The sequence below is a fragment of the Pseudomonas asgharzadehiana genome (assembly GCF_019139815.1).
GTDB classification, from domain to species: domain Bacteria; phylum Pseudomonadota; class Gammaproteobacteria; order Pseudomonadales; family Pseudomonadaceae; genus Aquipseudomonas; species Aquipseudomonas asgharzadehiana.
In genome coordinates this window covers 3,201,251-3,258,921 of record NZ_CP077079.1, presented here as the reverse complement: position 1 = coordinate 3,258,921, position 57,671 = coordinate 3,201,251, and the positions used below count along the sequence as shown (strand labels likewise).

The following is a 57,671-nucleotide window of genomic DNA, read 5'->3' as shown; positions in this document are numbered from 1 at the left end:
TGGACCGCGTCGCTGCTAGTGGAGCCAGAGGTGTTGAGATTGTCGAAGACCTGACGCAATGCAAGCTCCTCAAAATCCTCATCACTTTCGTCATCGTCATCGTCATCGTCTTCGAGCTGGTTGGCCTCCTCATCATCCGCGATCGATCGGAAGCTATTGGAAAGCCCCATCTGCTCTAGATACTCTCTTAACTCCTCAAACGTTCCACAAAGAAGAAGCGGAAGAAATGCGTTGGCGATGCTGCGCATCGTTGCCACGCTGGTAGCGCCAGCGATTTCTGCAAGCGCTTCAGCAAGCAATAGTTGAAATCTGCTTTTGGTCTTTGGCGGAATGACACAGACCTGCCCAGCACTGACCGCCACCTGAGCAGGAACGACAACGCTCGTCCCAGCCACGCTGTAGCGACGTTCCATACTCGAAAAAAAAGCAATGTCACGAATACTGAGGAGGTCCCTTTTGATCATGGAAAGTGACGCTGGCTGGAAACCTGAATGACCATGCCGATTTCGATAGGCAACTTCAAACAGTGCGCGCGCAAAAAGCGGTCTATGCAGAATGGCGATGACGCGCTCGGCCTGTTTAGGCTTAAACCAAAGTGGTGGTCGACACGAAGAACCGAGTACAGCCTCACTTGTACCAGCGATTGCTGACAGTGGACGAATGCCGAGACCTGCAAAAAATGAGCGAGCGTGTTCGGATCTGTCAACGACTCCGGTGGCACTGTCGGCATTTCGAAGTGCTTGTTCGAGTGCCGGAAAATCTGGTTCGAGGAGTTTTCCAGAACGCAACTCACCAAGAGTGAAGAGTCGCGCTCGATCGTCGATCAAGCAGCGAACATCCTCAAGCCCCGAGGGTAAGCCAAAGCTCCTACGTAGGCGGTAGGCATCAAGTAGGATGGCCCGTCTATCCGATGTTAAGTGTGTGTCAGTTGCCCATGCCGCTCCCACATTTAGGAAGAAGCGCGACCAGTGCGTATCATTAGGCTGACTCGCAGCGCCAAGCGCAAAATATGCATCTCCGACTGCGTCGGAATGTTTGTAGAGAGGGAACACCTCGCCTAGCGGGGTTGCCGTCCTGGAACCAACTAGGATTTCAGAGGGAGGGTAGAAGCCGTCGTGAACCCAACAAATCCGCATATTAAGAAATTCAGATTTGTTGCGCCGCTCGCGCTTAATGGCCTCCACAAGTGCCGGATATATCAAATCAGGCCGATTAGGAGCCCGTCCCTCTTGCATACGGCGATTGAGAATATCGACCAAAATCTCCGAACCAGGTGCGACTGAGAGTTTCAGCTTACGATACAGCAGATCATGACTCCCCCCGACAATTCGGTGGTCGTCATCGATGCATAACCGATTGGCCCTCGTGTCGAGGTGAAGCATGCAAGGAGCCGTAGGCCGCCCTGATCGCGACATCAGACAGGGGATCACCTGCAGTTCATCTACGACCGCAGGAACGAGCAAATTGAAATTTTCGGTAAGCAGCTTTTCAAATCGTTCAGCTATCTCAGGACGCTCGACAACCAATCGAGCGTAACGCACGAGATCCGAGCCATTTAGCGAATTACGAATCCGCAAGCGCGCGATCAATCCTGACGCCTTTAGCATCTCCTTCGACGGGGCATCTATCGCCGCATCGAGCTGCGTTGCCAGGGGCTTTTTGAGATGCACCATGGTAGACGGCGCTACCCACTGGCCACGCTGATTCTTGACAACAGGATTGTTGCGTAATGCTGATAGAGCGAGACGGCTGATCGGTTTCTCGCTTGTCAGTAACTTCCGGTAGAGCGTTTCTCGCTCCCGGTCATCGCCCACTGCGGAGGCGGTGCGGCCAGCGGCATCAATCAGCCATTGTTCTTCGTCGAATGTACGGCAGTGACTTGAAATTGATTTGTATTGAATGAGTTCTGGATGGAGCCGGTTGGCCTGAGGTTCCGGGCAGTCAATCCAAAGATCTGGGTTTACAATAATGAGCCGAACAGCGGGTAAGAGCTCACCAACAGCATTCAAAGTCGAAGCGGTATTACCCAAGTCGGCTTTATTCAGCTTATTCAATCGTCGCGTATAAGCCGACAACGCCAAAGCTTGGCGTTTCTGCACGTCTATGGCGGTCATAGTTCCAAGGTAATTCGCGAAGTGGTAATTCGCGTCGTTGCCAATTTTGGTCTCAAGTCCCTTTAAATCATCACCTGCACATCGCAGCCGTACTAACGAAGAAATTGTGAATCGCTTGGCACCGCATTCCGCCGCCAAACTGGACAACACCTCGTCGCCCGAAAGCTTAGGGACCAGATAGCGATTAGCACTGAGAAAACCATGCAGCTCCGGCTCCGTAGGAAGCACGATCTCGGCCGCACGGGCGAAGTTAGGATTGGATGCATCCCCCGTAGGCCAGCAAGCGTCCTTTGCAAGCCGCTGAGCTATTTCATTTGAAAAGCGCGTCGAGCTGGGGTTGCCGTTGCTAACGAGCGCCTTGAATGCGTCCGCACCATATCTGTCGAACCAATCAGTTTTGAGAAGATCAATCGTCAGCTCGACGGCTTGATCGATAAGCCAGTCATTCCAGACGTGGTCGTTTATCCCGCTTCGATCCGTGTTGAGTTCGAATGGAGCACTAATGCTGACGGCACAGCCAGTGACGGACGAGGGGGCTTTCAATGGATAATAGAAGTGACCGAACTGCCGGAGATCGATTCGCCGGCGAATGATTGGGACCGACACCGCTATACACAACTTTCCGCCAGGCTGTTTGTAATACGCCGGAAACGGTCGTCCTGAAAACCTTTCAGGAATTTCGATCGTCCGCAAAAACTCCTCCTCCTGGAACTGTATTCGCTTGCCATCCTGATCGACGAGCGCTCCTGTCCTCTTCGTCATAGTGACGCGCGCAGCAGAGGAGCGCTCGCGTTTTGCGTCCTGTTTCCAATAAAGCACACGGCCTGTGCGGACCGATCGAATAATGACCTCACGCAGTCCGCTTTTCTTTCCAGTAAGTGCTAGTTTGACTAGCGTGTCCGGCATGCCCGCTGCCATCAAATCGAGGGCATGCGCCTCTCTGTCGACTGTAAACGCCTCAAGCAGCTCTGTCGATTTAAGCCTATAAGGCACGTGAACGCGAACACCCTTCTGCCGGGACGACGCCGGGTCTCGTTCGCGACCTGTTTCCTGTGTTTGAAGATCAAGTAATGCGACCTGCCCGCCTGATCGTACGTGTATTTGATCGCCAAAACGAAACAACGAGCGTAATCCGAAATTCTTGGAACCTATCCCATTTGCTTTCGGCGCCACGACCTCCTCTTGCCCGCTGCCCAGCACATTGCCCGTACCGACAATCACAGAGAGCCGCTCCCACCCTTTGCGCTCTATATTTCGTCCGGTACCGACTACCTCAAGCGAATGGCCTCCGAAGTTGAGCGTCAGTGAAGCTCCGCCGCCGTCAAATTCGTTTTGGACAAGCTCGCGCAGTACGTCACTTGCATCATGTCCTGCAACAAACTGCTCAATGAAACTTGAGCCAATCCTGGTTCGCCGGCTCCCGCTGAAGTCAGGTGGTACGTATTCGGCTTCTTCTGCTGAGGGTTGAAGGATGCGTGCTTTTTCTTGGTTACTTGCAGGTCGGTTAGCCGTCTTGGCATCAGTCGTGATTTCCGACGCCTCTGACTCATCGACTGCCAATAAATCCTTCAAACGTAGCACCTCGCGTTAGGTTGATCGAAGTATTGGAGTTCACAACTCTTCGCTGGCGTGTCGTGGTTCGACCCGTGTATCGACAGGGCAACATCATCGAGTGCATGGAGTGCATGGAGTGCATGGAGTGCATGGAGTGCATGTTCGGCTGCCCCTGGACTCTTCACTAGATTAGCGCGTTCGATTCTGTTTCCTGGCTGCTCGCCCTCGCTTCTGCCTGGCCTTCTTCTCTTTCTTCATAGCATTGCTCTGGCGTCGAGCGGTTTGATTGAATCCGAGGACCTTTCGCCTATCTAGCGGAACCAGGTTAGCAGGCTCAACATTGAGTTCGTAAGGCTCACCGTTCTGAATGCATTTATGAATATCATCTAGGATGTCAGATTCGGTGATGTCCATCGGAATGAAGTCAGCCTGCGCCGCAATGTAGTCATGTAGCCCTCCATGACGTAGAAACGCCCCAAAATACTCGAGTTCATCTGTGCCCATCACTTTGCCATGAAGCAAAGGGCGTTGCGCCAAGTAAGTGTCCAGCGTTTCGACGCTCTGTCCAAGGTGAACTATCGCATCGACCAGATACTCAAGGTCGGTGACGCACACGACCCAAGGATAGGGGACATCGGGATCCTTCTCGAGCATCAGGGCAAGGTTCGTCGCGACTGGTCCAAAATCATCCCGGGTAACACAAATGCAGTAGATGTTCTCGATCTGCTCGCGGTGCAGTTCTGTCAACAGATTGCCTTTCTTGTCGTACAGCGGGCTCGACGCACTGTTCAAAAGACGAGCCCGCAATGCGTTGGCTTGATCGTAGGCTTTCTGGATACCATTTCTTCCGCGGAAATGATCACGAATCCTTAGCGCCGCTTTCAAGGGATCACGTAATGGTTCCTTGGGAGGTGACGCTTTTGCCTCAACGATGTAGACATTTGCTCCATGGACGATCACCAGATCGTGCTCACCGTGGGAGTCTGGTCGGTCAAACGCGCTTTCATAGAACTGCGCTGTGTCCGGGAAGATTTTTTGCAAATGCTTACGGGCCATCTGTTCGAGTCGCCGATCGCGTTCTTTGAAATAGCGAGCGGCGCTAGGCCCTTGTGTCAGATGACTTTCTAGTTTCTCGATGATGCCCTGATAAAACGCGTTGTTTACCAAGTAGAAAATTCGCTCACCATCTGCAGTCAGCAGCGGGCGATCAATGATCGGGTTGCTCTCTGTAATGTAAGTGATCGCAGCTGCAGCACCACGGACGGTGACAAAGTGCTGCATCAAGCAATTGGTCGTCTCGACACCAAACTCATCTAGCAACTGCTGACGCTTTACCTCAAACAGCATGATGCTGCCACGCTCGAACGCCTCGATGCGGGCCCGTAGCTCCGGCTGGTTACGGACTCGCGCGACGGCCTCCTGAAGGTTCGTGCCCTCGCTTACTTCACGGAGAAACTGCTGACGAAGCGCCTCAATGGCCTGAACAGCATCAACCACTGGGTTTGCATTCGCCTCGATCACCGACTCAATGAAGCTGGCCACCCGCAGCAGGTCAATGTGAGACATGCCAAAAGCTTCGACGGTTTCTTTTTCAAACCCAGCAAAGCATGTGTTGATCCACTCCTTGATCTGTTCGCTCGAAGCTTTGAATCCAGCCATGAAGTAGTGCATGAAGGCCGGCATGGCAATTTCGCGCTGGCGATGCCACTCATCGCTAAGCCCCACCGCGTACTCCTGCTCCGTAGGGAAATACGCCAAACCATAATTTTGGAAGATCGACTCTAGGCGGCGAATCAACTGCACATGGCGCCCTTCATCCAGCGGCTTGGGCACAATCGGCTCAGGCTGACTGCTGGCCAAGGCGAGCAAGTACATGCCTTGCTTGAGCGGTGAGCCGAGGTTCTGCCCCCTGCGCCCATGGTTGAAGTTTCGTTGCTGGGTGGTAACGAAGCTCGTGAGCTCCTGCAGGCTCAATTCAGCTGTGAGCTTCTTGAGTTTATCTACCTCGGATAACAAGCGCTTATGCAGGTTCGAGTTCATGGTCGTCCCTGACTCCTCAGATGGCGATTGGGGTGGATGTTCTCCGCCGCCAGGCGGTTGCAATCTTAATTTAAACGCTGGTAATGACTCTCACATCCGAGCCGGACACGCTCTTGATATACGAGTAGCTGGTGCCGAGCACAGCCAGCTGATCAGCGGAAACTTTGCCTGCCGAGATGCCGGGTTGGACGATCACAAACCGGAACACCATCTCGTGGTCGTGGCACTTGTTGCGCAGCAGCTCCAAATCCATGGGTTCACCCTTGAGGATCCTGTCAAAACCTTTGGGCAACGAATGCTGGTAGCGCTGCAACAACCGGTTAAAGAACTTTTCCTCCGTGTGCAACCACTTCACAGAGCGTGATGCCTGGCCGCAGACCTCGTAGACGTCGGAGACACGCGCACCCGGTCGCGCCTCGCCATCTTGCTGAGGGCAATACTTGCAGTGGTACAGGTCAACAAAGATGGCGTCCTTGCTGTCCTTGATCGCCACCAGGTCGGCGATCTCACCGGCGCCATCGTCGTTGAAAATGAACGTGTAGTCGTCCTCGATTCGGCTATAGATGAATCCCTGAACAGTGTCCAGGTTGCGGTCGGCACGCATCGACTCGCTGTGGATCTGGGTCGTGCCCCAGTCCCAGGGCTCGATCAGGGCGACCGGCAGCTTCAAGTCCAAACTGTTGGGAGAGTAGTAGCGATAATTGCCTTCGACCATCGAACCGTCGACAGCCAGCAGTACCAACGGGTTGGTATCCAGGTACTGCTCGAACGAGACCTCTTCAGCAAAGACGATCTTGACCCCCGGGCAGGAAAATTTGTAGCCGTCATCCAGCAGCCGTATCGTGATGTCAGGCAATTGGCGCTCCGCACCATCAACTGCCGTTGCGCAGATGGGCACTTCCAGGGTCAGCGCATCGATACGCCGGGGCTTGCCCAGTTCGACATCCAACAGGTTGAACACCTCCGCTAGGTACGCCAGCGAGATTTTTTGCTCATTCTCGATCAGGATGGACACAGGCCAATCGGCATAGAACAGCCCTGCGGGCCACGCCCCTTCGATCTTTTCGGAGCGAAGCACATCCTTGAGGACTTCAGACGGGTTGATCGTCGCGTCGTTGAGTTTCTGCGAGGCGCGCTTGCACCACTCGATCCAGTCGATGATGCTGGAAGAGTTCATCTCCCAGATCTTGCCCTTGTGCGAACAGCCAACGGTGGTGCGCTGGCCATCCTCGTAGCCGGTTGCGAAGATGTTGGACTTTCTCGCCGTGCCGTTCTCGATTTCACCGATGACGGTGTTGATGTCGCGCCCGACATGCATCGTAAAGCGCAGATCTTTGCGAGTGCGCGACAGTCCTACGTTCTGCAACTTCATGAGCTTGATGCCGTGCAGAGTGCGGAAGGTCGGCTCACCGCTGATCCGTCGGGCATCCTTGGCGATCAGGTTCAAAAACCGAGTAGTTTGCGACTCATCCCCTGAAGAGTGGACGAACAGCGTGTTGTCGGGCGCATGGTAGTACGCCAGGTAGAGAATCCAGTTGGTGTCCACGATCGCTGACGTCTGCGCCCAGCCGACGGGCGTTTCGCGCCGCGTCACCATGATAATGGTGTCGGCCTCGTCGTTGATGGACAGGAGCTGCAGCGGCTCTTTCTTCTGCGAGAACTGCCTGGCCCTCTCTGGTCGCCAATGCTCGCGCGCCACGTGGTAGGCGATCGCACTGATCTTGGGGTTGGGGTTCAGACCGAAAATGTCTTCGGCGTCGGCGTCTTCCGGGAACTGTTCGGTAAACGTTTCCTTCTCAATTTCGCGGGCGATCTTGTCCTGGCTCACATCGCGGATCACCGCACTCCAGTCGGCACTTTCCTTGTACAGCACCGCCATCTGGTAGTCGACTTTCTGGTTGGCGATGTTCGAGACGAACTTGGCGTCACCGAGCGTATCATCGACCCGCGTCAGGCGACCGATGAATTGCAGCGTGACGGCTGGGCTACGGTGCTGGTCGTGAATGGCCGCAATCTTTAGCTCCGGCAGGTCGAAGCCTTCGCCCAGCATGTCCACGCAGACGATGATCTTGTACTTCTTCTCAACAATCTCGCCCAGTAGCTTGGCTCGGTTCCGAACCTTGCTGTGGATGAGAATAGGGGAAAGATCCTCATGCTGCTTGTACAGCTCAAACAGCGCGGCAGCACGCTTTTGCGAACGCGCACGTACCATCAGCAGGTGGTTGAACCCTTGCGCGCGGTCGCTTCGCAACAGCGCTACCGCCTTGTCAGCCACCACCTGGTCAGCCAGTTCCAGGTTGTACTCGCGCACCGGATGGAATTCGATCGCCTTGAAGTAGCCATCGTTCTGCGCGTCCTTCAACGGATAGTTGTAGATGATCTTGCCATCCAGCGGCTGGTTGTCCTCACGGAACGGCGTGGCCGTGAACTGAAGGCAAGGCTTTTGCTTGAACGCGGTTTTCACCCTGCCCCAGGTCTGGGCGGCCACATGGTGCGCTTCATCAATGATCAGGTGGCTGCAGAGCGCGGCCAGGGCCTCCAAAGCCGGCCGGTCGAAGCGCTGCAGCGCTTGCGGCGTGGCGACGATCACGTTGGCCTCGGCCAGCTGTTGGACCTCGTCAGCCGCCAGGCCTGAGCCGATCGCCTGCACCACCGGGTTGAGTGCGGTGGCCGAAACGGCACCAATCTCCCGCAACTTCTTCAGCTCAATGCATTTGTCGACCATCTGGGAACGCAACGCGTCAGAGGGCACCAACACCAGGGCCCTAGCCAGCCGCCCGGCGATCAGCAGCCCGAGCATGGTATCGGTTTTTCCGGTTCCGGTCGGCATCACGATCGTCGCCGTCGTGGCCGGCGCCATCACCAGGTGGCCGAGCGCTGCGTACAGCGCGGCCAGTTGTGGCTTGCGCAATCCAGACGTCTGGGTTTCCCGAACGGCCAGGTTGAAATTGAACAGATGCTGCTGCCAGCTGCGATAGACGTCTGCGTACTTCCCTGCTTCAACGGCCATTACGGTTTCCAGAGTGAGGATGAGGATTAGTCTTGCCCAACTAATGGCCACATGCTACCAGCGAAGCGCTGGCGCGGTGTAGTCCTGCTAGGCGCCAACGCCCTGCCCTACCCTAGGCAACCAATCATCCAGGTATCTCCCGCCCGTCCCCAGACTGACGCACACTGAAATCCGTCGACTACCACCTTGGTCCATGTCAGAAATCTCCAATCGCGATCGCCCACAGATCCGCCGCGACTGGGGGCAAGATTGGGGGCATAACTCATATTTTTTGATCTGAAATTACAGAGCTAGAGCTCAGTCAAAATGTTTTTCGGCTTGCCTGAGAGTCTCTAGTGTGGTGTTTCAGAAGTACCACTGAAAAATCACTTGCCTAGCGCTCGTGCTGCACGAGCGACTGAGGCGAGAATATCTTCTGCCTTCTTATGCCACCGAAACGGCTTCGGATTCTGGTTGTACGTTTCCAGGTAATACTCAATCGAAGCTTCTAGATCTTTGACGCTAACGTGTGCTTGCCGCTTGATCCATTTCTCGCTCAGCGTTGAGAAAAAGCGCTCGACCAAATTCAGCCACGAGGCCGACGTCGGTGTGAAGTGGATGTTGTAGCGTGGAAGCGCCGCAAGCCAGGCTCTGACTTTGTCGGTCTTGTGCGTTGCGTAGTTATCCATGATCAGATGAATCGGCATTTCAGCAGGTACCGACGCATCGATCTCTTTCAGAAAGGCAAGAAACTCTATGCTGCGATGTTGACGCCTCAAGCGGCCGATGACCTCACCGGTTGCTACATCCAGAGCAGCGAACAGAGAGGTCGTACCGTGTCGTTTGTAATCGTGCGTGCGAGTTGCAGGGTTGCCCGGCGATAGGGGTAAACCAGGTTGCGTGTGGTTCAAGGCTTGAATCTCACTCTTCTCATCAACGCATAGCACCAAGGCTCTCTCGGGCGGATTCAAGTACAGCCCAAGGATGTCGTGGACCTTGTCGACAAACAACGGATCGGTGGAGAGCTTGAAGGTTTTTTCCAGATGCGGCTTGACCCCGAACGCGTGCTAGATACGCATGATGCTGGCAGGAGAAAGGCCCGTCTCGCGGCTCATGCGGCGCGTACTCCAGTGACTGGAGTCGTCGGGCTTACCTTGCAATATCTGATTTACTACTTGTTGAACCTGCTCATCCGAAATCGTGCGTGGCCGGCCAGAGCGCGGCTCATCGTTCAAACCCAACAATCCCAACTTAGCGAAACGCTGCCGCCACCGCGATACGACATCCTTGCTGGTACCCAAGCGCTGTGCAATGTCATTGCCAGATTCGCCGGCTGCACAAGCGAGGACTATTTCGGCCCGCAGACGTGCATCCTGGGGGCCTTTACGGAGTTTGACCCGACGTAGCAGCTCCGCATTTTCAGTTTCAGATAGGGTAATGACAGTCGCTGGTCGGCCCATGTCGATACACAACTCTTGATGAGTGGGTTTCTACAGAGCCTAGTCCAAATTTTCAGCGTTACTTCTGAAACACCACACTAAGTGTCTGGCTCGAAAATAAGCTGTTCACTTTTGACGGCGAATTGGGCGCTCGCCAAAAGTGAACGTATTTCCGAGACAGGACACTAGCAGCGGGCTTTTTGCCAGGCGTCCGAGCATGCCATCACGTCGAGGTTGATGAAGTCGGCCAACGACTGGTAGGCCTCGCGCATTTCTTCACGGGTCATCGGTTGCTTCAGCTTGCCTTCGGTCCATTGGCAGATTCTCTGCAGTTGTTCGTCATCGAAGCGAACCTCTGCTGGGCCATAATCATTGGAGCCAACAAACAGCAAAGGTACGAGAACCCTGTCTTGAGAGAGGTCATGCTCAGCGAGGTTGAACAGTCTCAAGTCGACATCCGCTCTCAACGAGAGACGTTCAAAAGCCTTGCCTGGGTTCATGTAGTACCGTGAATTTCCGCCGGATGAATGCAGCGCCTTATTAAGAAAGTACGCCAATGATTCCTTATCCAAAGGTTCTTGATAGTCAGTGGAGAACTGAAAATAGATCCTGCCGATTGTACTACCATCTTCAAGCCCGATCATGTCTCGGTAATGTTCAGACGGTGGGCAGTAGATGACTTTTGCCGAAATCGAATGCCCTGGGACTTTTAACCACTCTCTAAATATCAGGTCCCCCATGGCTTCAAATTCATAAGGAAGTATACGCAGGCTTTCCAGGTGATCAACCGCATCCACATAGTAATCCTCAACCCAGAGTTTCCACGTTGGCCGACTATAAAACTGCTCTATAGTCGCTGGCTGACGGCCCGGCCTAAAACCCTGCCACGTATCCCTGAACTTTTCGGACAACACCCCCCAGCGCGGACCATAATAGGCCTCCATTTCCTTCAGGAAGATCGAGTAGTCTATTTTAGTGCAGTCAAGCTGCTTGAATAATTGCTCCTTCAGCCCCTGTGCCAGATCAAACTCAACGGTGTGATAAAGCGCCTCAAGCACCGCTCGCCTAAAAGCTTCTCGTGCTTTTTTCGACAATGTGTCGCGATTAAAATCCAGCCATGTTCCCGCACCACCGGAAACGAGATTGACTTCAACATTGACGAGAGGGAATGAAATGGAGTCGGTATCAAAGTGCTGCCCGCGATAAGCTGCGTAAAAAGTTTCCTCTTCCTGCTGCGTAGCAACAGGAAGAGGCTTGTAACGAATCTTGAGTTGCGTATCTTTCATGTCGATGAATCGCCATCCCTCGGCTTTGCCAGACTTACCTCCCGCATAGACATCCGCGATATCGAACCGTCCTCCTTTCGTTACCAAGGTGCCGTCTATTTTTATCAGTGGATCATTTGCAAACTCCACTACCTTGTCGAAAAGTTTTCCCGCCTCATAGGGAAATGACTCATCCAGCAAGGGGTCTCGCTTGCGTGCGATCCTGGCGGCTACCGTGTCCCTGTCTTCGCCGTCAGACCACCAGTGCTGTGTGAACGCATCCAGCTTGAACCTCAAGGTCATCTCGGTCCCGTAGGGTTCAGCGATATCTTCAGGCAGCTTTCTCAGCAGTACGAGCCCACGGTTGGGGCCCGAAGGCTTGTGCATGACGATGTCGAATATTTCGTTATTGACGACATTTTTGGTGCGCACATTTATCTCGTCGCACAAGATGAATGCGCTGTGCAGGCCGATACCGAACGCTCCGGAAGGTTTCGCCCACTCCGGCATTTGCCGAATTTCCCTCTGGCGCTGCTGATTCCGTTGCGAGCCGCCAATGCTCAGCATGAACTCCAGGTCGTTTCGGGTGATACCGGTACCTTTGTCTCTGATGCGCAACTGCCACGTCGTCAATGCAGAGTCGGCATCCTGCTCGGTATCGAGTTCTTCCAGCGTGACTGTCACCGCATGCGCATTAAAGACTGTTTTCAGCTTCTCGCACCCTGGTTGTTTCCAGTCCAGTGCAGGATCATTCCTATGGGTCAGCCAGACTTTCAGCAAGGTCGCGTCCACCGCATTCTGCAACAGCTCACGGATACACGCGTACTTGCTGCCATAAAGGTTCTTGCCCTCAAGCAGTTCGGTGACCTTTTCTGAGTCCAGTGAGAACGCCGGCCTTACGCCATCCTTCAGAATCTGCAAGTTTCCTTTCAACCGCACGGTAATCGGCCCCAGCATGGGCAACAACCCAAGCTTCCTGCTCGGCACAATATCCCGCCAGTTGTTGCGCTGGTTGCTGACCTCCTCCTCCAGCCAGCTGAACCATTTGAACGCTTCCATGTAGCCATCCACCGTCTCGCACTCGGCCACCAGCTCGATACGCTCGGGGTCGAGGCGCAAGTGGCGCATGCCGGCGTGCTTGTCTTCGTGGGCCTTGCTCAGCGCCGGGCGGTGTTCGCCGGCGATGCCCTGCATTACCGGGCAGAAGCGGTTGTCGTCTAGGTCGAGCAAGTCGCCCATACGCAGCAGGCAGGCGACGAAGCGTGGGTGGCAGTCATCTTTGCCCAGGCCGGCCTCACGGAATGGCAGGCCCTCGGGGGCCAGCAGGTCCTTGAAAGCGGCACCGTGCATTTGGCAGATACGCCCAAGTACTCGGATGAGCCTGGCCGGGATCAGTTCGGTGCGTGGCGAGCTCAGCCCGATCGAGGTCATCGGCGAACGCACAATCTCGGCCGCACGGTCAGCGTGTTGCCTGCGGAACCATTCGGCCAGCAGTTCGCGCAGTTTGCCCAGCATCTCCACCGGGCTTTCGCAATCGAATATCAGCCCGGTGTCCGAACGGGACTTGAACGCGCGTGCAATGGCGTTCAGCTCGTGGTAGGGCTGAGCACATATCCCGTCGATATATGCTGCGAACCCTGGTTCGGCGATGGCCTTCTGCAGGTCGGCATGGGGTACTACCATGCCGATGTCGTGCCAGTAGGCCGCTTCCAGAATCAACCAGGTATCCGTGGCGGACAGCAGCCTGATGTTGTCGCCTAGCAGCCGCTCGATGTTGATCAGGATCTGCTTGCTGTGGGACTCATCATGTCGACTGTAGTGCGGGAACAGCCCACCGATGCTCTGCAAGGCCTTGGGTATCAGCTTCTTGTCGAAGTCCCACTGACTGGCCAGCAGGCTCAGTGCCGAATGTTTGCCCGCTTTTTCCTTCAGGTGCTTTACCAGCAGATCTGCCATGAAACATCGCTCTCCGGTCTGTCGTCTTGCAACCCAGGCGCTTACAGCCTCTGGATCCAAAAGCGCTACTTTATCTGCATAATGGCGCATTGGCATATAGCTCGTAGGTGGGCTGCCGCATCACACAAGTCCGTCACCACAGGCAACCGCGCCTGGCTGTATATGCAAACGGAGCAGGACTGCGACACACTGGCTATTGAAGTCGCCAGCGTCAGAAACTGCCTGCCGACACTGTGGCAGGTCCTACTGGCCACCAGCGAACTACCCGCGCAAACACCACCCAGCGGGTGTTCGGCGATGCCGGCACCGAGGGCTTGTGCGCCCCCTCCCAGGCGGCACTGGCGCGCCTGACGCAGTTGGCGGCCTTTTTTACTGAGCGGGCGGACGACCCGGGCGCAACCTACTGTCGCCAGTTGCAAGGGGCGGTGCTGTGGTTCGGCCAACTGCTCGCGCGCGATTTTGATGGCGCGCCTGTTCAACGCCGACCTCGACGAGGTCTCTTGGCTGGTAGATAACGACCCTGACGGTTTTAACCGGGCCGTGCGCCAGGAATGCAACGAACGCTGGCTGGCATTGTGCGAAGGCCGAGACAGCGTATATGCCCCTCGCTCAGAACGTCGAGCGCATGGACGCGGACCCCAGGGTTTCCCCGGAAGCTGATTTCGATCTTTTCTTCGCCAGTCAAAGGGAGATGCAGCGCTGATAGCTTACCGGCAACGTACCGAGCGCGAATTACATTGCCAAGGCCAGGGCAGCAAGGGAAGCGCTCAACGACCGAGATGCGCTCGCTGCTTCTCGCCAAGCCTTGGAGATGCTGAGCGAGAAAGTTTGGCGGTGGCTTGGAAGTCATGGCCAAGGCGTGTTGAATCTGATGTTGGCTGGCGTCGGTGCCGAGCCTGCGTTGAGAAATCTATGCGAAGCGTTGGTCAAGAAATTGGGAGATGCCCAGACCTTCCACCATGCGAACAGAGAGCCACTTCTTGCTGCGTATAGCCGCATTTTGGGTATTCCAGTCAATAATCTTGTCTGGACCTACCTGAACAAAGGCACTCATGAGGAGGCAGACCGCGATGACTTTGACGGGGAACTTGTCGAGGTCGTTGTCCAAACTCTTGAGGAGCTAGACCGCCTGGATCTGCGAGGCGGACGCTAGCATTCGTTGCGGCGCACGCTTGATCTCGGCTGGGAGTAATTGACTTCAACTATCGGGGCGAGTGCACAGGCACGCTCCTTTATCAATAGACTTCTCCCAACACAGATATTACGGCAAGCAGCGTAAGCAGCTAGCCGTAATATCTGTCGCTGAGCTATGACACACCGGACACCGAATGTGATTTGGTGTCCTACCAGGCGCTTAGTGCCCTGCCCTAGGCGACCAATCATCCAGGCATCCCCCGTGCAAGCCGAGTTTGACATACATTGAAAGCCATCGCCGACCACCCTGCTCCGCCTCAGAGATCGCCAATCTCGATCGCCCGCATATCCCGCGCTACTGGGGGCAAAACTGGGGGCATATTTGAATTTTTTCCGCCTGAAAACACCGTCCTAGAGCCAAGTCAAAATGTTTTTGGCGATCCTGAGAGTCTTTAGGCGTCGTCGGGCAGGCTGTTCAGTTGATCATTTCTGCCTTTTCATAGACCATGGAGATCTATCCACTTCCAGAGGATGAGACACCTGGGGGGCAAATCTGAGGGCATGTTTGGGATGGTTTGAAAAGGATGCCCCCAGCCTAAGGTCCAGCAGCCCAATCTCGAAAAAGTCACACACTGGTGATGGGATTGACGTGGGCAAACTCGGCTGAGGACTATGCCGTGCCAGCGTCTCACTCAGTGAGACGCTCCCAAGTCGCTTCAAGAACGCCGAAGGTTTTGTCGAGAATGGCGGTTCCCCTTTGCTCGGTCCATGCTGACCTCTTCCCTCTTCGCGGTTTTCTAAGGTGTATCACGATCCCGGACGTTGGCGATGGAAAACACCACATTCAGCGCGATCCAGTCCCATGACATGAAAATTAAATCAGCCAGAAAATGCGAGTAAAGAACGCAATGACGGATAGCTTGTGAACACTTAAGCTGCTGGTTATTACGCACCACTCAAGGGGCCATTAATGTCATTTGATTTTCACCACCTTCTACTCGTTTTTACCGCCTACATTGTTGGAGCTGCAAGCCCGGGTCCCAGCAATATGCGGATCATGGGCGTTGCCATGCACCAAGGCAGAAAACCTGCGCTGATACTTGCAGCCGGAGTTATCAGTGGTTCTTTTTTTTGGGGATCAATGGCCGCCACAGGCGTCTCGGCCATTCTGCTTCAGTTCACCCAGGCACTCTTCGTACTCAAGATCGTCGGCGGAGCGTACTTGCTGTTCCTAGCCCTGAAAGCGGGACGTTCTGCTCTGACACCTGACGAGCAAATTGAGAAAGCGCTGGCAGCAGCACCAACCGTCTCGGGCTTTGGCCTCTACCGGCGGGGCTTGCTTATGCACCTTACCAACCCAAAGGCTTTACTGGGTTGGATCGCAACGATGACACTGGGTTTAGGACCACAAGCGACGCCTGAAACGGTTGTAATCATCCTGGCTGGCTGTGCCGTGTTGAGCATTACTATTTTCTGCGGCTATGCGATCGTTTTCTCCACGGCACCGATGATTCGGGGGTATCGCAGGGCGCGCGGGTGGATTGAAGGCACCCTTGCGTTGGTCTTTGGCGCCGCAGGTTTTAGGCTGCTGTTCTCCCGCACGTGATTCAAAGCCAACCCTTGCGAGGATGGCCTAAGTTCGAAAGCCATCCACCAACTGCTTGAGTCGTGTGGCTTGCCGTTCAAGATCGTCACAAGCAAGCAGCGTGGCTTGAAGGTTTTCCAACCCTTCCTGGTTAAGGGTTTTGATCTCGGTGATGTCAACGTTCAACGAATCAATGACCGAAGTCTGCTCTTCAGTCGCGGTCGCCACCGACTGGTTGATGCCGTCAATTTCGCTGATACGCTGACTGACACTGCCCAGCCGCTCACCTGCCTGGTTGGCGATCATCACGCCGTCCTTACTGTAGCGTTCACTTTCATTCATGGTGAGTACCGCCTCCCGTGCGCCCACCTGAAGCTCTTCAATCATCGTATGGATTTCCTGGGCCGACGTCTGAGTCCGGTAAGCCAGGCTGCGAACTTCGTCAGCTACCACCGCAAAACCGCGGCCGGCATCACCCGCCCGCGCGGCCTCGATGGCGGCATTGAGTGCCAACAGGTTGGTCTGTTCGGAAATGCCTTTGATCACTTCAAGAATCCGCCCGATGTTCTCCGTCTTGCCGTTCAGCACCTCTATGTTGTTGCATGACGTGCGGATTTTTCCTGATAGCTTGTCCATGGCATTTATCGTTTGTGTCACTACCTCGCGGCCACCTTCTGCCTGACGTCGGGCATCCGACGCCTGAAGGGAAGCGTCACCAGCGCTACGCGCAATTTCCTGGGCCGCCGCACCCAGTTCATTAATCGCTGCGACAATACTGTTGGTTCGACTGGCCTGGTTGTCCGAGTTGTCCATGGACGAGCTGGAAGTCTGCATCACGCGCTTAGTCACTTCATTAACCTGCTCGGTGGCAAAAGAGACCTCACGTATTGAGTGCTGGATACGCTCAACAAAAAGGTTAAAGTCGCCGGCCAGCTCTCCGAACTCATCCTTTGAATGCACACTCAAGCGACGGGTAAGGTCGCCCTCACCCTGAGCGATATCACGCATGGCTTTACCCATCAGCCTCAGGGGCTGCATCAATACGCGAATCAGTACGCCCAGCAGAAGCAGCGTGATCACCACGGCAATGACCATCGCCAAAATGGCAGAAGCGCGAAAATCACCAAGTGCCTTGTAAGCTTTGCTTTTGTCGATAGACAAACCGACATACCAGTTCACCGAAGGCAGTCCCTTGATTGGTGAAAACATCACGATTTGAGGGACTCCTTCCTGCTCTGTCTCACTGATGTGGGTGCTGAGTGACGGTGTGCTTTGGGGATAGATATCGCTCAGCCGCTTCATCACCCGATCTTTGTCCGGATGAACCAGCACCCTGCCCTCGGCGTTGACCAGAAAGGCATAGCCGATTCCCCCCAGATCAAGCGAGCTGACGATTTTCGCCAGCGTTTGCAACGTCAGATCCCCGCCTACCACCCCAAGCGGCTGGCCGTCGCGACCGACCGGAGTTGCAATGGTCATCATCAACTGACCCGTCGTCACATCCAAGTACGGCTCGGTCAGCGTAGTCCCTCCGGCAGCCATCGCGTCCGTATACCAAGGACGGGTGCGAGGATCGTAATCAGCGGGTAAATCGTCCTTCGGTCGAATGGCGTAACTACCGTCACGACTGCCTAGATAAGTGAAGGTAAACGTTGATAGCACTGACCTCTGCTCAAGCAGTCGCGTGACGTTTTCCGGAACTGGATCGCTGGCAAAGGTCTGAGCAATATGATCAACCAGCAGTATCCGTCCAGAGAGCCAGGACTGAACACTTGCGGCCGTGATCTTGCTCATCTCTTCAAGATGGTTTTCAAGGTTCGTGCGGATCGTTTTGCGCTGAATCGAGTCGTTGTAAAGCGTAAAAAGCGAAAACGCTGCGACAACAACGAATGATGCCGCAAGCAGTACCTTATGACTGAACTTCAGGTTGGCAATCATCATGGTTTATCCATAGGTCCGGGGTGTTGTAGTTGTTATTCGATACCGAGGTAGGTTGATGACTGCTTCGTCGATATGCCCCAGAGCCCCATGGCCAAGGCGTTTCACTTCAGCCCGTTGGACAGAAACTGCTGCAGGCGCTCGCTTCGGGGGCTATCCAGAATCTCAGGTCCGCCCTGCTCTTCAACCAGCCCCTGATGAAGAAACAGCAGTTGGTTCGACACTTTGCGTGCAAACCCCATTTCATGGGTCACCATGATCATGGTTCGTCCCTCTTCAGCGAGCCCTTGGATGACTTTCAACACCTCGCCCACCACTTCAGGGTCGAGCGCCGAGGTGGGCTCATCGAACAGCATGACCTCAGGCTCCATGGCAAGGGCACGCGCGATCGCTACCCGCTGTTGCTGCCCGCCCGAAAGAAAGGCAGGGAACTGATCGGCAACACGAGCCGGCAACCCTACTTTTTCCAGATATCGCCGGGCACGGTCCTCCGCGTCTTTTTTGCTGACACCCAGCACCCTACGCGGGGCAATGGTGATGTTTTCCAGCACGGTCATATGCCCCCACAGGTTGAAATGCTGGAAGACCATGGCCAAACGGGTACGCAGTCGTTGCAGCTCGCGATCATCCGCCACACGCAATCCCGCATGATTTTTAACCATGCAGATCGGTTTGCCATCCAGGCTCATGGCACCGTCGTTAGGTGTTTCGAGAAAATTGATACAGCGCAGGAACGTACTCTTTCCCGAGCCGCTGGCGCCGATCAGGCTGATGACATCGCCCGTTTTGGCTTGCAGGGAAACGCCCTTGAGTACTTCATGGGTACCGTAACTTTTGTGCAGCCCGTCAACCGTCAATTTGTACATGTTCGCAATCATCCTCTAAGCGGATTGGGAGCAGCCCTGTCAGAAACAAGGCTCAGTGAGTCGGCCCTAAAAAAGCCAGCCAGTGACGTTCGGCAATTCGAAACAGGCCGACCAGCGTAAAGGTCACCGCCAGGTAAATCAGTGCCGCAACCCCAAACGATTGAAAGGTTAAAAAGGTCGCAGAGTTCGCGTCACGGGCGACTTTGAGAATGTCCGGTACCGTGGCGGTGAATGCCACCGTGGTCGAGTGCAGCATCAAGATCACTTCGTTGCTGTAATACGGCAGCGAGCGACGCAAGGCTGACGGCATGATCACAAACGCATAGAGCTTCCATCCCGAGAGGCCATACGCTTTTGCCGCCTCGACCTCGCCATGGGCAATGTTGCGAATGGCCCCGGCAAATATCTCTGTGGTGTAGGCGCACGTGTTCAAGGCGAAGGCAAGAATGGTGCAGTTCATCGCATCGCGAAAAAATGCATCCAACACAGGCTGAGCACGTATTGCTGCCAGGCTATAGATCCCGGTGTAGCAGATCAGCAGCTGGATATAGAGCGGTGTGCCCCTGAACAGGTAGGTGTAGAACTGCACCGGCCAGCGCACGTAAAACCTCGGCGAGACTCGAGCGATAGACAGTGGAATCGATACGACAAAGCCGATGAACAGCGATGCACTGAGCAACCACAACGTCATGGCTAGACCGGTAATTTGCTGGCCGTCGCTGTAGACGAATGACCGCCAGTACTCTTGCAGTAGTTCGATCATCGCACCGCCTCCCGTGAACCCGCGGCGTAGTGTTTTTCCAGGCAGCCCAGGACGAAATTGGAGACACTGGTGATGATCAGGTAGGTCAGTGCAGCCAGTACCAGGAAAAAGAACAATTGATAGGTGCTTTTTCCCGCGTCCTGGGCAGCTTTAACCAAGTCAGCCAGACCGATGATCGACACCAATGCGGTGGCTTTGAGAATCACCATCCAGTTGTTACCCAGCCCCGGGAGGGCAAACCGCATCATTTGCGGGAACACCACAAAGCGAAAACGCTGAGCACGACTTAACCCATAGGCGGTAGCGGCTTCGACCTGGCCACGGGGCACTGCCAGCATGGCGCCGCGGAAGGTTTCGGTGAAATAGGCACCGTAGATAAACCCAAGGGTGATAATTCCTGCGACGAAGGGATTGATTTCGATGTACTCCCAGCCCAACGCCACCGTGATGACCGTCAGCCAGGTTTGCAGGCTGTAGAAAATCAACAGCATCAGTACCAGATCGGGCACCCCACGAATCAGCGTGGTGTAGAGCTGCGCTGGCACGCGCAGCAGCTTGATGCTGGAGAGTTTGGCGCTGGCCCCGATGAGTCCGAGCAATACGCTGAGCACCAGGGAGCACAGGGACAGCTTGACGGTCATCCAGGCGCCTTCGAGCAGCAGAGGGCCGAAGCCTTGAAGGCTGAATGCAGAGAGCCCCAATGCGCCTATTAGTGTTTCGAACATGATCAACAACCTATAGCGATAAACGCCCATCCGGCGGATGAGCGCTGGGTGGTTATTTGCCGCTGTAAAGATTCAGATCGCCAAAGTGCTGCTTCTGGATCGAATCATAGGTGCCATCGTCGTGCAGGGCCTGGATCGCTTTATCCAACAAGGCCTTGAGCTCTGTATTGCCCTTGGCGATACCGATGGCTGTCTTGGAAGGAAGATAAGGACTCTCTACCGGAGGGCTCATTTCGTAATCAGTGCCCTGCGCTGACTTGATAAAGCCCAATTGCGCTTGAAGTGTATCCTGCAACGAGGCGTCCAGCCGCCCCGCTACCAGGTCGTAATACACCTGGTCCTGGTTCTGGTAGGACTGGATTTTTACGCCGGCCTTGTCCAGCACGGCCTTGGCGTAGGCTTCCTGGATGCTGCCCTGAAAGTAGCCAACCGTTTTGCCTTTGAGCGACGCCACATCAGCGCTCAGGCCCGACCCTTTCTTGAACACGTAGGAGGTGAACCCGGAAAACAGCTCGTTTGAAAAATCGATGGCTTTTTCGCGGGTGGCCGTCACGGTCATGGATGACAGGATCCCGTCGAACTTGCCGGCTCTGAGCCCCGGAATCAGGCCATCAAAATCGCTTTCCACCCATATGCATTTGACTGAAAGCTTGGCGCAGATCCCGTTACCCAAATCAATATCAAATCCCTTGAGGCTGCCATCTGCTGCCTTGGACTCAAACGGCGCATAGTTGGCATCCACGCCGAAGCGCAAGGTGGAATATTCTTTGGCCGACACTGCACTCGCGCACAACGCCAAGCACGTAATCAAGTACAACTTTTTTAGCGAAATCATAAGTACATCCCTAGATATTGTAGTTGGATTAAGGGCAGTAAACATCTGACAGCGTTAAACGTGACACTCATTATTATTTACCAAGGCCAGAGCCTCGACTTGAACATTACCCGAGTGTCGCGACTTTACGAATATGGCAAACTGAACGTTATCACGAGCAAAATGCTCGCCTTTCAAGCAGACACGAGCTTCATCATTAACAAACCACTGACAATCAAGACAGCCGCCACGATCCGCAGCAGCGTGGCGGGTTCACCCATGAAGAAAATACCCGCCGCAAACGCACCCACCGCGCCGATGCCGGTCCAGATGGTATACGCCGTACCCAACGGCAAACTCTTCATCGAGAACGATAACAACGCAAAACTGGCGATCACCGTGACAAATGTAATGACCGTTGGCACTAATCGGGTAAACCCTTCAGATTGTTTCATCGAAAAAGCCCAGACCACTTCAAACAGCCCTGCAACAATCAAACTTACCCAAGCCATAAGCAACTCCCAAGCAACAAACAGACAGTTCGTATAGACACAATTAACACATCAATCTTATTAAAAAGACCCCCGCAAGCACGGGGGTAAAGACGGGTTGACCAAACCCTGGTTGCGTGACGCCTGTATTCAAATCAGTTGAATGTCGCATCCAGCGCGAACGTAATATCCTTGATCAAGTCATCTGGATCTTCCAGCCCAACAGAAAAACGCAAATGACCGTACTGGCGGAACTCTTCAGGGTACTTGTCAAAGCCACCCCGCCCTTCTGCGCCCACGTGCACGATCAGCGATTCGTCATGCCCTAATGAAACAGCCGATGTGATGATGCGCAGGTTCGAAACAAAGCGGTTCTGGGTGTCGGGATCGCCTTCTACTGCAAAGGCCATCACGGCCCCATACCCCTTGCCCGCAAATTGCCGACGCGCCAACTCGTGCTGCGGGTGGGAAGGCAAACCTGGGTAATAGACGTAGGCAATCCGATCGTCGCCTTCCAGAAACTGGGCCAACTTTTCGGCCGTGTTCAGCAACTGCGTCAAGCGCAATGGCAACGTGACTGAACCGCGCATGATCATCCACGCATTGAACGGGGAAATGGTCGCGCCTAGGTCAACCAACGCATCATTCTTGATCTTGTTGATCAACTGATTGGAGCCGATCACCACCCCACCCATGGCATCACCATGACCATTGATGTACTTGGTCAGTGAGTGAATGACGAAGTCGACACCGTGCTCACTGGCACGGAAAAAAGGAGGAGGAGTGAATGTCGCGTCCACAGAGATAAGCGCGCCATGCGCATGGGCAATCTCAGCCAGCGCTGCAATATCTGCGACTTTGGTGGTCGGGTTGGCGATCGTTTCGGTATGGATCAGCTTGGTATTGGGCCGAATGGCGTTACGCACCGACTCCAGGTCCCCGACGTCCACGAACGTTGCTTCAATACCGTAACGTTCAGGCAGGAGTTCTGCGAAAAGCCGCCAGACCGCCTGGTAGGTGATGTCGCTGACAATGACGTGGTCGCCACTTTTCAAAAATGAAAAAAACACCGAGTGCAAAGCCGCGACACCGGTCGCGAATACCACCGCGTCGCCACATCCCTCAAGGGCTGCGAGTTTCTTCTCAAGGCAGACTTGGTTGTGGCCTTGATTGCGCGTGTACACAAGACCATCCGGGCTGGACCAGTCCATGGTCGCCGGATCTTCAGGCAGGAGATAGGAGTTTGCCATGACCAATGGCGTGCGGACGGCGCCACTGGTGACATCCGCGACATTCCCGCCATGAACAGCCAGTGTCGCTGCAGATAATGTCGAAAGATTGTGCTTATCGGGGCGCATGTCGATTCCTCTTTATTGTTGTGTGATTCGTACTTGAGTCGAGCGAGTTGTTTAGCTTCCACTCACACCGTTAATACAAATGACCTTGGGTTGCGTCATATCCTCATAAGCGAAACGCACGCCCTCACGACCCATGCTCCCGTACTTGAAACCGCCGAAAGGCATTGCATCAAAGCGATAATCGGAAGAGTCGTTGATCATCACCCCGCCCGCCTCCAGTCGTTTAGCGGCAGTCATTGCAACGTTCAGATTGCTGGTGAAGATCCCGGCATGCAGGCTGTATTCGGGTTCGTTAGCCAGCGTCAATGCCTCATCCAGAGACGCAACGCTTTGAAGGATGACAACCGGACTGAACACTTCCTCGCACCACAACTTGCAATGGCGGTTGACGCCTTCCAGCACAGTGGGGGAATAGAGCGAACCAATGCGTGTATTACCAGACAACAAGGTGGCACCTTGGGCAATGGCGTCATTTACCACCTCTTCGGTACGCTTGGCTGACGCCTCGGTAATCATGGGCCCTACGTCCGTCTGCTCATCAGCAGGGTTGCCTACGATCAACTGCCGGGTCTTTTCAACAAAGCGCGTTTTGAAGACTTCGTAGAGAGGGGCCTCGATGAGGATCCGCTGAGTACCGATGCAGTTTTGACCGGCCGCCCAAAAAGCCCCTGACACGCAGGAGTCGACGGTTTCAGCCAAATCACAATCGGCCATCACGATGACTGGTGCATTACCGCCAAGGTCCATCGCCAGTTTCTTGAGGCCAGCTGTGCGAGCGATCTGCTCACCGGTGACAAAGCCGCCTGTGAACGACACCATGCGCACGGCACGGTGAGCAACCAGGGCCTTGCCCAACGCGGCGCCGCCTGTGGCGACAGTGACGACAACCGGAGGCAGGCCCGCGTCGATCAAGCACTCCACCAGCTTGATCGCTGATAGCGGTGTGAGCTCAGACGGCTTGAGAACAACCGCATTTCCCCCCGCAATGGCAGGCCCCAATTTATGGGCGACCAGATTAAGCGGGTCGTTGTAAGGCGTGATGGCGACGATGACGCCTAACGGTTCACGAGTGAACCACCCCTGACGGGATTCAGACCCGACATAGGCATCGAAAGGGATGACTTCACCGGCATTGCGCTTGGCTTCCTCGGCCGACAACTTCAAGGTGTTGACGCAGCGCAACACCTCCTTTCTCGCCTGTTTCAAGGTTTTGCCAGACTCAGCAACGATCAGTCTGGCAAAGGCGTCCTTATCACGCTCAACCGAGTGTGCGGCCTTCTCCAGAATGCGTGCGCGTTCATGCCGCGGTAAATCCTTGGCAATCCGGGCCCCCAGGATGGCGGTGTCGACTATCGTGGTAGCTGACGATGCAGGTATATCTGCCACTTCACCCACCTTGCTGCCGTCAAACGGGCTGAGCACCGTAATGGCGTTATAATCAGCAGCGAGCGAGAGACTCAAGCTATTCATGATTACTTACCTGACGTGGTTTTGTGGTTGTGAATGCTCACGATGTCGGCCAGTAAGGCAAAGGCGGTTTCAAAACGACCTGCCCCCGCCCCCACCACAGTGACGGGACCGAGAATGGCCGTGTTGAACGTGATTGCGTTGGTGGCTCCGCTGACTGCTGACAGCGCGTCACCGGATGGCAACAACTGAGGACTCACCGAGGCCGAAATCGAGCCATCGCTCCGTTTCTCTGCACTGCCAATCAGCTTCCAACGGGCATTCGCTTTCGTTGCCTCGGCGACATCCTTGGCCGTGATTTCAGAGATCCCTTTGCACAAGACATCGCTTGGTTTGAGTTTTGCGCCCAGTAGTTCATTGGCGAGGATGACGACCTTCAAGCGCACATCGTGCCCTTCTACATCCGCTGTTGGATCGGCTTCGGCATAACCCAACTCCTGGGCTTTTGCGACAGCACTCGAGAAGTCCAACCCCATCTCCATGCTGGAGAGGACAAAGTTTGACGTGCCGTTGAGGATCCCTTTGAAGCCGGTGATTTCCGAGCCTGCCAGTGACTCCTTGGCCAAACGGATAACCGGGGTTCCGCTCATGACAGAACCTTCAAATTCAAAGCGGGCACCGGCGCTATCGGCCAGCGCCTTCAAGCTTTGTGCATGCAACGCCACAGGCCCTTTGTTGGTGGTCACGACACTGACGCCCTTCTCCAACGCCCAGCGGCAGAAGGTAGTAGCCGGTTCACCATCCACAGGATTGGTGAAGGTTGCTTCAGCCACAATATCGGCACCTGAGAAACGGATGACGGTTTCGTTCGCCGGTTCAGCACTGCCGCCGGGTAGCGTCCTGAAGCCGCCTTTAGCAGCAGGCACTGCAGCCAATTCATGAGCATCCAAGCCGTCTTTGTTAATGATTGAGCCGAGGTAAAGGTCACTGATACCGACAATCTTCAACGTGAAACCTAACTCATCCGCCCAGCGCGAATTCTTATCGGCAATAAGCTGAGTCAGCGCGCGGTTAACGCCACCAAAACCAAGCAACGCAATTTTGTATTCAGTCACGACAGGGTTCTCATTGTTATGTTGTGGTGCTGAGATAGTAATCCGCCAACTTAACTTTACGAATATGGCAAACAGAACGTTGTTACGAGCAAAATGCTCACGCAACAACGCAACTTGCTACTTAGTGCTGGACAGCACAAAAGAGGTCACGGTGTTCAGGACACCCGGCAACGCCGAAATTTCACTCCATACCCTGTGGATACGATCTGCATTCATCGCCTGAACCGTCAGTACGATATCAAGGTCGCCACTCATCACATTGCAGGAAATGACTTCAGGCATTGCACCAACGGAGCGAACAACTTCTGAATCTCGCATACGGTCTTGACGATAAACGAAGATCAATGCATTAATGGGGCCTGCATCGGCTGAGGGCATACCTTTAATAATTGTGTAGCCTCGGACATAACCATCACGTTCCAGTCGCTCAATCCGCAGCCTGACTGCATTCCTGGACAAATTAACTTTTAGGGCAATATCGTTGTGGGCCAACCGTGCATTTCGGGTGAGTTCTTCCAAAATTTTTTCATCAACTTTATCTAAAACACGTTTCATCTCTGGCTCCGAACTTATAACGAGTGAGACTCCGTGTCTTTGGATAAGGCCTTGACCAGCGAGGTCAGCGCCCTGATGTCGTTAGCAATTGAAGTACAGTCTTGTTCGGCGACTGCAGGAGCACCGCCTGTATTCAGGTGGCCGACAATCTCCGACTTATGGGTTGCAACGCCAATCTTCGACGGATGTGTCGTCGCCAGGCAAATCATGGGGATCAGCAAGCTGCGCCTGCTCGCACGTGCAGCGCGCAAGCCGATAGCGGTATTGGGGCTGACAAGATACCCACTCTGTGCAAAGACCTCATGAATACAACTGAATGCGTCCGCATCGTCCACAGCCAGTGAGTCAAACAATTTGCGCGCCTCCAACCATTCATCCTGCTCTAAGTGGATGGTGCCCTCGCCTTCTAACAACTGCATATTACGAGCTACTTTTTCTCCACATCGATTTAAAATACTCCACTGCAGGCGCTCAAAATTAGAGGCTAATGAAACATTCATAGTGGGCGTTCTGGTCGTACGAATCTCATTTCGACTGTACAGATTTGATTGGAGAAAGTTATGCAACCCGGCGTTAGCATTCGTGGCAACGATTAGCTGTCGGATGGGCAGCCCCATTTGCTTGGCAATATAACCAGCGTACAGGGCGCCAAAATTCCCAGTCGGCACACTGAAAGCAACCTCTCTTTTAGGCGCGCCGAGCTGAAGAGCGGAATAAAAATAGAAGGACAGGTGCGCGAGTATGCGAACCCAATGCACTGAGTTGAAAGAAATAAGATACTGCTGCGCATCATTATTTTGTTTCAGGAACTGCTCACACAAACGATGACAATCAGAATAATCTCCGTCGACCGCAATGTTGACAACATTTCCTTCGTCCTTACTCAGTAAACGTCGGCGATCCTCCATGGTTAAACCCTTGGCGGGATGTAACACCAACACAGTAACGCCCTTCATTCCCGAAAATGCTTTTATTGCAGCAACCCCTGTATCTCCGCCTGTACAACCTACCATCAGCGTTTTCTTTCCAAACTTCAGCAAATCGTGATTGATAAAGCGAGACATCAATTGAAGGCCAAAGTCTTGATAGACGCCTGACGGCCCATGAAACAACTCGAGTATCCACTCGTTACTTGCTGTCTGGTACAGCGGTGTCACTGCGTTGCTTTTAAAACAATCAAAGGTCTCCTCAAGCATCCGGGACAGCTGACCTTGCTCGATCCAGCCCCCCAAAAATGGCTCGATTACATAGCGAGCCAATTCATGAAAGGGCAACCATTCGAGCTTTGAGAGTTCCTCCTTTTTGAAGCGAGGCACCTTGTGGGGCACGTACAAGCCACCGTCAGGCGCGTACGACCCCATCAGCACCTCGCTGAAATCGAATGTTCTACCAGGGGTCCGTGTGCTGACGTACTTCATGATCCAAGACACCCTCAAGCCATTTCCGAGCGGGCCACCTGCAAGGTGGGGCTCTGTTGGAGTTCAATGCGGCGGCGTTAATCGCCTTTGATGAAGCTTCATACCATTGACTATAAAAGTCAATATAGTGACTATTATATCTCGCCAACGGTATTCCGCTCCGTTGCACGCCCCCCCTTTGTCCCAGCTCCTGTGATGTGCCAAGGGCCGACGACGCTTAGAAAGACGCTTAGAAAATGGGAGAACGCCATGTGTGCCAAAAACCTGCTGCACTCGCTTTATCAGTACAAGGCATGGTCTGAGGAGGCGCTATTCCGGTGCTTGAAAGCACCCATTGCACAGTCCTTCCCTGTGGAAATGGAGAAGGCCTGTTATTGGCTCAGGCACATCAATATTGTGGACCAGTTGTTCATCGCCAGACTGCAAGGTAAACCGGAGGAATTTGACGACGTTGTCACCGAGCAAAGGCAAGACATTCGTCAGCTGGAAGAGGCATTCACAAAGGCAAATCAGTGGTTTGTTGACTACACAAAATCAGTCACCGCAGCGGAGCTGTCTGACCCGGTGGCATTTATCTTCAAGGACGGCAAACCCGGCAACATGACCAAGGAGCAAATCCTTGCTCATGTACTTTCTCATGGCCTGCAGCATCGAGGCGCTGTTGGCACAATCCTGCCAAGGGACATTCTGGAGGGGCACCAGGATCATTTCACAACGTTTTTGAAGCTGTAGATATTGGGACTTCGCCTCACCCACCAAGGGTGAGGCAGAACATCCCTGTCAACATTCAGCTCAATTCAAGCGCCTGAATCACCGCAGCAATTTGCTCTCGTCCTTCCCCGGCGATGGTTCTGAGCGGCAGGGGTAGACTCGGAGAGTGAGTAAACCCGAGAAGCTCCGCCGCTGTTGCTATCACTCGAAAGCTACCGCCAAATTGCCTGAACAAAGCCCAGAGCGGCTTCAACGATTCAGAAAGGCGCGCGGCTTCAGCGGCGTCCCCTGACAATGCAGCTCGCGTGATTGCGAGCGCTGTGTTGGGAAACAAACCGCCCATGACGGAGTACCAGGCATCGCAGCCGGCATTCATGCCAATAGCCGCTAACGCATCGCCGCTTATTCCGATCGTCACGTGGCTCGGAATCAATTTTCGCAGACGTACCACGCGCTCCCTGGCCAGGTGCGGCGCGTCGGGGACGCCCGGAATTTTGATTGATCTGACGTTGGGTAACTCCGCGATACGCCCATGTAACTCATCGGTAAAATCGAAATGGGTGGTACCCGGATTGTCATAGACACATAGCGGGACTGAGACGTTGGCCGAAACCATTTCGTACATCGAAAAAACATCGTCCTGAGTCAGTTTTTGATACGACACGGGTGGCAGCAATAAGGCTTTGACTCCCACGGCTTGCGCATCCTCGGCCAGCAGCAAAACGTCGCGTGTACGCAGCGCTCCGATGCTCACCATCACAGGCACACCCTCCGCCGCCTCTACCACCAACTGCGCAACTCGAGAGCGTTCGGCGCGAGAAAGATACGCATAACTTCCGGTGGATCCGAGAGCCCCGATGGAATCTACTTTCGCCGCCACCAGTTGCTGCACAAGACGGGTAAAAGCATTTTCGTCCACCCCTCGCTCATTCATAGGTGTCAGAGGAAATGCACTAAGGCCGGTAAACATCGTCATCACTCCTTGCAGTGGCTTGTCGACTATTTGACCCCAAGACCAATCAGTGAGCTTTCGATCTGGACGCCTGGCATCATTTGCTGCAACCCTTCGATCAGCTTGTCCCCCGCTTCCGTCAAGGCTTCAAGCGGCATCGCCGGCAAGCTCTCCAAAATGAACCACATGCTCTTCGCGTCAGCACCGAGACGGGTTCTGACACCTTGCCGCCAATTCCAGCGACGGCAGGTCACGCCTTTGTCATCGCGCCAGACAACCTCGCCGGGGTCTGGATACTCGAAAGCAGGAGCGCCCTCTTTCATGGTGTCAAAAGGCTCGGTGCCATCGGCGACTACCAGCCGTGGGGAGCCCACATAGGCTTCAATGTTTTCCCCGCCAACAGGGATGGCGTACTCAATACTGATTGCGTTGTAGAGATCGACGATGGGATCCAGGCTCGGCAAGCTTCCGTCACGTAAAACCCGTTTACGTAGCGCCTCAGCTGAACAAGGCGTCCGCTGCGGCTTTGCGCCGAACTTTCGGAATGTCTCCGCCCATGCGGCCAGGTGCGCATCTCCCCAGCTTGGCCCACCTTCCTGCACGGCCTTGCAAGCGCGATCCAGCGCAGACTGAGCAACCTCAGGATGAATCAGCGGCGCAGCTCCCACCACAATGCTCAGGGCCCTGAACTCCGGAGCCAATTCTGCAACGGCTTGATCGATCAACGGCAGTACGGACAGCATCAAAAACCTCCAGGAACCTAAATGTCATTTAATGCTAGTCAGCGACGACCAATAAAGTCAATATAATGACCATTATCATCTAATATAACGGCTGAGCCGATTGACGCAGCTACTGATAAAGGCCGAAAATCCCAGCACCTTTTTCTAATGACCTTCATCAATGACCACCAATACCAGCCTGTCGACTACCTCTGGTGCTGACGCTCAAGCCGTCAGCCTGGCCGTCGCGCGCACTCTCAAACAGGCGCGCAAAGCAAAGAAGATCACGTTGGATGAGCTTTCCCGCCGCTCAGGGGTGAGCAAAGGAATGGTCGTCGAAATAGAGAAATGTACGGCGAACCCCAGTATCGGCATCCTTTGCAAAATCGCCGCCGCGCTTGGACTGTCTGTTGCAGACATCGTCAATGTGACCGAAGCCCCATCCGCCCATATCATCGACAGCCAAGACATCCCCACGCTCTGGACCGGTGACCTGGGAGGAACGGCGCGCCTCCTGGCGGGAACGTCCGGCCCTAATATGATCGAGCTGTGGCGTTGGGAAATGCATCCAGGCGAATCTTTCGCTTCACAGGGGCATCCTCAGGGCACGCTTGAACTGTTTCATGTGGAGAAAGGCACGCTGAAATGCGTGGTAGGGGAAACAGAGTTGGTCATCCCTGCGGGGAGTTCGGCAGTGGCGAAAACCGATGTACCTCATTCCTATTCCAACGCTGGCAGATCCAAGTTGGTGTTCACCATGTCCGTGACGGAGATGCATCAGTAGATACCGGCAGACTGGCAGCCAGTGAGCATATGTAAGGCGGGCGAACCAGCCAATTTCAAAAGGGCTGTGCCACCGAAAGCCATCAAGCCCCACGTAGCATCACCGCCAGGGCGCGCACTCGCAATTGTGAGTGCATCGCATGCAACTGGGGGCAAAACTGGGGGCATATTTGATTTTTTTCTGCCTGAAAACATTGTTCTAGAGCCCAGTCAAAATGTTCTTCGGCGACCCCGATAGTTTGTAACTGGGTACATAGCCCCCGTACGGCGCGGGTGGGTCGGGGAGTACGACACCGCGTTAGGCAAGCTTTGCGCACGAGCTCATGCGGGCTCCTTGTGATGGACAGACCGTCGGGAGCCGACAGCCTGCCCTCCGGAAACTTGCGGTTTACTTGCCCAGAATGTTCTTCAACGCAGCGGTATGGCCGGCCGGGTCGTTTACGCTGGACATCACTTCGATAACGGTGATCGTCTGATCGTTCATCGTCATCAACGAGGCCACCAGTAGTTTCAGGCCGTTGAAATCGTCGGTGCCGTCCAGGCGGTACATCTTCAAGCCATTCACCTGAATGGTCTTCTCGCTAGTCGTGCGAAAGTTGGGTGACGCGGCCTGCTGCTTTTCTTTCAAGGTATCCACGGCAAGGCGAAACGCAGCGTCCGGGGTGGTGCCCGCAGTCGACGCCGGACCTTCGGTAACGATGATGGCCTGCTCGCTTTTCGGATCGAAGTACATCGTGCCGCCGTTCTCGCTGTTCAAGGTGCGGGCCTCGACGCCTTTGAGCACGAACTTCAGCTTGCCGCCTGCCAGGGACACCGATTGCATGTCCGCTGCCGCCATAGCGGTTTTGTCAGGCGGCGCAGCAACGGCCATGGAGGCCGCGCCGCTCAAGGCAGCAAGCACGCACAAGGAATGGGTCCAGCCCAACAGCACATGTTTCGACATTAATAGCGCCTTTGTTTTCAGGCCGTCGTATGCCGACGGTCTATCGTGCGAACAGCCTAGCTTAGTTGCCTGCTCACTTGCCCAGGATGTTGTTCACCGCCGCAGCGTGTCGCTCATATTTGCGGTCAGCATGGGGGTTGATACTTTTCGCGAAGAGCACCCGGTTTTAGGGGTCGTGTTGGGGTATAAGTCAGTTCGATAAAAGGCAGTACCCCTATGTCGCGCTCAAACAGATCCATTCAGGCAGTACTTCTGTCAGGCGTTTTGTTTCAGTTGCGCGAAGTAACGTTCCACTTCGCCGGACAACCAATGGGAGAATTCGCGTTGTTTGTCTTGCGAACTTTCCCTGGGTGGCCACACCAGCCAATAGGGGTAGGCGTACGGCGCACTGACGTCACACAGCTGAACCAGCTCGCCCCGCTCGATAGCGTCATGTACCAGGCTGCGCCGCTCCAGCGCGATGCCTTGCCCCAGGCGAACGGCTTCCAATACCAGGTTGGAATCATTGCTGCATAACCCCTTGCGCGCGTCGCCCATCTTGACGCCGGCCGCTTCGCACCAGGGCAACCACGATTCAGTGTTGTAGATGATCGGGCTGTCGATGATTTCTTGCGGCGTCTGCGGCAGGCGTCCGCCATTGAAATGGGGAGCGGCAACTACCACGACTTCATCGTGAAACAACAGTTTTTGCTCGACGCCCTCCCAATCACCCTTGCCCATGCGGATGCCGATATCCACCGACTCCTGATGCAGGTTGGAAATTGTCAGGCTGGCTTGCAGGCGAATGCTGATATGCGGGTAAAGCTGCTGAAAACCCGGTAGGCGCGGTATCAACCACGACCGGCCGAACGACGGCAGAACCGCCACCACCAACTCCCCCATCTTGGGCTGGGCCTGGATCAATCGAGTGGCCTCGGCGATGTCGCCCAGGGCTTTACGAATCTGCAGCGCATACAGTCGCCCATCCTCGCTGACACGCAAGCCCCGCCCTTCGCGCACAAATAGCGTCAACCCGACAATCTCCTCCAGTACCTTGATCTGCTGGCTGACAGCTGAATGCGTGACGTGCAATTCCTTGGCGGCGAGGGTGACGCTTCCCAACCGGGAAGTGGCTTCGAAACTGCGCAGGCAGGTCAAGGGAGGAAATGCACTCATGTAAGCCAACCTAACCTTTCTCGGTAATATTTATCGATATTTTGCGGCCCGAACACAGGCTAAAGTAATCTCAAATTAACAATCCTGCCAGCCACAGGGTCTTTCCGCGCCACCCTCACCTCGCGAACTGCGAGCTACTGCTCAACCTGTACAAGTACCTCAAGTATCCCCATTGAAAATTACCCTGACGTAAATGGAGGCTTCATGAAACTGGTCGGCATGCTGGACTCGCCCTACGTGCGCCGCGTAGCAATTTCCCTGGATCTTTACGGCGTCGATTTTGAGCATCAGCCACTTTCGGTATTCAGCACCTACGAACAATTCGCCAGGATCAACCCGGTGGTAAAGGCGCCCAGCCTGGTGCTGGATGATTCAACCGTGTTGATGGACTCAAGCCTGATTCTCGATTACTTCGAAGCGCTGGCTCCGGCTGATAGAAAGCTGTTGCCACAGCCAGCCAGCGCGCGAGCCCAGGACCTGCAATTGACGGGGCTCGCCCTGGCCGCTTGTGAGAAAACCGTACAGATCGTGTACGAACATAACCTGCGCCCCGCAGAAAAACTCCACGAGCCCTGGCTCGACCGGGTAACCGGCCAGTTGCTGGCAGCCTACTCGGCCTTGGAAAAACGCCTGGCCCATGCGCCGAATCAAGCCCTGACGCAAGGTGCCGTCAGCGCGGCAGTGGCCTGGTCTTTCAGCCAGTTCAAAATCGCCTCGATGGTTGACGCCGAGGCCTTCCCGCACTTGCAACTCCATGCCAGGCGTCTTGAGGAACACCCAGCCTTCAAGCGATACCCCATCGAATAAGCGCCCTGCAACGTACCGCGATCAGCAACACCTTCACGCCTATCGGCACCGGCCGTGACGCGGATGCAAAACCCGTGCGCCTGCAAGGCTCAGTCAGTTCTCCGGCAAGCTGACAGCGCCCGGCTGAACCTCAGCTGAAGGCAATGGTTATCGGGCTTAAAGCGTTTGATAAATACCCGCGCCTATTCAGATCATGGCAAGCCTGTTTCGCAAGGCTTGGCCGCTGGTATTCAACCTTCAGGAATATGCCGTTGACGTTCCCGATTCCCCAGTGTCTTTCAGCCCTCGTGTTAGCTGCCGCTGTGCTGGTAACGCCGGCTCTGGCGGCAAGCCATGCCGAGGGTTTTGCCAAAGACGTAACCGGCGGTGGCCAAGTTGCGGCCGTGCGCCCCGCCACACCGGCCGCACTGCAAAAGGCGCTGTGTGCAAGCTTCGACCCACGGGGCAACTGCACCGATGACACCCCGCGCGTCATCGCCCTGGACCATACGTTTGATTTTCGCGGTTCGGTTGTGTCCGACGGCAGCACCACGGTCACAGAGGCCGGGTGCATGGCCAACGCTTGCCCCCAGGGCGGCGGGCAATGGGCAATCGACGGTGCCAACCATTTCTGCCAGTCGAAACCGCCGGCCACGGTGACGTATGACAAGGCAGGGGTTGCAGCGTTTGAAGATCGGTTCGAACAAGACCCTTATAGGCATAGGGGCTCATGCCGGTATCCAGGGCATGGGGTTGGTCATCGGCAGCGCTTGAGTGGCGATGACTACCGCCCTCGGGATGCTTCTGTGCTGGAGGCGTTCAAGACCTATCGTCAATACCTTGTTGCACCGCAGCCAGCCGACCTTGCGCGAATTGCAGTGCGGCGCGATGCCGGTGCGGGCCACCTGGATTTGGCTAGCCACTGATGCGATGTCTACTGCTGCTCATGCTCTGCTCACTGGCGAGCCCTGCCTTCGCCGGTTCTGATCAATCGGCAACCATAAATCAGTCACCCCGCAGTTGACAGCGCGCGGCTGTTCGGCACAAGCGCCTTCTTTGACTATCTAGCGCAGCGGGTCGACGTGTTCGACGAACTCGGCCTGGAAACCCGCTCACCCTAAAGCCGTGTCTAAAAACATCATCACGGCAAATCCGAGCATCAAGCCGAGGGTCGCGGGTGTCTCGTGGCCATTGCGATGGGTTTCGGGAATAACCTCATGTGACACGACAAATATCATTGCGCCCGCTGCCAGCCCCAGGGCGACGGGATAGCCCAAGGCATATCCACTTGAAATGCCCAAGCCCACCACAGCGCCTATTGGCTCCATCAATCCAGAGCCGATGGCAATCAACATCGCGCGATACGCCGAGAGCCCGGTGACGCGCAATGCAAGCGCCACCGCCAAGCCTTCGGGTATGTCCTGGATCGCGATGGCCGTGGTCAAGGGCACCCCGACCTTAAGGTCGCCATCGGCAAAGCTGACACCGATGGCCATACCTTCCGGGAGGTTGTGCAACGTAATGGCGAGTACAAACAACCACACCCGATTGAACCGTTCGGTATGCGGGCCTTTACGTCCGCTTTGCGAATGCTCGTGTGGAACAAAGCGCTCCAGGCCAACCATGAGCGCGACGCCCAGCCCCAGCCCTGCCACCACTACGCAGGCAGCCCAGACCTGATTACCCGTCATTGCCTGTGCGGCATCGATACCGGGAAGAATCAAAGAAAACGAACTCGCGGCGAGCATCATCCCGGCTGCAAAGCCGAGCATGGTGTCTTGAGTGCGTGAGCTGATGCTGCGTAGCGCTATCGCTGCGATTGCGCCTAAAGCCGTCGCGCTGAACCCGCTCAGGCCACCCAGGAGGGCAAAACGCAAATTGGACACATCGGCCTTGAACAGGGCGCTGTATCCGCAGACCAGCAGCAGTAGCATCACACTCAGGATCGCCGCCCAGAACAACGCGCCCGCCCATCCAAGCTCGAACGCACGACTTAAATGGCCACGCGAGGCTGACTGCGCGGACGTAGACCTATCAAGCATCGTTATCTCCTCGGTGGCGGGCGTATCGTTGAGGGTTCAATCACGCACTGAGTCGCTGTCATGGGATTTTACCGGCGGCTCCAAAGTTCCAAAGCGTTGCCCGCCTTTACGTTGTTCCGCCACTGTTTATAACGCTGCGCGTCGAACGGGCTGTTGGCACTTCACACGCGCACTTAAATGCTATCAATCTAATATTGCAGACGTTAATAAAGTTAGACGAAGCGGCACTGTTGCGCGGCGCTTGTATAAGTTTTTTCACCGAGTCGACCGTTCGTCGCCAATTCATCTCATTGCTCAAAACGTTTTCGCGGGCCGCGTTATCGGAGTAGATATCCATTAGCGAAGTGGATAACTAGCGAAACGACAACTCACCGATGGAGAAATACCATGACGACGAGTAATAAGAACCCGGGCAACTTCGCCAATGATCCTCAGAAAGCATCGGAGGCGGGAAAGAAAGGTGGCCAAGCGTCCGGCGGTAACTTTGCAAACGACCGTGAGAAAGCGTCGGAAGCGGGCCGTAAAGGTGGCCAGAACAGCCATGGCGGCGGCCGTAAGTCCTCATAGCAAAGCGGCCCAGTCGCCCTCCTAGTTATCAAAGGGAATAAACGATGCGAACAACAGTGGATGGTCAACAAAGCGATTTTTATCGCGGATCGGTTATGGAAAGGCACGCTGATACAAACACAAGCGGACGTTCTCATACGACGGCGAGTTATGAATACCAGCGAATGCCAGAAAGAACCGAAGTAACAATAGGTGTTTCACACACACCTCCCTTGTGCGAAAGGCACTTATAAGCAGTGCACACACAGTTGTTTAGTGTGGCTTTCGTAGCATTAAAGCGACGTAACCTAACCCACATAGCAACGAGGTAAATCAACATGAGCACTCAAGACAAGCAAGGCCAAATGAGCGTCAATGAAGCCGGTAAAAAAGGCGGCGAAGCTACGTCCGCTTCTCATGACAAAGAGTTCTATCAAGAGATCGGTAGCAAAGGCGGCCAGAACAGCGGCGGTAACTTCAAAAATGACCCTGAGCGCGCCGCCGAAGCGGGCAGTAAGGGCGGCCAGAACAGTGGCGGCAACTTCGCCAACGACCGTGAGAAAGCTTCTGAAGCGGGGCGTAAAGGTGGCGAACACAGCCATGGTGGCGGCCGCAACAGTTGATGTGCTGGATGCAGGGGAGCGGCGCTCCCCTGTCTTTATGGATGAGGGACACCATGCCTTTACACATTATCAACTTTACCGGACCGATCACCGCGTCGACCTGCAGCCAGCTTATCCAACAAGCCTCGCTGGCCGTGCAGCAAGACGCCTCTGGCCTGGTCCTGAACATTGCCACCATGGGCGGTGAATGCAGCTACGGTTTCACGATGTATAACTTCCTGCTGTCACTGCCGATCCCGGTACACACCCACAACCTGGGCACCGTGGAATCGATGGGCAATATTATTTTCCTGGCCGGTGAGCGGCGGACCGCCTGCAAGCACAGCAAGTTTCTGTTCCACCCGTTCCATTGGCATTTGCAAGGTTCTATCGACCATTCGCGCATGTCCGAATATGCGATGAGTCTTGACTACGACTTACAGTTGTACGCACGCATCGTCGCCGAGCGCACGCTGGATGCCGCCGAAAAACTGGAAACCGAAAAATACCTGATCGCCGCGCCGCGCATTCTCGACCCGCCGAATGCCATGACCGCCGGATTGATCCATGCCATCGAGCTGCCTGTTATCAAGGCAGAGTTCGTGAGTAGTTTCATACACTCCTAGTTATTCAGAGGGGAGCACGGCAATAAGTAACGGAACACGTCCATCATTATCGAGGACCGATAAGTGTGCCGTATGTTTCTCAGCGCGCAGCCTGCTCACTTATAACTTCCAGAACTCCTGTTTTGCCCGTACTCAGTACGGGCTTTTTTTTGCCGAATGATAGAGGCCCTCTGTGGGCTTGAACCCGGTCAATCATCTTCGTGCAAGTGAGCATCCGCGCAAGGTAATCGCCCCGACTCTCCGCCGGCGATTCGTTCCGCCTGATCAATACCGCGTTTGAGCGCATCCCGCACTGTCCATTCAGCGCCCGGCAATTGTTGGCTGCGCTCGGCAACACACTGCCCCGTAGCGGTATAGACGCAGACCAACACTTCTATATCCGCGTCCGTACGCTCTCGCGCCCTGACTTCGATATGACAACCGTTTTCCACCTCTTGGGTAAAACACTCTTCTTTCAATTGCTTTTCGATCCAAGCATTGTAGGCATTACCTCGAATAAACATAAGTCATCTCCCGCATCGTTAGTTGGCCGGCCGTTACGTGAGACCTGAATCCTTATCCGGGATTCCGTATTTTTTTGCACGAGATTCGAACAAGCGCTTATACAAAATCACCCGTGTTTCGCTTGTTAAGCCGTTCGTCAGGCGAAGTAACAAATTGTTAAACCAACCCTTCACGTCCAATTCAAATTGTTCGGGTAAGGGGTTTTAACACGCACAGCGTCAGCGGTTCGCTTGAATGACTTGGGCATACAAGCGCAACGCACTCATCGCGGATATTTATCAACACAGGAGCACGGCATGAAACGCGCGAGTTATGGCCTGGCCTATATCGCCAGCCTCTTCTTATTAACCGGCTGCAATCTGGTGGTGTTCAACCCAAAGGGCCAGATTGCAACCGACGAGCGCAACCTGATTATCCTCGCCACCGGCCTGATGTTGCTGGTGGTCGTGCCGGTGATCGTGCTCACGTTCGTGTTTGCCTATCGCTATCGCGCGACCAACAAAAAAGCCCGTTACTCGCCCCGTTGGGCCAGTTCGCACAAAATCGAAGCCGTGGTGTGGGGCGTTCCGTTGCTCATCATCATCGCCCTGGGATGGGTGACGTGGGAAACCACCCACGCCCTCGACCCCTATCGCCCGCTCGACTCCGACAAACAACCGCTCAATGTTCAGGTGGTGGCCACTGACTGGAAGTGGCTGTTCATTTACCCCGACCTGGGTGTCGCCAGCGTGAACGAGCTTGCCCTGCCGGTGCATACGCCGGTGAGCTTTACCATCACGTCCGACGCCGCCATGACCTCCTTTTTCATCCCGGCCCTGGGCGGGCAGATCTACGCCATGGCCGGGATGCAGACCAAGTTGCACCTGATCGCCAACGAGACCGGCGAGTTCAGAGGCATTGCCGCCAATTACAACGGCCCCGGTTTTTCCGACATGCACTTCTCCACGCTGTCACTGAGCGACACCGACTTTCAAGCCTGGCTGACAAAGGTCAAGGGTGCGCCGACGCAGCTGGACCACACCAGCTATGCGCAATTGGCCAAGCCTAGCACCCGGCACCCGGTGACCTATTACTCGGCGGTACAGGAGCGGCTGTTCCTGGACATCGTCGACAAATATGAAGGCATGAACAAGGCCGACAAAACCCAGCGCCGCCAGACCCGGTTGAACAGCACCGGCGAGCGCGCGGATCACTACCTGGTGCAGGAGCGTTAACAATGTTCGGAAAACTTTCGTGGGAGGCGATCCCAACAAGCGAGCCCATTGTGATGTACACGCTGGCCTTCGTTGGGCTGATCGGTGTGGCGTTGGTGGGGTCGATTACCTGGAAACGCAAATGGGGTTATTTGTGGCGCGAATGGTTTACCTCGGTGGACCACAAGAAAATCGGCTGCATGTACATCATCGTGGCGCTGGTGATGCTGCTGCGCGGCTTCTCCGACGCGATCATGATGCGTACCCAGCAAGCCATGGCCGCCAGCGGCGGGCCAGGTTACCTGCCGCCTGAACACTACGACCAGATCTTCACCGCCCACGGCGTGATCATGATCTTCTTTATGGCCATGCCTTTCGTGGTCGGCTTGATGAATATCGTGGTGCCGTTGCAGATCGGCGCGCGCGATGTGGCCTACCCGTTTCTCAACGCGCTGAGTTTCTGGCTGTTCGTGGTCGGCGCGGCACTGGTCAACATTTCGCTGGGGGTGGGCGAGTTTGCGCGCACCGGCTGGGTTGCCTATCCGCCGTTGTCCGAGCTGGGTTACAGCCCCGGCGTCGGCGTGGACTATTACATCTGGTCACTGCAGATATCCGGCATCGGCACGTTACTCACGGGGGTGAATTTCTTCGTGACCATCCTGAAGATGCGCACCGAAGGCATGACCCTGTTCAAGATGCCCGTGTTCACCTGGAACGCACTGTGCACCTCGGTGCTGATCCTGGCGTCGTTCCCGATCCTGACCGCCACCCTGCTGATGCTGTCCCTGGACCGTTACCTGGGCATGCATTTTTTTACCAACGAAGCCGGTGGCAACCCGATGATGTACGTCAACCTGATCTGGGCCTGGGGGCACCCGGAGGTGTACATCCTGATCCTGCCGGCGTTCGGGGTGTTTTCCGAGATCGCGGCCACCTTCAGCAGCAAGCGGCTGTTCGGCTACGTGTCGCTGGTGTGGGCAACGATCGCGATTACCGTGCTGTCGTTCATCGTGTGGTTGCACCATTTCTTCACCATGGGCTCGGGCGGTAACGTCAACGCGTTCTTCGGCATCATGACGATGATCATCGCCGTACCAACCGGGGTAAAAATCTTCACCTGGCTGTTCACCATGTACCGTGGACGGGTGCGCTTCGAGACGCCGATGCTGTGGACCCTGGGCTTTATCGTGACGTTCAGCATCGGCGGCATGACCGGCGTGCTGCTGGCCGTGCCCGGCGCCGACTTCATGCTGCACAACAGCCTGTTCCTGATCGCTCACTTTCATAACGTGATCATTGGGGGCGCGGTGTTCGGCTACATGGCCGGCCTGACCTATTGGTTCCCCAAGGCCTTTGGTTTTCGCTTGTACGACAAACTGGGGCGTATCGCATTCTGGTGCTGGCTCATCGGCTTTTATTTCGCCTTCATGCCCTCGTACGTGCTGGGCTTCATGGGCATGACGCGCCGCCTCAACCACTTCAACAACCCGGAATGGCGGCCCTGGCTGCTGCTCGAACTGGTGGGCGTGGCGATTATCCTCTGCGGTGTCGCGTCCCAGGCCCTGCAACTGTTTGTCAGCATCCGCTACCGTCATCGCTATCGCGACCTCACCGGCGACCCTTGGGACGGCCGCACCCTGGAATGGGCCACCGCCTCTCCGCCACCGCTGTACAACTTCGCCGAGCAACCCAAGGTCAGCGACCTGGATGCGTACTGGGGCATGAAGGAACGCGGCGTCAGCACCCTCAGCCACACCGACTACCGAAGCATCCACATGCCGCGCAACACCGCTTCGGGCTTGGTCATCAGCCTGTTCGCACTGGTCTGCAGCTTTGCCCTGGTCTGGCATATCTGGTGGTTGGCGGCCTTCGGCCTGGTGGCATCGGTGGTTGCATTCGTGGTGCGCAGCTACGACGAAGACACCGATTACTTCGTGCCCGCGCAAGAGGTCGCGCGCATCGAAAAGGCACGCCTGAAAGACCTGGCAGAGGCTTGACCCATGTCCAACATCATCATCGAAACAGACGTTGCGCATACCCACGAACAAGGGCACGAAGACGCCGGTTCCCTGAGCCTGTTCGGGTTCTGGATCTACCTGATGACCGACTGCATCCTGTTCGCCACGTTGTTCGCAGGCTATGCCGTGTTGCGCGACAGCGTGGCCGGCGGCCCTTCGAGCGTGGATATTTTCGAACTGCCCTATGTGCTGGGTGAAACCATGCTGCTGCTGTTGAGCAGCATCACCTACGGCTACGCGATGCTCGCCATGAACCGTGGCCAGCAAGCCCAGGTCCTGCGGTGGTTGGGGCTCACATTTGTGCTGGGTGCGGGCTTTATCGCCATGGAGTTCAACGAATTCCACCACCTGATCGAAGAAGGCCATGGGCCGGACCGCAGTGCGTTCCTGACCGCATTCTTCACGCTCGTGGGCACCCACGGCGCGCACGTGCTGACGGGGTTGATCTGGATGGCGGTGCTGATGGCCCAGGTCTATCAACGTGGCCTGACCAACACCAATGCCACGCGCCTCAGTTGCCTGAGTTTGTTCTGGCACTTTTTGGACGTGGTGTGGATCTGCGTGTTTACCGTGGTCTATCTGTTAGGGGTGGTGTGACATGTACAAACAAAGTTCGATTCACAGCAGCGCCGGTACAAGCCATGGCAGCAGCCGTTCGTACCTGGTCGGGTTCCTCGTTTCGGTGCTGCTGACCCTGGTCCCGTTCGCCCTGGTGATGTTCCCGTCACTGCCGCGCACCGTTACCGCATGGCTGGTGGTGGCGCTGGGCGCGATACAAGTCATCGCCCACCTCAAGTACTTCCTGCACCTGGACACGGCGGCAGAACAACGCTGGAACTTGATCGCATTGGTTTTTTCAGTGGTCATCATTTTGCTGCTGGTGGGGCTCTCGCTATGGATCATGGACAATATTCATCACAATATGCTGGCGCACTGAAACACTGGATGGGGCTACTCAATGTCGGGGTTCAATTGACGAAGCCCGGCATCATTTTCGGTAACCTCGCGTCAGTGCTCGGCGGCTATTTCCTGGCCTCCAGCGGTCATTCGGTGGCACCGTTGCGTTTGCTGGCGACCCTGCTCGGCACCGCGCTGGTGATCGGTTGCAGCTGCGTGCTGAACAACTGCATTGACCGCGACATCGACCGGCGCATGGTGCGCACCTGTCACCGGGCGCTGGCCCTGCGAGCGATCACGGTGCCCAGCGCCGTAAGCTATGCCCTTGCGCTGGGCATCGCCGGCTTCAGTTTGTTGTGGGCTGCCAGCAATGTGTTGGCCTGCATCCTGGCGATGGTCGGCGTGGTTATCTACCTGGGGGCTTATACCTACTGGTTGAAGCGACGGTCGCATTGGGCAACCTTGATCGGCAGCCTCTCCGGGGCGATGCCGCCCGTTATAGGTTATGCCGCGGTCACCGGCCGGTTTGATGCCACGGCGATGCTGCTGATCGCGGTGTTCGGCTGCTGGCAGATGCCTCATTCACACGCCATCACCGTGATGCGGCGCGAGGATTTTCGCGCGGCGCGCCTGCCCTTACTGACGCTGTCCCAAACCCACAGGCAAATACAGGCGTACATGCTGGCCTTCCTGGCCAGCGCTGTGTTGCTGGGTGTGGTGGCCCAAATGAACGTGCTGTATTTCACCGTGGTAAGCGGCCTTAGCGCTTACTGGCTGGCACTCGCCAACAGCCCTGTGCGCCTGATTGATCCGACACGCTGGGCACGCACGTTATTTGGTTTTTCGATTCTGCTGATACTGGCTCTGGATCTTTCGCTGGCGTTGAACAGCGGGCGCCAAGGCTCACTTTCATGCGGGGTGCAGGCGCCCGCCATCATGCGGTCGGGCGCCTGACGCAACGTCAGCGCTTGGCCTCTTCATCGGGGGCCGCAGAGCGCTGCAGAAACGCTTGGGTGAGCTCGGGCAAATGTTCGCGCAACCAGTCAGCCATGGCGACTTCCTGCGGCAGGATCTTTTCACAGGCCGCTTTGGTTTCGGCGTCACCGGCCTCCTGCGCGGCCGCGATGAGCACCGTGTAGCTGGCGATCTCCATATTTTCAAATACGTAGCCGGCCATGGCGCCCTTGATGACCTCATCGCTCATCAGTGAGCCACCGACCGCCTGCCCGAACGCCATCAACTTGCCGCCGATGTCTTTGAGCGTCGAGGAGCTGCCGCCCAGGCGCGTCAGGCATTCGTCAATCAACCTCTGCTGGTCGAGAGTCTCTTCTATATGCTGGTCGATGCGGGCCTTGAGCCGTGGGTAGTGCTCCAGGCGCTCGGATTGTGCCTTGAGCATTTTTTCGGCCTGTTGCTCCATCGCATGCGCATCGCGTAGCCAGTCGAGCAGGTTTTCCTGTGGAGTTGCCATGTCGTTAATCCTCGTCAAAAAAATGCTGAACCGCCGCACGCCGGCAAGCGTGCGGTTGCCTTGAGTCAAATGGCAGGCTTGGGCGGGATACCCGCCCCCAGGTCAGCCCCGGTAGTGGGGTCGCTGGCGGGGTCCGAGAGCGTGCGGATCTTCATCGCACTCAGTTGCGCTTCCTCGTCGGCGTCCAGTTGCACCGTGGCCATGCCGTCGCCGCCATCCACCGCGGGTTGCGGGTTTTCCACGAACGTCCATTCTTCGCCCTGGTTCCAGGGCCCGCGAACATTCCCCTCGCCCTGCGACATGTTGAAGTACACCTGGGTGAACTCAGGCATGCCCGGCAACTTGCCTTGGGGGAAATTCGGCTGAATCGCATGCAACGCCTTTTCAAAGGACAGTTGATGCGCAATCTCGCGCGTCATCAGAAAGCCCAGCGCCTCCTTGACGCCCGGGTCGTCCGTGACGTTCATCAGGCGCTCATACACGATTTTGGCGCGGGCTTCAGCGGCAATGTTGGAACGCATGTCGGCGGTAGGCTCACCGATCGTGTCGATGTAAGCCGCTGTCCATGGCACGCCGGCGCTATTGGTCAACGGCGAACCGGCGCCATACAGCAGGCTGGTGATATGCGAGTCATTGCCCGCGCCGTTAAGCGCGCGATACAACTCGCCCTCCTCCTCCACGCCCTCGGCCATGCGCCCCTTGGCGCCCTTGTTGAGCATCACGATGATGGATCCCACAACCTCCAGATGGCTGAGCTCCTCGGTGGCGATGTCCATCAACAGGTCTTTGCGCCCCGGATCGTCCTCGGCCAGCGCTTGGGTGAAATAGCGCGACGCTGCCGCCAATTCACCCTGAGCGCCGCCAAACTGCTCAAGCAAAAGGTTCGCCAACCCCGGGTTAGGCTCGGCCACGCGCACGGTGTATTGAAGTCGCTTGTTATGTAGAAACATGAACAAATCTCCTCAGGCTTATTGAAAAGGAGACGGCCCCTTGGAAGGCGCGCCTACTTTTATGTGAAGCGAGCACCCAGAGGAAATTTCAAAATAAAGCGATGCATTTCGACCAGCGGTTATGTGCCACAGGCCAAGCGAAACGGCGGCCCTGGCGTGCCGAGTGCCGTCAGCGTTATCGCGATTGAACGCCTGTTTGGCCGCACCTTCTAATGCTTGCACTGCCTGAACCTGGCAAGCGCCCCCCATGCACACCTCGATCAATCGACCATGGAAGGTATCCGAAATGAACCACACCACACTCCACGTACTCTGCCTGACTACCGCCGTTACTCTGCTCACAGCCTGTGCCGGCAATAACTCGGCCTCCAATGTCGTGGCGCCTGGTAAGGCGAAATCACCAACCCTGCAATCTCTCGACGCCGGGGCGGCGCTGCTCCAATCGCGCCCGCCCATCGATGCGCTGAACGCTTACCTGGACGGCTTCCACTTTTATAATGGCCACCCCGACGTGCAAATGGAGGCCCATCATTACTGCTCGGTGCTCAACGAAGAAGTGATCCAGTGCGTGATCTACGACGGCAATCGCAAGGATGCAAAGTTGATGGGCGTGGAATACATCATCAGCGAACCATTGTTCGGCACGCTGCCGGCCGCTGAAAAAGCGTTGTGGCACAGCCACGTGCATGAAGTGAAATCAGGCCAGTTGGTCGCACCCGGCATCCCCGAAACGGCCGAGCACGCCCTGATGGAAAAACTCGTGCATACCTATGGCAAGACTTGGCACACCTGGCATACCGACCTCAACAAGCGTCTGCCGCTGGGTGTCCCTCAGCTCATGATGGGGTTCACCGCCGACGGCCAGGCCGACCCGGACATGGTCGCCGAGCGCGACCAGCGCATGGGCATCGACAGCGCCGAAAAAAAGCAGGCGCGCATCGACATCGTCGCGCCGCCGATCGCACCCGGCGCCGACGCATGGCGCCAGGGCACTGTCATCCAGATCATCGACCCGACCGCAACGGCCCATCAGCATTGAACGCGGCGCTGGCCATCCGAGCCTGCCCGGCACGTCAGTCGATCCAAGGGAACAACCGGTCGAGTGCAGCGTCATCATTAAAAACGCGGGGCATTTGGCCCCGCTATCGCGCATAAAGGATGGCAATCATGTTCGATAAAAAAACCCGCTACATCGTCAGTTTCATCCACGACAACCAGCCGCAAAGCCGGACGCTGGAGCATGACAGCGACAGCCTCGCAAACACCGCGCTGACGCTGAACGGCTTTGGCTATCGCTGGTATCGATGCCACGGTTCAGAACCACAGCAGAACCATCGCACCGACCAGCGCCAACACCGCGGATAACGCCGACACCTGAGTGGAGCTCAGCGCCAGCGCGCTGTCGCGGGAGCGGCCGACGAAACGGCCGCGAGTGCGGTGCAGTTCAGCGCTCAGCGGTTGGCACAAGTTGTCGCCGTGGTCGCCGCTCTCATCTTCCTGGCTCATTTGGCCCGGATAGCACTGCCGCGCGAGCATATGATCGAGCAGCCCCGGGATCAGGCAACTGCCGACAATCGCCTTGATGCTTTCCATGCCCAGCCACAACTCGCGCGGCGTGCGCCGCACCACACTGAAGATCGCCCGAGCGGCCACGTCGGGGTCGTGGATGGGTGGCACCGGTTGCGGGCGTTTGTCGAGTTTGTTGCGCGCCCAGTCGAACTGCGGCGTGTTGATCGCCGGCAACTGCACCATGCACACACGAATGCGACTGCGCTCGTGCAGCAGCTCACAACGCAGCGCGTCGGTAAACCCGCGAACGGCGAACTTGGCGCCGCAATAAGCCGATTGCAAAGGAATGGCGCGATAGGCCAGCGCCGAGCCCACCTGGATGATCACGCCGCTATTGCGCGGGCGCAGCAATTTCAAGGCGGCCAGCGTGCCATTAACGGTGCCCAGGTAAGTGACGTCGGTGACGCGGCGGATTTCCTGCGCGGTGAGTTTTTCAATGGGTGAGAACGCCGTGACCATCGCGGAATTTACCCACACCTGCAGCGGGCCCAGTTGCGCCTCAAGCGCAAGGGCCGCCGCTTCAAGCGCCTGCGCATCGGCCACATCGACACTTATCGCCGTGACCGCCTGGCCGTACTGCGCCAGCTCTTCGCGCGTTGCCGCCAGAGCGGCCTCATCGCGTGCCAGCAGGCCGATGCGGTAACCGGCGGCGGCGAAACGATGCGCCGTGGCCCGCCCTACCCCCGCGCTCGCACCGCAGATCACCACCAGGCCGTTGTTCTGCTGATCCATTGCCACCTCCCACACGTTTGTGACGTCGCCTGCCCTCAACAAAATGGACGATAGGCAAACGCCGACAGTTCGATATTTTTGGAGGCCATGGTCGGCGCAGCGCCTGTGCAGCCGCTTACCACACCGCGATATGTGAGTCGGCCCTGGGCTCGGTGCCGCCGCACAGCACGCCGCTGAGCGGATCGCGCAGGATGATCTGCCCACGCCCGTAGTCGGTCAGGTCGCTGTCGGTCTGCACCTTGTGCCCGCGCCGTGCCAGCGCATTGACCAGGTCGCGGGAAGCGCCATGTTCGATGCCGACCTTCATGTCGCCCAGCCATTGCCAGCGCGGCGCGTCCAATGCCGCCTGAGGGTTGAGGCCGAAGTCCACCAGGTTCATCACCATTTGCACGTGGCCCTGGGGTTGCATATAGCCGCCCATTACGCCAAACGGCCCCAGCGCCTGACCACCCTGGCTGAGAAAGCCGGGGATGATGGTGTGGAAGGTTTTCTTGCCGGGTGCCAGGCAATTGGCATGAGTGGGGTCAAGGCTGAATTCCTGCCCGCGATTCTGCAGGGCGATGCCGCTGTCGGGCAGCACCACGCCGGAACCGAAGCCGTGGTAGTTGCTCTGGATAAACGAGACCATATTACCTTCGGCATCCGCCGTGGCCAGGTACACCGTGCCGCTGGCATGGGGGTCGCCGGGCTTGGGAGGCTGGGCCTGTTCGCCAATCTGGCCACGCCGGCGCGTGCTGTAGTCGTCGCTGAGCAGGTCGGCCACCGCCACGCGCATATGCGCAGGGTCGGTGATGTAGTGCAGGCCGTCGCTGTAGGCGAGCTTCATCGCTTCCAACTGACGATGCCAGGTTTGCTGGCTGTCGCGGTGGTCGAAGCTGAAGCCTTCAAGGATCTTCAACGCCATCAGTGCGACCAGGCCCTGGCCGCTGGGCGGGATTTCCCAAACGTCGACGCCCCGGTAATTGATGTGGATCGGCGCGACCCACTGCGCGCGGTAATCCTTGAGGTCGCTGGCGCGCAGGTAACCACCGCTGGCGCGCGAGTGCGCATCCAGGCGCTCGGCCAGGGCGCCGCGATACAGGCTTTCGCAGCGGGTGGCGGCCAGTTCTTCCAAGGTGCGGGCCTGGGCCGGGTTGCGAAAAATCTCCCCCGCCTGGGGCGCACGGCCGTTGATGAGGAACGTGTCGAACCAGGCCGCCAGCACGTCATCGCGGTGCGGGCTGAATTCGTTCAAGGCCAGCTGCCATTGATGGGCAACCACCGGTGACAACGGGAACCCCTCGCGCGCCAGGCTGATGGCCGGCTGCAGTAACTCGGCAAACGGCAACTTGCCGAAGCGTTGCGACAGCTCAGCCCAGGCCGATGGGCAGCCCGGCACGGTGACGGGAGTCCAGCCGTACAGCGGCATCTGTGGGTGCCCCGCCGCCTTGACCGCCTCGATACTCAAGGCCGCCGGCGCATGGCCGTTGCCGTTCAGGCCGTGCAACTGGCCCTTGCACCAGACCAGGGCAAACGCGTCGCCGCCCAGGCCGCAGCCGGTGGGTTCAACCACCGTAAGCGCCGCCGCCGTGGCAATGGCGGCGTCGATGGCATTGCCGCCGTTCTGCATGATCTGGATACCGGCCTGGGCGGCCAGTGGTTGGGAGGCGGCGACCATGCCGCGTCTGGCAAACACACTTTGGCGTTGCGACGGATAAGGGTATTCGTGAGCAGAGAATTTCAACATGGCTAAGGCTCTTGAAAAAGGGTCATAACACGCGGCTGAGAAACGCCCGGGTACGCGGATGGCTGGGGTGGCTGAAAATCTGTTCCGGCGGCCCCTGTTCGATCAGCTCGCCCTGATCAAGCACCACCACGCGGTCGGCCACTTCACGGGCGAAGCCCATTTCATGGGTGACCACCACCATGGTCATGCCCTCCTCGGCCAGTTCTTTCATCACCTGCAAGACCTCGCCGACGGTTTCCGGGTCGAGGGCGCTGGTGGGTTCGTCAAACAGCATCGCCTGGGGTTTCATCGCCAGCGCACGGGCAATCGCCACCCGTTGCTGCTGGCCACCGGAGAGCATCGACGGATAATGGCCGGCCTTGTCCGCCAGGCCGACCCGCGCCAACAAGCCACGCGCCTGCTCCAGCGCCGCCGCGCGCGGCACGCCGAGCACCTGGATCGGCGCTTCGATGATGTTCTCCAGCGCCGTCATGTGCGGGAACAGGTTGAAGCGCTGGAACACCATGCCGATGTCGCGGCGCTGGCGGGCGATGTTGCGCTCCGACTCGCGCACCAGGCTGCCGTCGCTGCGTTCGCGATACCCCATGGCGCGGCCATTGACGCGTATGCGCCCGCCCTGAATGTCTTCAAGCAGGTTGATGCAACGGATAAAGGTGGTCTTGCCGGAGCCGGAGGCACCGATCAGCACCACCACTTCGCCGCGCCGCACTTGTAGGGAAATGCCCTTGAGGATCTGCAACTCGCCGAACGCCTTCTGAACATCCAGGGCCTCAATGATCAGCTCTTCACTTTGGTGCGCCATGCTTAACGTCCTCTCAGCAATTTGAGGGTGCTGCGACCGAACATGCGGCTGGCGGCCGGCGGTGGCGCTGACGGTCGATCGGACTGGCCGAAGCGGTGTTCGAGCCAGCGCTGGAAAAAGCCCCACAGCGTGGTCAGCGTGAGGAAATACAGGGCCACCACCAGGTACAACTCGAACACGCGAAAGGTCGCCGAGGTGATCATCTGCGTGCTGAGCAGCAATTCCTGCACGCCGATCACGCTGACCAGCGTGGTGTTTTTGAGCATCACGTTGAACTCGTTGCCCAGCGGCGGCACGATCACCCGGAACGCCTGGGGCAGCACGATGCGCCGCATCAATTTGGCAAAGCCCATGCCCAGGGAACGTCCGGCTTCGTATTGGCCCTTGTCCACCGCGCCGATGCCGGCGCGGATGATCTCGGCCATGTACGCGCCTTCATTCAGGCCCAGAGCAATGATCGCCGCCTGGATATTGCCGGGGATCATCAGCCCGAACAGCTCGATGTCCTCGAAGCGGAAGATCCCGCCGGCCGCCAGCGCGGTGTACAAAAACACGATCTGCACCAGTAACGGCGTGCCGCGCATCAGCCACACGTAAAAGCGCACCGGCAGGTGCAGCAGCGGGTTCTTCGACAGGCGCAACAGCGCCGCCCCCAGGCCCAGCGCGCAGCCGAGCAGCATCGCCAGCACGCTGATCAGGCACGTCAGCCACAGCCCGGTGAGGTACACCCCACTGGGCTGCAGCAGGTACTGCCAGAACACATCCCAATTGAAATTCATCGTGCGGTTGCCTCAGTCGAGTGTGTCGCTGCTGACATGCCATTTGTTTAGCAACTGCACGTAGCTGCCGTCGCTGCGCATGTCGCTGATGATCTGCTGCACGGCGGCGCTCAGTTGCGGGTCGTCCTTGCGCATGCCAAGGCCTGTGAGGATGCGGCTGAACGCGGGCACGCCTTCCTGGAACAGGTCCGGGGCCATCGCGGCGTAATAGCCGGCGGTTTCCACGGTGGTGCCATAGGCATCGACCTGGCTGATGCGCAAGGCCTGGAAGGCATCGGTGTCGGTGTTGTACACCACCAGTTTCATCGGTGGCTTGCCGGCCTTGGCGAGGCTCTCGTTGTGGGCGTCGAGCAGGGTCTTGATGGTGGAGCCGTTGAGCACCGCCACTTTGTGCGTGGACAGGTCATCCAGGGTCTTGATGCCCTTGGGGTTGCCCTTGGGCACCACCACCGACTGACTGGAGTACATGTAGTTGACGATGTCGATTACCTGGCGCCGCTCGGGCTTGTCGAACAGCTGGTCGACGATCATGTCGCACTGCTGGGCGAGCAGCGCGGGCACCAGGCCGGAGAACGGAATCACCCGCCACTGCACCTGTTTGTCGCCCAGGCGTTTGGCGATTTCCAAGCCCAGGTCAATGGTAAGCCCACGCGGTTTCTGGGCTTCGTCGAAGGACACCAGGGGCGGTGAATCCATCCCCGAGCAATAGGTGAGTTTGTCGACTTTTTGCAGGCGCTCCGGCACCTGCGGTGCGGCAGTTACCCATTGGCTGCAGAAAGCGAGAGAGATAGCCACCAGCAAGGCGCGGCGTTGTTTATGCATGACCAGACACTCCAGTTCGTTGAATAACGGGGCAGGACACAACGTCAAAACACGACAGCTTTCTTAGTGTTCGGATTGCAGAAATTGAATCAGCGCCGGCACCGTGCCTTCGATGTGCTCGCGCACCACGGCTTCGGCGCGAGCGGCGTCGCCGGCGCGAATCGCATCAAGGATCACGGCATGTTCCTGACGCGCGCTGAGGGGTTTTTCGCTGTGCTGCAGCCACAAGCGCATGGGCGCCTCCACCAGCGAATACAGCGCCGATATCTGCTTCATCAGGCGCGGGCGGCCGCTGAGGCTGCACAGGTACTCGTGGAAGGCGCGGTGGCAGCGGACCCACGCGGCGCTCTCGTCGCGGTAGTCATCCATTTCGTCCAGCAGACGCTCCAACGCGGCCAGTTGGCGCTCACCGATGCGCCCGACGGCAACCCGCACCGCCAAGCCTTCAAGAGCGCTACGCATCTCGAACACCTCGTGCAGTTCTTCGATATCCAGGCCACTGACAATCGCGCCGCGGTTGGGACGCAGGGTTACCAGGCCCTGGGCATCCAGGCGCCGAAACGCTTCGCGCACCGGCATGCGGCTCATGCCGATCTCGCTGGCGATGTCCTCGGCGATCAGCCGATCACCTTTGCGGTAGCGGCCGCCGCAGATGGCGTCGAGCAGGAAGTTGTAGGCCTCCTCCTCGGCAGTGAGGGGCTGTCGACGGTCAATGTAAGCGGGAGCAAATTGCATGGGCGGGATCTCTGTATTTTTGTATCCAATTATCCACGGATACAATAAAGCAGAATCTGTGCCAGCCGACCCAGTGCCGCGTTAAGCGGCTGATTTGAATGGATTCGTTCGTTTATTCGCAGCAGAGATGGCAACCGAAGGGCGCGCTACGTGCTACCTAATGGCACAGCGACTGCCCGTTTCTGTGCCGCAAAGTAGCGGGTGAGCACTGGACGGGCTAGCGCAGTTAGCTCGCGAGTGGGTCGCCTTTTGGGGTGTCGCCCTGCAGGAAAAACCGATTGCGGCCCGCCGCTTTGGCGCGGTAAAGCGACTGATCGGCGGCTTCGACAAACCCGAGCACCGGCTGCAACTGCGCGCCAGTCGCCGTAGCAATGCCAATGCTCACACTCACGCGCGCAAACGGGCTGCCCGGATGGGGAATGTTTTCCTGGTGCAGACGGTCGAGCATCAATTGCGCCACCACCTCTGCGCCCTGGCTGCCGGTCGCGGGCATGATGATTGCCATTTCCTCGCCGCCGTAACGTGCGACCAGGTCGGACGGGCGTCGCACACACGCTTGCAATAGCGTGGCGACCGCTTGCAGACAGGCATCGCCGGCAACGTGGCCGAGCGCATCGTTGAACCGCTTGAAGTGATCGATATCGATCATCAGCAAGGCCAGCGGTAAACCGTCGCGCTGTGCCCGGCGTGCTTCCACCGCCAGTGTTTCATCGAAACAGCGCCGGTTCGCCAGGCCGGTCAGCGCATCCTTCATCGCCAACAGTTCCAGTTGCCGGTTCGACTCAAGCAATTGTTGCTGAGCGATGTGCAACGCCGCTTCCGCGAGGGTGCGTCGGCGTATGTCCAGCAGCAGGAGCCAGCCGATCAGCCCGGTCAACCCCAAAAGCCCCGCCACCACCACCGCCGATAGCGCCGCCTCGGTGCGCCATGCGGCGAGCGCTTCGTCCTTGCCCAACGCCACGGTGGTGATCAGTGGCAAGGTTTCGCTTTTGCGATACGCATACAGCCGCTCCACGCCATCCAGGCTGGAGGTGTACGAGGCGGTGCCAACGGATTGCTCGACCAGGTATTTGGCATAGATCGGCGACTTGGAAAAGTTGCGGCCCATGTCCTGCTCGCGGAAGGGATAGCGCACCAACAAGGTGCCATCGGTGTAGGACAAACCAATGGCGCCGTCCCGGCCGACGTCAATTTTGCCAAACACGCGCAAGAAATTCTCCACCCCCAGCGTCACGGCCACCACCCCGGCGAACTGCCCCTGAGCGTCATTGAAGCGACGGCTGATGGTGATCACCCACTCCCGATTGGAACGGCTCTGGATCGGCGGGCCAATAAACGGCTCACGGCTGGGATCGTCGCGATGGTGAATGAAATAAGCACGGTCGCGGCTGTTGGCCCCCACCGGAATCGGCCGGTTGGACGACATCAACCAGCGCCCCTGATTGTCATAGAGCGTGATGCCACTGAGCTGCGGCATCAAGGGCAGCTTGCGGTTGATCAGCGCACTGATTCGCTGGATCTGCGCCGGGCCATCGCCTTCGGTTTCCAGGCGCTCGACCAGCCCGAGCAACAACAGCGAGCTTTGCCGCACGACGCCTTCGGTGTAGGTGTTCAGTGCCTGGGTCAGGTTCAAGCCATGAACGTCTACCTCGGCCAGCGCCCGCTCACGGGACGACAGGATTTTCCAGACTGTCAGCGAGGTCAGCGAGCAGCCAATCATCAGCAGCAAGAGCATTACAAGGCGGGTATCACGCTTCACATCAGTACCTTAAGGAAGTCCGGTTTCCATTCCAGCCATCATTTGAACATCGGCACTTTACGGTGGCCACGTGTTCCCAGGCGCGAGCATACAAGCAGTGCGACGCGGCCGCAGCAACAGAGTGCGTGCTCGCACCCCCTTATTGATCGGGCTCAACGCATGCTCCAGGCCAAGCGACGCCTGACGTTCAGTCAGCTGCGTCGTTATCGGACGAGGGCACGCGGTCAATCCCGGGAGTGCCGTTGGCAGGCTTGGCGCTGTCTTCGCCCGCGGGAGGACTGCTCTCGGGGTGGTCCCAATCGGTTGTCGCGTTAGGGTCTTCGTCACGGCCGGCTGTACCGATCACGCAGCCGTCTTCGTTGGGTGTGCCAGCTTCTTCAACGGGCCGGTACTGTTGGTTGGATGGCTCATGTTTCATGGAAAAATCTCCAGTTCACAGGATAGGAACCCGTTTGGAGCGACCGCTGAAGACCAAGTGCAACGAAAAGGACGAATGGCATGGGCGCAATGCCTTTAACCGGTGACTATTGCGGCCATTGTTCAAGCAGTATCGAAACGAATTTTTCCGCCGCCGGCGACAGTGATGCCCCGCGCCGGTAAACCAGGCCCAACGAACGGTTCACCACGGGTTCGATGAGCGGCACGCTGACCAAGGTCGGGTGATCGTGGGAAGGCATGGCCAGGCTTGGCATCGCCGAAACGCCCAGCCCGGCTTCCACCAGGCCCAGCGACGTCGAGAGGTGTTGCACCTCGTAAAACCACTGCGGGCGCCAGCTCAAGCCAGACAGGGCGTGATCCAGCAGCATGCGGTTGCCGCTCAGGCGCCCGACTCCGATCAGGCGGTAATCGCTCAGTTCAGACCAGGTGACCGACGTGCGCCCGGCCAACTCATGATCACGCCGGCAGGCCAGCACGAACGGCTCTATCACCAAGGGTACGAATTCGATATCCGGGTGTTGGCCACTCATCATGTTGATACCGAAATCGGCCTCCCCGCGCAGCACCGCTTCAAGCCCCTCGTTGGCGCTCAAGTCCAACAGGCGGATGCGGATTTTCGGGTAGCGCTCGTTGTACAGGCGAATCACCGACGGCAGGAAATAGAACGCGGCCGTCGGGATACACGCCAGGGTGACCCGGCCGATCTGGCGCTCGGCGAGTTCGCGGATGTTGAGAATCGACTCGTCGAAGTCATCCAGCAGGCGGCGCGCCTTGGGCAGAAAGTCGCGGCCGACGCTCGTGAGGCTGACCTTGCGCGTGGTGCGATCAAGCAATGCGGTGCCCAACCCTTCCTCGAGTTTTTTAATGCGGCGGCTGAGCGCGGGTTGCGACAGGTGCAATGCATCGGCGGCTTCGTGGAAGCTGCCCAGTTCGGCGATCTTCACGAAAGATCGAATATCGTTGAGCTCATAGTCCATGGCTGTTCTCATCGGCAGAGGGCGACGGGAGGTAATTTAGCGCACATTTTTCATTCGTCAAACGCAATAATCCCGTCAATCTTTGCATTGGAAACATTTCTGAAAGCTTGAGACTCTTGCCTCCAGAGCATCAATTACCTCGATTGATCAACAAGAGTCAGTCCCATGCAAAGAATTCCCTGTGTGCTGATGCGCGGTGGCACCTCCAAAGGCCCGGTTTTTCTCGACTGGGATTTGCCGGCGGCCATTGAGGCCCGTGACGAACTGCTGCTTAACCTGATGGGCTCCGGCCACGAGCTGGAGATCGACGGCATCGGTGGTGGCAGCCCGCAAACCAGCAAGGTGGCGATTGTCAGCCCGTCGCTGCACCCGGACGCAGACGTGGATTACCTGTTCGTTCAAGTGATGGTGTCGCAACGCCGGGTCGACAGCGCGCCCAACTGCGGCAATATGCTGTGCGCCGTCGGCCCGTTCGCCATCGAACAGGGCCTGGTCAAAGGCACGCCGGGGCGCACCCGGGTACGCATTCGCAACGTCAACACGGGCACCTTTATCCATTCCGAGGTGTACACACCGGAAGGTAAAGTCAGTTATGAAGGCGACACCGCCATCGACGGCGTGCCCGGCACCGCAGCACCGGTGCAATTGACGTTCCTCGACGCAGCCGGCAGCAAGACCGGCAAACTCTTCCCCACCGGCAACACGCAAGACGTGATCGAAGGCATCGCGGTGACCTGCATCGACATGGCAATGCCGATGGTGCTGATCCAAGCCAGCCAACTGGGCAAGCGTGGCGATGAAAGCCCGGCTGAACTGGACGCCGATAAAGACTTCCTGCGCCGCCTCGAGTCATTGCGGCTCAAGGCCGGCCTGGCCATGGGCCTGGGCGATGTCAGCGACAAAGTGATTCCCAAGCCAGTACTGGTTTCGCCGGCCAAAGCCGGCGGTACGATCCAGGTCCGCTACTTCATGCCGCATAACTGCCACCGCGCCCTGGCCATTACCGGCTCGATTGGTTTGGCCACCGCCTGCGTGGCAGACGGCAGCATCGTCGCGCAGATGCTCGGCGGGGTCAGTACGCCGCGCCTGGAGGCGGTGCGTATCGAGCACCCCAGCGGCGGGATTGATGTTGTATTGTCCTACACCGGCGTCAAGGGTGAGACCATCCAGGCTTCCGTCGTACGGACTGCGCGCAGGCTTTTTTCCGGCTACGTCTATGCCACGGACTCGCAGCGCCTCGCCGGATAATCTCGGCGGCCGTTGGCATTTTTGCATCCGCACAATTCTAAAAATGGGTGATGCCATGAAAGTTGTTAAATCGCTCTACTTCCAGATTCTCTGCGCCGTGGTGTTGGGCATCGTGGTCGGACACTTCTGGGCCCAGCAGGCCATTGCCCTCAAACCGCTGGGTGATGCGTTCATCAAGCTGATCAAGATGATGATTGCCCCCGTGGTGTTCTGCACCATCGTCACCGGCATCGCCGGGATGAGCGACAAACGCTCGCTCGGCCGCCTGCTCAGCAAAACCATGCTGCTGTTCTTCGGGCTCACGGTGATCAGCCTGGTGATCGGGCTGGTGGCGGTGTACGTGTTCCAGCCGGGTGCCGGCATGAACATCGACCCCAGCCAACTGAGTACCAAGGGCCTGGCCCAGTACACCGAGTCGGCCGCGAAGCTTGGGGTGGTGGAGTTTTTCATGCACATCATCCCCGACACCTTTATCGGTGCCTTCAGTAAAGGGGAAGTGCTGCCGGTGCTGTTTATCGCGGTGTTGTCCGGTTTTGCGTTGTCGTCACTGGGCGAACGTGGCAAGCCGGTGCTCGACGTACTCGAATCCGCCTCGCACATGGTGTTCAAGATCTTCGCCTACCTGATGCGTTTTGCGCCGGTCGGTGCTTTCGGCGCCTTGGCGTTCACCGTCGGCCAGTACGGCATCACCTCGCTGGGCTCGCTGGCCAAGCTGATCATGACCTTGTACATCGCCTGCGGCTTCTTCGTATTCGTCGTACTGGGCAGCGTTTGCCGCGCCAACGGTTTCAGCCTGTGGAAACTGCTGCGTTACTTTCGCGAAGAGTTCCTGGTGGTACTCGGCACGTCGTCCACGGAACCCGTCATGCCGCGCATGCTGGAGAAACTCGAAGCGCTGGGGTGCAAGAAAGGCGTGGTGGGCCTGGTGCTGCCCACCGGCTACTCGTTCAACCTGGACGGCACGGCTATCTACCTGTCGCTGGCGGCGATTTTCATTGCCCAGGCCTGCAACATTGACCTGAGCCTGACGCAGGTCATTACCATGCTGGCGATCATGCTGCTGTCCTCCAAGGGCGCGGCCGGCGTGACCGGCAGCGGGTTCGTGGCACTCGCGTCGACCCTGACGGTCATTCACGACATCCCCTTGGCCGGCCTGGCGTTGCTGATCGGCGTTGACCGCTTCATGTCTGAAGCGCGGGCCCTGACCAGCCTGGCCAGCAACGCGGTCGCGACGGTGGTGATGTCGATGTCTGAAAATGCCTGCAACCGCGAAACGCTGGCGCGAATGCTCGACGCAAAGCCCGATGCGGCCCAGGCAGAAGCCTGGGAAGACCTGAAGGTCGCCAAACGCGTCTAGCGCCAACCGCAAACACCTACCCCTGACTTGACCGAGCCCCCCTCCCCGCCAGGCGCCATTGTGCCGCCTGGCGGGCAAGGGCCCGTGCGCCTCGGCGTCAGCCATTCTTACGATAACAACAAGAGACTCGTCCTATGCTCGCTTTCCTTGGCCTGGCCATGGTGGTCGTATTCACCGTCCTCATCATGACGAAGCGGTTGTCGCCGATCGTCGCGCTCACCGTGGTGCCCATCGTCTTCGCGGTGATTGGCGGTTTCGGCGGCACCACCGGCAAGATGATGCTCGACGGCCTGAAAATGG

Annotated in this window: 50 protein-coding genes and 2 pseudogenes (2 of these 52 running past the window's edge); 19 read left to right on the top strand and 33 right to left on the bottom strand. The window is 57.1% G+C overall.

Features of this window, described 5'->3' with window-relative positions; all coding sequences use genetic code 11:
- From KSS96_RS14660 to KSS96_RS14640, 5 genes and pseudogenes are all read right to left on the bottom strand, one after another.
- Window positions 1-3,686: the 5' portion of a protein NO VEIN domain-containing protein gene (locus KSS96_RS14660; RefSeq protein ID WP_217854988.1), read on the bottom strand. It extends 610 nt beyond the left edge of the window; 3,686 of the gene's 4,296 nt are visible here — the first part of the coding sequence; its start codon is at window positions 3,684-3,686; the stop codon falls past the left edge of the window.
- Between the two features lie 171 nt (window positions 3,687-3,857).
- On the bottom strand, window positions 3,858-5,708 hold the full coding sequence (locus KSS96_RS14655) for an NERD domain-containing protein (protein WP_217854987.1): 1,851 nt from the start codon (window positions 5,706-5,708) through the stop codon (window positions 3,858-3,860).
- Window positions 5,709-5,778: 70 nt separating this feature from the next.
- Window positions 5,779-8,718, bottom strand: coding sequence for a DEAD/DEAH box helicase (locus tag KSS96_RS14650; RefSeq protein ID WP_217854986.1), 2,940 nt, complete (start codon window positions 8,716-8,718; stop codon window positions 5,779-5,781).
- Between the two features lie 365 nt (window positions 8,719-9,083).
- Window positions 9,084-10,157, bottom strand: a pseudogene (locus KSS96_RS14645) (IS630 family transposase).
- Between the two features lie 164 nt (window positions 10,158-10,321).
- Window positions 10,322-13,357 (bottom strand): HD domain-containing protein, encoded by a 3,036-nt coding sequence (locus tag KSS96_RS14640; protein ID WP_176438767.1) that lies wholly within the window; start codon window positions 13,355-13,357, stop codon window positions 10,322-10,324.
- Window positions 13,358-14,168: 811 nt separating this feature from the next.
- Between KSS96_RS14640 and KSS96_RS14635 the strand changes: the two genes are divergently transcribed.
- Window positions 14,169-14,510 carry a hypothetical protein gene (locus tag KSS96_RS14635; RefSeq protein WP_217854985.1) on the top strand — a complete coding sequence of 114 codons (342 nt, stop codon included), beginning with the start codon at window positions 14,169-14,171 and terminating at the stop codon, window positions 14,508-14,510.
- Window positions 14,511-15,461: 951 nt separating this feature from the next.
- Entirely contained in the window at window positions 15,462-16,097 is a 636-nt protein-coding gene (locus KSS96_RS14630) for a LysE family translocator (RefSeq protein WP_003202193.1), read from the top strand.
- 27 nt (window positions 16,098-16,124) lie between these two features.
- Here KSS96_RS14630 and KSS96_RS14625 read toward each other — a convergent pair whose 3' ends face one another.
- The 11 genes from KSS96_RS14625 to thrC all read right to left on the bottom strand — a co-directional run bounded on the left by KSS96_RS14625 (window position 16,125) and on the right by thrC (window position 27,526).
- A complete protein-coding gene (locus tag KSS96_RS14625) occupies window positions 16,125-18,014 on the bottom strand; it encodes a methyl-accepting chemotaxis protein (RefSeq protein WP_027911546.1) in 1,890 nt (629 codons plus the stop codon).
- Between the two features lie 104 nt (window positions 18,015-18,118).
- A complete protein-coding gene (locus KSS96_RS14620; RefSeq protein ID WP_003202197.1) occupies window positions 18,119-18,880 on the bottom strand; it encodes an ABC transporter ATP-binding protein in 762 nt (253 codons plus the stop codon).
- Between the two features lie 52 nt (window positions 18,881-18,932).
- The gene (locus KSS96_RS14615; protein WP_003202199.1) at window positions 18,933-19,643 is read right to left on the bottom strand and encodes an ABC transporter permease; all 711 of its coding nucleotides are present in this window, start codon (window positions 19,641-19,643) and stop codon (window positions 18,933-18,935) included.
- Complete coding sequence (locus tag KSS96_RS14610; RefSeq protein WP_027911547.1) at window positions 19,640-20,368, bottom strand: ABC transporter permease; 729 nt, start codon at window positions 20,366-20,368, stop codon at window positions 19,640-19,642. The genes KSS96_RS14615 and KSS96_RS14610 overlap by 4 nt, the downstream gene beginning before the upstream one ends.
- A 52-nt stretch (window positions 20,369-20,420) precedes the next feature.
- Window positions 20,421-21,203, bottom strand: a complete 783-nt coding sequence (locus KSS96_RS14605) for a transporter substrate-binding domain-containing protein (protein ID WP_217856481.1) — start codon at window positions 21,201-21,203, stop codon at window positions 20,421-20,423.
- 173 nt (window positions 21,204-21,376) lie between these two features.
- Window positions 21,377-21,694 carry a DMT family transporter gene (locus tag KSS96_RS14600; RefSeq protein WP_003202205.1) on the bottom strand — a complete coding sequence of 106 codons (318 nt, stop codon included), beginning with the start codon at window positions 21,692-21,694 and terminating at the stop codon, window positions 21,377-21,379.
- A gap of 134 nt (window positions 21,695-21,828) precedes the next feature.
- Complete coding sequence (locus KSS96_RS14595) at window positions 21,829-23,031, bottom strand: trans-sulfuration enzyme family protein (RefSeq protein WP_013693449.1); 1,203 nt, start codon at window positions 23,029-23,031, stop codon at window positions 21,829-21,831.
- 51 nt (window positions 23,032-23,082) lie between these two features.
- Window positions 23,083-24,501 carry an aldehyde dehydrogenase family protein gene (locus KSS96_RS14590; RefSeq protein ID WP_003202209.1) on the bottom strand — a complete coding sequence of 473 codons (1,419 nt, stop codon included), beginning with the start codon at window positions 24,499-24,501 and terminating at the stop codon, window positions 23,083-23,085.
- A 2-nt stretch (window positions 24,502-24,503) separates the two neighbouring features.
- Window positions 24,504-25,553, bottom strand: coding sequence for a homoserine dehydrogenase (locus KSS96_RS14585; protein WP_003202211.1), 1,050 nt, complete (start codon window positions 25,551-25,553; stop codon window positions 24,504-24,506).
- 117 nt (window positions 25,554-25,670) lie between these two features.
- Entirely contained in the window at window positions 25,671-26,108 is a 438-nt protein-coding gene (locus KSS96_RS14580) for an Lrp/AsnC family transcriptional regulator (RefSeq protein ID WP_003202213.1), read from the bottom strand.
- Window positions 26,109-26,122: 14 nt separating this feature from the next.
- On the bottom strand, window positions 26,123-27,526 hold the full coding sequence (gene thrC, locus KSS96_RS14575; protein WP_060613895.1) for a threonine synthase: 1,404 nt from the start codon (window positions 27,524-27,526) through the stop codon (window positions 26,123-26,125).
- 249 nt (window positions 27,527-27,775) lie between these two features.
- Between thrC and KSS96_RS14570 the strand changes: the two genes are divergently transcribed.
- Entirely contained in the window at window positions 27,776-28,258 is a 483-nt protein-coding gene (locus KSS96_RS14570; protein ID WP_060613896.1) for a DinB family protein, read from the top strand.
- 55 nt (window positions 28,259-28,313) lie between these two features.
- On the opposite strand, the gene KSS96_RS14565 is transcribed toward KSS96_RS14570, so the two are convergent.
- Window positions 28,314-29,207, bottom strand: coding sequence for a dihydrodipicolinate synthase family protein (locus KSS96_RS14565; RefSeq protein WP_013693452.1), 894 nt, complete (start codon window positions 29,205-29,207; stop codon window positions 28,314-28,316).
- A 29-nt stretch (window positions 29,208-29,236) separates the two neighbouring features.
- Window positions 29,237-29,932, bottom strand: a complete 696-nt coding sequence (locus tag KSS96_RS14560) for a B3/B4 domain-containing protein (RefSeq protein ID WP_003202221.1) — start codon at window positions 29,930-29,932, stop codon at window positions 29,237-29,239.
- 160 nt (window positions 29,933-30,092) lie between these two features.
- On the opposite strand from KSS96_RS14560, the gene KSS96_RS14555 reads away from it, so the two are divergent.
- Entirely contained in the window at window positions 30,093-30,695 is a 603-nt protein-coding gene (locus KSS96_RS14555) for an XRE family transcriptional regulator (protein WP_003202223.1), read from the top strand.
- A 387-nt stretch (window positions 30,696-31,082) separates the two neighbouring features.
- Here KSS96_RS14555 and KSS96_RS14550 read toward each other — a convergent pair whose 3' ends face one another.
- Together KSS96_RS14550 and KSS96_RS14545 are read right to left on the bottom strand one after the other, a co-directional pair.
- Entirely contained in the window at window positions 31,083-31,637 is a 555-nt protein-coding gene (locus KSS96_RS14550) for a DcrB/PsbP domain-containing protein (RefSeq protein WP_068931824.1), read from the bottom strand.
- Window positions 31,638-31,892: 255 nt separating this feature from the next.
- Window positions 31,893-32,792, bottom strand: coding sequence for a LysR substrate-binding domain-containing protein (locus tag KSS96_RS14545; protein WP_068931823.1), 900 nt, complete (start codon window positions 32,790-32,792; stop codon window positions 31,893-31,895).
- A 204-nt stretch (window positions 32,793-32,996) separates the two neighbouring features.
- Between KSS96_RS14545 and KSS96_RS14540 the strand changes: the two genes are divergently transcribed.
- A complete protein-coding gene (locus tag KSS96_RS14540) occupies window positions 32,997-33,599 on the top strand; it encodes a glutathione S-transferase (RefSeq protein WP_017529083.1) in 603 nt (200 codons plus the stop codon).
- Window positions 33,600-33,844: 245 nt separating this feature from the next.
- Window positions 33,845-34,343 (top strand): annotated as a pseudogene (locus KSS96_RS14535) (pectate lyase); the annotation flags it as partial.
- A gap of 347 nt (window positions 34,344-34,690) precedes the next feature.
- On the opposite strand, the gene KSS96_RS14530 reads toward KSS96_RS14535, so the two are convergent.
- A complete protein-coding gene (locus KSS96_RS14530) occupies window positions 34,691-35,512 on the bottom strand; it encodes a ZIP family metal transporter (protein WP_223271428.1) in 822 nt (273 codons plus the stop codon).
- Window positions 35,513-36,007: 495 nt separating this feature from the next.
- Here KSS96_RS14530 and KSS96_RS14525 point away from each other — a divergent pair, with 495 nt between their 5' ends.
- The 3 genes from KSS96_RS14525 to KSS96_RS14515 all read left to right on the top strand — a co-directional run bounded on the left by KSS96_RS14525 (window position 36,008) and on the right by KSS96_RS14515 (window position 37,394).
- Window positions 36,008-36,187: a con-10 family general stress protein gene (locus tag KSS96_RS14525; RefSeq protein ID WP_017529080.1), complete on the top strand. Its 180-nt coding sequence runs from the start codon at window positions 36,008-36,010 to the stop codon at window positions 36,185-36,187.
- Between the two features lie 317 nt (window positions 36,188-36,504).
- Window positions 36,505-36,789 carry a con-10 family general stress protein gene (locus tag KSS96_RS14520; protein WP_017529079.1) on the top strand — a complete coding sequence of 95 codons (285 nt, stop codon included), beginning with the start codon at window positions 36,505-36,507 and terminating at the stop codon, window positions 36,787-36,789.
- 53 nt (window positions 36,790-36,842) lie between these two features.
- The gene (locus tag KSS96_RS14515) at window positions 36,843-37,394 is read left to right on the top strand and encodes an ATP-dependent Clp protease proteolytic subunit (RefSeq protein ID WP_065879113.1); all 552 of its coding nucleotides are present in this window, start codon (window positions 36,843-36,845) and stop codon (window positions 37,392-37,394) included.
- A gap of 188 nt (window positions 37,395-37,582) precedes the next feature.
- Here KSS96_RS14515 and KSS96_RS14510 read toward each other — a convergent pair whose 3' ends face one another.
- A complete protein-coding gene (locus KSS96_RS14510) occupies window positions 37,583-37,897 on the bottom strand; it encodes a hypothetical protein (RefSeq protein ID WP_116078839.1) in 315 nt (104 codons plus the stop codon).
- 297 nt (window positions 37,898-38,194) lie between these two features.
- Here KSS96_RS14510 and cyoA point away from each other — a divergent pair, with 297 nt between their 5' ends.
- From cyoA to cyoE, 5 genes are read left to right on the top strand one after another with little or no spacing between them, the layout of a single operon-like run.
- Entirely contained in the window at window positions 38,195-39,112 is a 918-nt protein-coding gene (cyoA, locus tag KSS96_RS14505; RefSeq protein ID WP_017529076.1) for a ubiquinol oxidase subunit II, read from the top strand.
- A gap of 2 nt (window positions 39,113-39,114) precedes the next feature.
- Complete coding sequence (gene cyoB / locus KSS96_RS14500) at window positions 39,115-41,088, top strand: cytochrome o ubiquinol oxidase subunit I (protein WP_135196286.1); 1,974 nt, start codon at window positions 39,115-39,117, stop codon at window positions 41,086-41,088.
- Between the two features lie 3 nt (window positions 41,089-41,091).
- On the top strand, window positions 41,092-41,706 hold the full coding sequence (cyoC, locus tag KSS96_RS14495) for a cytochrome o ubiquinol oxidase subunit III (RefSeq protein WP_068931820.1): 615 nt from the start codon (window positions 41,092-41,094) through the stop codon (window positions 41,704-41,706).
- A gap of 1 nt (window position 41,707) precedes the next feature.
- Window positions 41,708-42,046, top strand: a complete 339-nt coding sequence (gene cyoD, locus KSS96_RS14490) for a cytochrome o ubiquinol oxidase subunit IV (protein ID WP_017529073.1) — start codon at window positions 41,708-41,710, stop codon at window positions 42,044-42,046.
- 8 nt (window positions 42,047-42,054) lie between these two features.
- Window positions 42,055-42,960, top strand: coding sequence for a heme o synthase (gene cyoE / locus KSS96_RS14485; RefSeq protein WP_217854984.1), 906 nt, complete (start codon window positions 42,055-42,057; stop codon window positions 42,958-42,960).
- Between the two features lie 7 nt (window positions 42,961-42,967).
- Here cyoE and KSS96_RS14480 read toward each other — a convergent pair whose 3' ends face one another.
- Window positions 42,968-43,477 (bottom strand): ferritin-like domain-containing protein, encoded by a 510-nt coding sequence (locus KSS96_RS14480; protein ID WP_065879118.1) that lies wholly within the window; start codon window positions 43,475-43,477, stop codon window positions 42,968-42,970.
- Window positions 43,478-43,542: 65 nt separating this feature from the next.
- The gene (locus KSS96_RS14475) at window positions 43,543-44,427 is read right to left on the bottom strand and encodes a manganese catalase family protein (RefSeq protein ID WP_017529070.1); all 885 of its coding nucleotides are present in this window, start codon (window positions 44,425-44,427) and stop codon (window positions 43,543-43,545) included.
- A gap of 286 nt (window positions 44,428-44,713) precedes the next feature.
- Here KSS96_RS14475 and KSS96_RS14470 point away from each other — a divergent pair, with 286 nt between their 5' ends.
- On the top strand, window positions 44,714-45,466 hold the full coding sequence (locus KSS96_RS14470; protein WP_065879119.1) for an OBAP family protein: 753 nt from the start codon (window positions 44,714-44,716) through the stop codon (window positions 45,464-45,466).
- 128 nt (window positions 45,467-45,594) lie between these two features.
- The gene (locus tag KSS96_RS14465; protein WP_068931818.1) at window positions 45,595-45,792 is read left to right on the top strand and encodes a hypothetical protein; all 198 of its coding nucleotides are present in this window, start codon (window positions 45,595-45,597) and stop codon (window positions 45,790-45,792) included.
- Here KSS96_RS14465 and KSS96_RS14460 read toward each other — a convergent pair.
- The 9 genes from KSS96_RS14460 to KSS96_RS14420 all read right to left on the bottom strand — a co-directional run bounded on the left by KSS96_RS14460 (window position 45,742) and on the right by KSS96_RS14420 (window position 54,766).
- Complete coding sequence (locus KSS96_RS14460; RefSeq protein ID WP_217854983.1) at window positions 45,742-46,728, bottom strand: SDR family oxidoreductase; 987 nt, start codon at window positions 46,726-46,728, stop codon at window positions 45,742-45,744. The genes KSS96_RS14465 and KSS96_RS14460 overlap by 51 nt on opposite strands.
- A gap of 115 nt (window positions 46,729-46,843) precedes the next feature.
- Window positions 46,844-48,454 (bottom strand): gamma-glutamyltransferase family protein, encoded by a 1,611-nt coding sequence (locus tag KSS96_RS14455; protein WP_135196290.1) that lies wholly within the window; start codon window positions 48,452-48,454, stop codon window positions 46,844-46,846.
- Window positions 48,455-48,476: 22 nt separating this feature from the next.
- Window positions 48,477-49,256: an amino acid ABC transporter ATP-binding protein gene (locus tag KSS96_RS14450; protein WP_017529063.1), complete on the bottom strand. Its 780-nt coding sequence runs from the start codon at window positions 49,254-49,256 to the stop codon at window positions 48,477-48,479.
- A 2-nt stretch (window positions 49,257-49,258) separates the two neighbouring features.
- On the bottom strand, window positions 49,259-50,035 hold the full coding sequence (locus KSS96_RS14445) for an amino acid ABC transporter permease (RefSeq protein WP_017529062.1): 777 nt from the start codon (window positions 50,033-50,035) through the stop codon (window positions 49,259-49,261).
- Window positions 50,036-50,047: 12 nt separating this feature from the next.
- Entirely contained in the window at window positions 50,048-50,857 is an 810-nt protein-coding gene (locus KSS96_RS14440; protein WP_017529061.1) for an ABC transporter substrate-binding protein, read from the bottom strand.
- A 63-nt stretch (window positions 50,858-50,920) separates the two neighbouring features.
- On the bottom strand, window positions 50,921-51,592 hold the full coding sequence (locus KSS96_RS14435; protein ID WP_135196291.1) for a GntR family transcriptional regulator: 672 nt from the start codon (window positions 51,590-51,592) through the stop codon (window positions 50,921-50,923).
- A gap of 226 nt (window positions 51,593-51,818) precedes the next feature.
- A complete protein-coding gene (locus tag KSS96_RS14430; protein ID WP_217854981.1) occupies window positions 51,819-53,351 on the bottom strand; it encodes a sensor domain-containing diguanylate cyclase in 1,533 nt (510 codons plus the stop codon).
- Between the two features lie 187 nt (window positions 53,352-53,538).
- Window positions 53,539-53,769 carry a hypothetical protein gene (locus KSS96_RS14425; RefSeq protein WP_116078853.1) on the bottom strand — a complete coding sequence of 77 codons (231 nt, stop codon included), beginning with the start codon at window positions 53,767-53,769 and terminating at the stop codon, window positions 53,539-53,541.
- Between the two features lie 106 nt (window positions 53,770-53,875).
- Window positions 53,876-54,766, bottom strand: coding sequence for a LysR family transcriptional regulator (locus KSS96_RS14420; RefSeq protein ID WP_017529057.1), 891 nt, complete (start codon window positions 54,764-54,766; stop codon window positions 53,876-53,878).
- A gap of 165 nt (window positions 54,767-54,931) precedes the next feature.
- On the opposite strand from KSS96_RS14420, the gene KSS96_RS14415 reads away from it, so the two are divergent.
- From KSS96_RS14415 to KSS96_RS14405, 3 genes are all read left to right on the top strand, one after another.
- Complete coding sequence (locus KSS96_RS14415) at window positions 54,932-56,014, top strand: 4-oxalomesaconate tautomerase (RefSeq protein ID WP_017529056.1); 1,083 nt, start codon at window positions 54,932-54,934, stop codon at window positions 56,012-56,014.
- A 43-nt stretch (window positions 56,015-56,057) separates the two neighbouring features.
- The gene (locus KSS96_RS14410) at window positions 56,058-57,371 is read left to right on the top strand and encodes a dicarboxylate/amino acid:cation symporter (RefSeq protein WP_026067359.1); all 1,314 of its coding nucleotides are present in this window, start codon (window positions 56,058-56,060) and stop codon (window positions 57,369-57,371) included.
- A 134-nt stretch (window positions 57,372-57,505) separates the two neighbouring features.
- Window positions 57,506-57,671: the beginning of a CitMHS family transporter gene (locus tag KSS96_RS14405; protein WP_017529054.1), read on the top strand. 1,139 nt of this gene lie beyond the right edge of the window; only the first 166 of its 1,305 coding nucleotides appear in the window; the start codon lies at window positions 57,506-57,508; the stop codon falls past the right edge of the window.

Coding starts and splice junctions, on each gene's coding strand:
- KSS96_RS14555 (WP_003202223.1), top strand. CDS start 30,093: ATGACCACCAATACCAGCCTGTCGACTACCTCTGGTGCTGACGCTCAA.
- KSS96_RS14570 (WP_060613896.1), top strand. CDS start 27,776: ATGTGTGCCAAAAACCTGCTGCACTCGCTTTATCAGTACAAGGCATGG.
- KSS96_RS14480 (WP_065879118.1), bottom strand. CDS start 43,477: ATGGCAACTCCACAGGAAAACCTGCTCGACTGGCTACGCGATGCGCAT.
- KSS96_RS14545 (WP_068931823.1), bottom strand. CDS start 32,792: ATGAGTGCATTTCCTCCCTTGACCTGCCTGCGCAGTTTCGAAGCCACT.
- KSS96_RS14550 (WP_068931824.1), bottom strand. CDS start 31,637: ATGTCGAAACATGTGCTGTTGGGCTGGACCCATTCCTTGTGCGTGCTT.
- KSS96_RS14620 (WP_003202197.1), bottom strand. CDS start 18,880: ATGTACAAATTGACGGTTGACGGGCTGCACAAAAGTTACGGTACCCAT.
- KSS96_RS14615 (WP_003202199.1), bottom strand. CDS start 19,643: ATGATCGAACTACTGCAAGAGTACTGGCGGTCATTCGTCTACAGCGAC.
- KSS96_RS14445 (WP_017529062.1), bottom strand. CDS start 50,035: ATGAATTTCAATTGGGATGTGTTCTGGCAGTACCTGCTGCAGCCCAGT.
- cyoC (WP_068931820.1), top strand. CDS start 41,092: ATGTCCAACATCATCATCGAAACAGACGTTGCGCATACCCACGAACAA.
- KSS96_RS14540 (WP_017529083.1), top strand. CDS start 32,997: ATGAAACTGGTCGGCATGCTGGACTCGCCCTACGTGCGCCGCGTAGCA.
- KSS96_RS14565 (WP_013693452.1), bottom strand. CDS start 29,207: ATGTTTACCGGCCTTAGTGCATTTCCTCTGACACCTATGAATGAGCGA.
- KSS96_RS14420 (WP_017529057.1), bottom strand. CDS start 54,766: ATGGACTATGAGCTCAACGATATTCGATCTTTCGTGAAGATCGCCGAA.
- KSS96_RS14635 (WP_217854985.1), top strand. CDS start 14,169: ATGCTGAGCGAGAAAGTTTGGCGGTGGCTTGGAAGTCATGGCCAAGGC.
- KSS96_RS14475 (WP_017529070.1), bottom strand. CDS start 44,427: ATGTTTCTACATAACAAGCGACTTCAATACACCGTGCGCGTGGCCGAG.
- cyoA (WP_017529076.1), top strand. CDS start 38,195: ATGAAACGCGCGAGTTATGGCCTGGCCTATATCGCCAGCCTCTTCTTA.
- KSS96_RS14605 (WP_217856481.1), bottom strand. CDS start 21,203: ATGATTTCGCTAAAAAAGTTGTACTTGATTACGTGCTTGGCGTTGTGC.
- thrC (WP_060613895.1), bottom strand. CDS start 27,526: ATGAAGTACGTCAGCACACGGACCCCTGGTAGAACATTCGATTTCAGC.
- KSS96_RS14410 (WP_026067359.1), top strand. CDS start 56,058: ATGGGTGATGCCATGAAAGTTGTTAAATCGCTCTACTTCCAGATTCTC.
- KSS96_RS14460 (WP_217854983.1), bottom strand. CDS start 46,728: ATGGATCAGCAGAACAACGGCCTGGTGGTGATCTGCGGTGCGAGCGCG.
- KSS96_RS14455 (WP_135196290.1), bottom strand. CDS start 48,454: ATGTTGAAATTCTCTGCTCACGAATACCCTTATCCGTCGCAACGCCAA.
- KSS96_RS14415 (WP_017529056.1), top strand. CDS start 54,932: ATGCAAAGAATTCCCTGTGTGCTGATGCGCGGTGGCACCTCCAAAGGC.
- KSS96_RS14435 (WP_135196291.1), bottom strand. CDS start 51,592: ATGCAATTTGCTCCCGCTTACATTGACCGTCGACAGCCCCTCACTGCC.
- KSS96_RS14450 (WP_017529063.1), bottom strand. CDS start 49,256: ATGGCGCACCAAAGTGAAGAGCTGATCATTGAGGCCCTGGATGTTCAG.
- KSS96_RS14425 (WP_116078853.1), bottom strand. CDS start 53,769: ATGAAACATGAGCCATCCAACCAACAGTACCGGCCCGTTGAAGAAGCT.
- KSS96_RS14470 (WP_065879119.1), top strand. CDS start 44,714: ATGAACCACACCACACTCCACGTACTCTGCCTGACTACCGCCGTTACT.
- cyoD (WP_017529073.1), top strand. CDS start 41,708: ATGTACAAACAAAGTTCGATTCACAGCAGCGCCGGTACAAGCCATGGC.
- KSS96_RS14630 (WP_003202193.1), top strand. CDS start 15,462: ATGTCATTTGATTTTCACCACCTTCTACTCGTTTTTACCGCCTACATT.
- KSS96_RS14610 (WP_027911547.1), bottom strand. CDS start 20,368: ATGTTCGAAACACTAATAGGCGCATTGGGGCTCTCTGCATTCAGCCTT.
- KSS96_RS14580 (WP_003202213.1), bottom strand. CDS start 26,108: ATGAAACGTGTTTTAGATAAAGTTGATGAAAAAATTTTGGAAGAACTC.
- KSS96_RS14590 (WP_003202209.1), bottom strand. CDS start 24,501: ATGAATAGCTTGAGTCTCTCGCTCGCTGCTGATTATAACGCCATTACG.
- KSS96_RS14600 (WP_003202205.1), bottom strand. CDS start 21,694: ATGGCTTGGGTAAGTTTGATTGTTGCAGGGCTGTTTGAAGTGGTCTGG.
- KSS96_RS14515 (WP_065879113.1), top strand. CDS start 36,843: ATGCCTTTACACATTATCAACTTTACCGGACCGATCACCGCGTCGACC.
- KSS96_RS14530 (WP_223271428.1), bottom strand. CDS start 35,512: ATGCTACTGCTGCTGGTCTGCGGATACAGCGCCCTGTTCAAGGCCGAT.
- KSS96_RS14440 (WP_017529061.1), bottom strand. CDS start 50,857: ATGCATAAACAACGCCGCGCCTTGCTGGTGGCTATCTCTCTCGCTTTC.
- cyoE (WP_217854984.1), top strand. CDS start 42,055: ATGGGGCTACTCAATGTCGGGGTTCAATTGACGAAGCCCGGCATCATT.
- KSS96_RS14525 (WP_017529080.1), top strand. CDS start 36,008: ATGACGACGAGTAATAAGAACCCGGGCAACTTCGCCAATGATCCTCAG.
- KSS96_RS14650 (WP_217854986.1), bottom strand. CDS start 8,718: ATGGCCGTTGAAGCAGGGAAGTACGCAGACGTCTATCGCAGCTGGCAG.
- KSS96_RS14625 (WP_027911546.1), bottom strand. CDS start 18,014: ATGATTGCCAACCTGAAGTTCAGTCATAAGGTACTGCTTGCGGCATCA.
- KSS96_RS14510 (WP_116078839.1), bottom strand. CDS start 37,897: ATGTTTATTCGAGGTAATGCCTACAATGCTTGGATCGAAAAGCAATTG.
- KSS96_RS14655 (WP_217854987.1), bottom strand. CDS start 5,708: ATGAACTCGAACCTGCATAAGCGCTTGTTATCCGAGGTAGATAAACTC.
- KSS96_RS14560 (WP_003202221.1), bottom strand. CDS start 29,932: ATGCTGTCCGTACTGCCGTTGATCGATCAAGCCGTTGCAGAATTGGCT.
- KSS96_RS14595 (WP_013693449.1), bottom strand. CDS start 23,031: ATGCGCCCCGATAAGCACAATCTTTCGACATTATCTGCAGCGACACTG.
- KSS96_RS14640 (WP_176438767.1), bottom strand. CDS start 13,357: ATGGCAGATCTGCTGGTAAAGCACCTGAAGGAAAAAGCGGGCAAACAT.
- KSS96_RS14520 (WP_017529079.1), top strand. CDS start 36,505: ATGAGCACTCAAGACAAGCAAGGCCAAATGAGCGTCAATGAAGCCGGT.
- KSS96_RS14465 (WP_068931818.1), top strand. CDS start 45,595: ATGTTCGATAAAAAAACCCGCTACATCGTCAGTTTCATCCACGACAAC.
- cyoB (WP_135196286.1), top strand. CDS start 39,115: ATGTTCGGAAAACTTTCGTGGGAGGCGATCCCAACAAGCGAGCCCATT.